Raw genomic sequence first — 55,826 nt, 5'->3', positions numbered from 1 at the left:
ATGCTCCTCGAATGCCCTGAGCAGGGCAGTCTTACCGCTGGCGATTCCCCCTCGTATCACCGCTACCTTGCCGGACCCCTTGGCGCTGGCACTCAATGCGGCGCGTAGCTCCGACATCACTGCTTCTCGTTCCACTAACCCCATGCAGCTCTTCCTCCCCGAAGAAGAACCCCGGGCGTACCTCTCCTGCCCGAGGCAATGCACATTCCCCACAAGATTTACCTGGACGACGGCAGTGCCGGGCGGCGCGAGTGCCGCACCGCTCATCGGAATGCTCATCGTCATCAACATTTTCCCGCCGTTTGAAAAACAGGACACCCCGCCGATCCGGATCCCCGGAGTGCGTATCACGCATAAGGATCCAGCGATGAAGAAGTGTTGATTCCACACCGACCACTCAGGTGCAATCTGACTGCCGAGTAAATTCGGCGAACGTCGATCAACCGCAGTTGTAAAATTTGACTCTAGAGTCAATATTGCATTTCAGAAATCACAGAAAGCAAGAAGGCAACATTGCCTCCGGACGCACGATTCCACACCACCGAACACTTATCTCAGGGGTGGAAATTCCAACCGGAAAACGGCTGGAAAGCCGAACTTTCACCAAGAAGACCGACCCCCCGAACGCCGGAAACGTGCGCTTGAAACCCGAACCAGAAAACATCAAGAGACATTAAAGTCGACGTTTTCATGTCGCAAAGGCACTGCGGCCAATAATATGGACGATCACACCCCCGAGGTTCAAGCCGGTCCACTGTGACGGCAGTCACATGGAGGCCACTAAGTGTACGCCACCGACCGGCCCGGCATTCTCGCGAATTTCGGAATCCGACCCGGGACCAGCCGCCGCGGAATTTCAGGTTCCGGGAGCCGGCACATCGCCACGGAATTCATGATTCCGCAGTTTGCGTTGCCCCTGCCTGCACAAACGCGAACCGGCCGGACCATCCGGAACACCACGTTCGACCACCGGAACAACCGCCTCCACCGGCGGTCGACGACGCAGCGCCGCCAGATGTTCACACGACGCGGCAACCACGCTTCTCGGCCTTCCGGGCCTTCCGCAAGGGCTCCTGAGTATGAGTCACGCAAAAGTGCGCTTGAGCAACCAATAGGGCGTCGCGCACCATCAGCGCAGCCCACGGGCCGAAACTCCGGCAGCACCCGGGTGGACGAGCGGCAGCCCATGGACCCCAACGACCGGCGCACACTCCTCCGCACCGTCACACCGCGACCACCCCACGGACCACCCCACCCATCAGCGCAATCCGCGCCGGGACGACGGAAGTTGGCGTGGCAGCGCTTGACCCCGCCTTGACTCGCGTACACGGGGTGCTACCCAGAGTAAGTTCAAGAACTGACCTGTGAGTAACCCGCAAAAGTCAGCTCGCCCCGCCGGCCCGGCATCCCCGCGGATCGCGCTGCGAAGGAGGCCAGGGGCGGTGCACGGGCACCTGAGCCGGTGCGGCGGAAGATGGCCGAAAGGAATTACCCGGGTGGGGCACGGCGCAGCTATCACGGCCGCCGGACAGGAAGGTGAACCACGGAGGAAAACCGGCAGGCGGAATTGCCCGGCGAAAGCAAGATCGAGCATGCTGCCTCCACGGTGGACCCTCGAACGCCGCGGTGACGGTGGGCAGTCCACGACGAAGACGACCGCGCGTACGCCGCGCTCCCCGCGTTCGCCGCATGCCTGGGCGCGGCAGCGCCGATGCCCGCGCTGCACTCCGCGCAACGTCCCTGGTGGGTCCGGCCCGCAACGGAATTCCCGCCGCGGCGGGACGAGGCCGGGGCGGCAAGAGAAGGGACCTTAGGGGTGCGGATAAGGGTTCCCTCCCCGCGCCCCCGCTTCCAGACTCGCCGTAGGTGAGGCACGTGCCCTGCCCTGTCGGCTGGGCGGCTCCCGCTGCTTTTCCGTAGTGATGCCGCATGTGAGGTCTGCCCACGAGGAAGGAAGCGTGCGACCAGTGAACGCAAAGATCTTTGCCCCTGACTCGGTGCGGACCCTGTCCGAATTCGAGCACGACGCACTGTGCATCGCGCAGGTGCTCGGCGAACGCGGCGTGGGCCCCGGGGACCGGGTCATGCTCAAGGCCGGCAACTCGCCCGCCTGGGTGGCGACGCTGCTCGGGCTGATGCACATAGGCGCCTCGATCGTGCTGGTCGACCAGCAGGAGCATGCGGAGCCGACCCGGCGGATCATCCTGCGGACCGGTACGAAGCTGGTCCTCAGTGATGAGGACTCGCCGCTCGACAGCAGCCAGGAGGCCGTGCATCTCTACGAGTTGCTGGTGTCCGCCGCCGGCCGGCAGGTCACCGGCGAGCGGCTGACCGCCGACGCCTGGTGCGAGCTCCCCGACGGCCTGATCATGTGGACCTCCGGTTCGACCGGCTCCCCCAAGGGTGTGGTCAAGTCCGGTCGCAAGTTCCTGAAGAACCTCGAACGGAACGCGGCGCAGGTCGGGCACCGGGAGGACGACGTCCTGCTGCCACTGCTGCCGTTCGCCCACCAATACGGCCTCTCCATGGTGCTGATCGCCTGGCTGAAGCGCTGCTCGCTGGTGATCGCCCCTTACCGGCGGCTGGACCGCGCGCTGCTGATGGCGGAGGAGTCGGGGGCCACGGTCATCGATGCCACGCCGTCCAGCTACCGCAGCATGCTCAACCTCGTCTCACGGAAGCCGAGTCTGCGCCCCGGGCTCGCGCGGGCGCGGATGTTCTGCGTGGGCGCGGCGCCGCTGGACGATCCGCTGGTCGGCCAGTACGAGACGGAGTTCGGGCGGCCGCTGCTGGACAGCTACGGCAGCACGGAGCTGGGCAATATCGCCTTCGCGACGCCGGACAATCCCGTGGCGTGCGGGCAGGCGATGGACGGTATCCGGGTGCGCGTCGTCGACGACGACGGCCGGGCGGTCCCCGCGGGCGAGCCCGGCGAGGTGGAGGTGAACACCCCCGACGCGCTGGAGGGCTATCTCGCCGAGGACGGCACCCTCCAGCCCGCCCCCCAGGGCTGGCAGCGCACCGGCGATCTCGGCCGGCTCGACACGGACGGCAATCTCTTCGTCCTCGGCCGCAAGTACGCGGTGCACCGCAAGGGTTACACCCTCTACCCCGAGCTGATCGAACGCGGCGTGGCGGCCCAGGGCTGCTCCGTCAGGATCGTCGCCCTGCCCGACGAGCGGCGTGGCGCCCAGCTCGTGTTCTTCGTGGAGGACGACCAGGGCCGGGAGGACACGTACTGGCGCGAGCGGCTCTGTGGCATGCTCGCGGCCTACGAGCACCCCGACCGGGTTGTCGTGCTCGAACACTTCCCGCTCAACCGCAACGGCAAGCCGGACAAACGGCAGTTGGAGCAGCTCGCCCAAGCCCGCGGCCGGTGAGGCCGCCGTGCTCGCCGGTCCAGTTGACGTTGGCGACGTGGAGCCGACTCTCGAAGGCGCGGGCGGGCACGAGGGTCCGGGCGGCGAAATCCCCAACTAGCTCCAGGCTCCCGCCGACTTACCGTGTGACACCCACTCCCTGACGTACCATCAGGTCGAGTTCGCGTGATCGTCGGCGGGCCCCTGTGATAGAAGTACCTGGATCGTCGGCACCGACGATCTCCGGGCCTCGACGGGAGTGACTCCCCAAGCGGTCCCGGCGGCGGCCGCCCTCGCACACGGCGGCGCAGCCCAGCGCCAAGGCTTTTTCGGCCCCCTTCCTCACCACCACGGCAACGGCCTCGTCCCCTCGCCGGTTCCTCTTCGCTCTGCGCCCGGTCAGATACCGGCGCTCAGTGCTGCCTGGATCCACAGGTCACGACCGGGCCTTTCCGCTGAATCCGAAATATGCCTAGGTTGCACCCAGGGCTTGCCGTGCCCCGGGACCGCCGCAGACCGGAACGCCCTCAGCATCTGGAGGACAGCATCTTGCACCGCAGCACCCCGACATCCGAGCCGTCCACGAACTCCGCTGATTTTCCCCGCCAGTTCGCCCGCAGCCGCCGTTTCTCCCTCGGCGTGCCCAGGCATTTCACCGTCTCCCCCGACGGCCGCCGGGTGCTCTTCGTCCGTACGGTCTCGGGCACCGATCCGGTGGGCCGGCTGTGGCAGTACGAGGACGGCGCGGAAAGGCTGCTCGCCGATCCGGCGCTCCTGGTAGGGGCCGGTTCCGGGGCGGTCCCCGAGGAGGAGAGGCTGCGCCGGGAGCGCGCCCGTGAGCGCTCGGTGGGAGTGGTGTCGTACGCGACCGACGATGCCGCCCGTATGGTGGCGTTCGCGCTGTCGGGGGCCCTGTGGGCGGTGCGTACCGACGGCGGCACACCGTTCTCCGTCCCCGCGGCCGGTCCGGTGGTCGACCCCCGCCCCTCCCCCGACGGCCGGTACATCGCCTATGTGAGCCGCCGCTGCTTCCATGTCGTCGATCTGACCGGCGCCGACCGGCAGCTGGCCCGTGCGGAGGACCCGGAGATCTCCTACGGGCTCCCCGAGTACGCGGCCGCCGAATCGATGCATCGGTCGCGCGGCTACTGGTGGGCGCCGGACAGCCGCCGCGTCCTGGTGGCGAGGGTCGACACCAGCCCCGTGGAACGGCGTTACATCAGCGATCCGGCCAACCCGGCGAAACCGCCGCAGGCGATCCGCTACCCGGCGGCCGGCACCGCGAATGCGGAGGTCACCCTGGAGGTCCGCTCGCTGGAGGGCGAGCGGGTCGAGGTGGAGTGGGACCGTAAGGCGTACGAGTACGTCGTGGCGGCCGGCTGGGACGCGCACGGTCCGTTCGTCACCGTGCAGAGCCGCGACCAGCGCATAGTGCGCACGCTCGCGGTCGATCCGGAGACCGGTGCCACCGAGGTGCTCCATGAGCGGACCGACCCCGCCTGGGTGGAGATCACCGAGGGCGTCCCGGCCCGTACGGCATCGGGTGCCCTGGTGCTCCCCGAGGACGAGGGCGACACCCGCTATCTGACCGTCGGCGGCCAACGGGTCACCCCGGAGGGGCTACAGCTGTGCGCGGTCCTCGGGGTCGAGGGTGAGCGGGTGCTGTTCACGGCGAGCGACGACCCGCTGGAGACCCATGTGTGGTGCCATGAACCCGGCCACGGCCTCCGCCGGCTCAGCCGGGAGCCCGGCAGGTACACAGGGGCGGCGCGGGGCGGCACGGTCGTCCTGGCCGGCCTGACCCCGCGGGGCAACGAGGTGGGCGTACTGCGGGGTGACGGGGCTGCTGAGGATTCCGGGGCTGCCGGGGGCCCGCCGTACCAGGCCCTCACCTCGCTCGCCGAGGAGCCGTCGATCACCCCGCGACCGGTCCATCTGACGCTCGGCGAACGGAAGTTGCGCGGCGCCCTCTACCTGCCGTCGTGGCACGAGGAGGGCACCGGAAAGCTCCCGGTCCTGCTCGACCCGTACGGGGGGCCGGGTATGCAGCTCGTGGGGCGGGCCCGGGGGTGGTTCACCTGTGTGTCGCAGTGGTTCGCCGAGCAGGGGTTCGCGGTGCTGGTGGTCGACGGGCGCGGAACCCCGAACCGTGGCCCGGCCTGGGAGAAGACCATGCACGGCGACCAGCTCGGCCCGGCGCTGGAGGACCAGGTGGACGCGTTGCGGGCGGCCGCGGCGCACTGCGGCGACCTGGATCTGACCCGGGTGGCGATCCGCGGCTGGTCGTTCGGCGGGTTCCTGGCCGCGGCCGCCGTGCTGTACCACCCCGAGATCTTCCACGCGGCGGTCGCCGGTGCCCCGCCCACCGACCAACGGATGTACGACACCCACTGGAAGGAGCGCTTCCTGGGCCACCCGGAGAACCAGCCGGAGAACTATGAGCGCGCCTCCCTCATCGGCCACGGCCATCTGCTGAGCCGCCCGCTGCTGCTGGTCCACGGGCTCGCGGACGACAATGTGGTGGCCGCACACACCCTCCGCTTCTCGGCCGAACTCCTCGCCGCGGGCAAACCACACAGCGTGCTGCCCCTGCCCGGCGCCACACATCTCCCGGCCGACGACGCGGTCAACGCCCAGCTGCTGCACTTCCAGCGGGACTTCCTGATGAACGCGTTGGAGGGGGGCACCGGCAAGGAGTGATGGGGGGTGAGGGCGGGTCGGTCGTCGGGCGGCCGGGTGGTGGGCGGCGCGACCGTCGGGCGGCCAGGTGGGGGCGGCGTCTCCCCCACGGGCCTCCTCGTCCGCTTCCGTCACACCTGCCCAGGCGTCCCCCGTCCGCCCGCCCACCCGTCCGCCTGCCGCCTGCTGCCTGCCGCCTGCCGCCTGCTGCCTGCTGCCGCCATCCGTGGGAGCGTCCGATAGCCGCTCCCACGGATGGCCCACCGCCGCATTGAACGCTCCCGGCCGTCGCTCCGTATGACCTTGTGCAACGTCCATGGAGCACATCGCGCACCGAAGGCACCACCAAGAACCGGAGGCACACCATGGCTCGACAGGCAGCGTCGGAGCGGACGGAGACCGCAGCGGTGACCGCGGCGGAGGAGGCCGGCCCGGCGCCGGCCGGACGTGGGACGGGGCGGCGGGCCGTCGTCGCGGCGGTCGGCGCGGCCGGACTCACGGCAGCGCTGGCGGCCTGCGGCGGCAGCATGTCGGACGCGGGGAGCGGGGACTCCAAGGCCACGGGTGACGACCAGGCCGCCCCGGAGACGAGCGGCGGAGGCGGCGACAGCGCTTCGGGCGGCACCGGCGGGAGCGGGGCCGACGGTTCCGCCGGCGGGGGCAGCGGCCCCACCCTCGCCAAGACGTCGGAGATCCCCAAAGGCGGCGGCAAGATCTTCAAGGGCGAGAAGGTCGTCGTCACCCAGCCCCAGGACGGCGACATCAAGGCCTTCTCCGCGATCTGCACCCACGCGGGCTGCGTCGTCGGCGAGGTCTCCGGCGGCACCATCAACTGCATGTGCCACGGCAGCAAGTTCGACATCACCGACGGCAGCGTAAAGACCGGCCCCGCCACGAAGGGCCTGGCTCCCGCCAAGGTGACGGTCAAGGGCGGCTCGGTCACCCTCGGCTGACGCAGCCCGGCGAGGCAGGAGTCTCGCCGGCCCCCTCAACTACTACCGCCGTGACATCAACTGCGCCGGCCTCCAATTCGTTTGCCGCAGGTCGGCCCGGTCGGATAAGAAACCTGCATGCTAAAGGGCAACAAGGTCGGGCTCAGGGCCCGGTACGAGGACGACATCCCGGTCCTGCGGGCCGAGCTCTACGACGACGTGGTCAACGCCTCGCGGGCCGAAGGCTCGCCGTGGCGGCCGATCACGCCCGGCTCGAAGGATCCGCGGCTCGTGGTGGACGACAAGGCGCAGGGGCTCGTCCAGTTCTCCGTAGTGGAGCTGGACGGCGGCACACTGGTCGGCACCGCGACGTTGTGGGGCATCGACAATCACCACCGGTCCGCGCACATCGGGCTGGGGCTGCTGCCGGCCTCGCGCGGCAAGGGCTACGGCACCGACGTGGTCGCGACGCTGTGCCACTACGGCTTCATCGTGCGCGGCCTACAGCGGCTACAGATCGAGACGCTGTCGGACAACACCGCGATGCTGCGCTCCGCCGAGCGCAACGGCTTTGTCCGCGAGGGCGTACTGCGCTCCTCGGCCTGGGTGATGGGCGAGTTCCTGGACGAGGTGCTGCTCGGTCTCCTCGCCCAAGACTGGAAGCCGGATTCGAAGGGCTAGCCAGGACGCTTCTGCTGGATCTCTTGCCAGGGGTCGCGGTCTCGGCTCGTCGGTGTCAGGTGTTGCCGGCGGGCCGGTCGGCGAAGATGCCCTGCTGCATGCCGGTGGCTTGTCCTACTTCGATGAGGTAGCCGTCGGGGTCGCGCAGATAGCAGCGCAATTCGGCTTTGCGGTCGAGGGGCGGGGTGAGGAATTCCGCTCCCTTGGCGCTCCACTGCCGGTGGCATTCCTCGATATCGGCGACGCGGATATTGAGGAAGCTGCTGACCGTGTTCGGGTCAGTGGGCGGGCGCAGCGTGACGTCCGGCTTGTCGGGGGTCGGCCCGCCGCCGGGGTTCATGATGATCCATCCATTGGCGAGCTTGACGATGCAGGGATTCTCGGCGAGGACCACTTCACCGCCCAGAACGTCGGAATAGAAAGCCCGGGATCGGGCTACGTCGGCCACCGTCAGGAAATGCGTGAGGAGCAGCCCGGTCTCTGGATAGGGAAGATCATCACGACTCATGCGCGACCTCCAGACAAAGAGGATGTTTCCGCACATAGTGACGTATAGATGCCTGCGTGGCGGCGGATGGACACGGGTGAGGGGGTGTGTCCTCGCTGGCGAGGCATCTCAACTCGTTATGAGAAGACGGCCACCATCTACCGCGGTGCATTCGACGTAGCAGGCATGGCCATCACGTCGCAGCGCGGCGATCAGGCCGTGCAGCCGACATAGCGGCCGAAAGGCCATTTAGGGCTTTCCGGCCATGCCCGCACACCCGCACAAGGTGCGGCCGGGTGAAGAAGCAGCCACAGAATCAACGAGCCCGCCCACGAGGCCGCAACCTCAGGACATCTAGCAGGAATCGTCGCGGCCGGGGAGGCCGGCAACTCCAGGATTGCGCACCCGAGTTCCTTCGTTCTCGTGGTCACCGAAGTGCTGGTGGACCGGATTCTGGCGGACGGCTGCGCAACGCAGCACCCCTGAACACCCGTTGTGGAGCGAATCGCAACGGCGGACTGTCACAGATCGCTGACGTGCCGTGTCTCGATGGGCAGCCGAAGAAAGGGGCCGCGTGTGATGCCGGGGTACCGACACATGCTCGTGGTGGGGTCAGGCCATGGCTGAGGACGCCTTCACCGAGCACCGGCCGCTGCTGTTCACCCTCGCCTACGAGATACTCGGCAGCGCCGCCGACGCCGAGGACGTGCTCCAGGAGAGCTACCTGCGGTGGAGCGCGGTCGATCCGGCCACGGTCGAGCATCCGCGCGCATACCTGGTCCGCGTCGTGACCCGCCAGGCCCTCAACTACCTGCGCGCGGTCCGGGCACGGCGCGAGGTGTTCGGCTACTCCCACGGCGAGATCGCCGCCTCGGTCGGGAAGACCGAGGTCACCGTCCGGCAGATGGCCCACCGCACCCGCCGGCACGTACAGGCGCGGCGTCGCCGCTTCGAGAGTCATCGCCGCCCCGATCAAGGACGTGTTCAGCTGGCTCACCACGACCACCAACTACACGGCCTCGTCCCTGATTCTGCGCTGCCGTCTGACCCGGCACGGCGAGTCCGCCCCGTATGGAGTCGGGGCGGTGCGCAGCCACCTCTGGCTGATCGGCTGGTTCCGGGAACGCATCACCCAGTACGACCCGCCGTACGCCACCGAGTACGTCGTCGAACGCAGTCTGCCGCCGTCCCGGCACGAACTCGGCCGCATGACCTTCACCGAGGTCGACGGCGGAACCCAGGTGCGCTGGACCACCCGCGCCGAGATCCCCGTCCCCTTGCTCGGCTCCTTCCTCACCCGCCACCTCGCGAGGCCGGTGATCACCCGCACCTTCCGCAACATCCTCGACGTCGCCAACACCGCACTGGCATCACGTCCCTAGTCCCGCATCAAGCGCGCCCGGCCGGGACGGCTGGGCCCCGTCGGATACCCGCCCGAGCCGGCCAGGGACATGGACAGCGCGTCGGTGCCCCGGTTGGAGCACCGGTTGGAGCACCGACGCGCCGACATCCGGATCAGCCCTGCCGCTCGCTGATATTGACCATCCACGTGATACCGAACTTGTCCGTGCACATGCCGAACACGTCCCCCCACATCTGCTTTTCCAGGGGTACGGCCACGGTGCCGTCCGCGGACAGCTTCTGCCAGTAGCCGCGCAGTTCGTCCGAGTCGTCGCCGGTCAGGCTCACCGCGAAGTTGTTCCCGGGCTTGTGCTCGGTCCCGGGCGGATTGTCGGCGGCCATCAGGGTGAACCCGCTGGCGGTCTCAAGCTGGCTGTGCATGATCTTGTCGGTGTATCCGGGCGGCGCCTCGGAGCCGAAGGCGCCGTAGGTGTTGACGGACAGGTCGCCGCCGAGGACCTCCTTGTAGAACTCCATGGCTTGCTTCGCTTCACCGGAGAAGCTGATGTACGGATTGAGGCGAGAGGTCATGAGCTGCCCCTTTCATGAGGAATGGTCAGCGCGGGCAGCCTACGTGCGTCAGAGGCAAAGTCGGATGACCTGGGACTCGTGGTCGCTCGGCTGGGCGGTGGTGTGGCACTGGGGCGCGGGTGGGGCGCTGGGGAGCGAGTGCGGTGATGGGGAGCGGGTGCGGTGATGGGGAGCGGGTGCGACGCATGCATCACCGTCCCGTTAGGCGCTGAACCGCTGAGCGTCCGCGCGCAGGCGCTTGCCCCGTTTACCCGTCGCAATTCTGATCGGGATCAGCACCGCCCACAACAGCTTCGCGGCCGTCGCCGAGACGAAGGCGATCGGGATGGCGACGGCGAAGACCAGCACCGTCGCCGCGAGGTCGACCACATCGTTGCGCGCGACGGGGTCGGACAGCACCGCTCTCCCCAGCCATGGGCGCTTCCACAGCACGATCGTCAGCGCGAGCTGCGTGGCACCCATGGCCGCGACGGCGCCGGAGTAAATGGCCACCGACTGCGGCTGGTCCCCGTACTCGGCCAGCAGGGTGGTGGGGAACGGCATCAGGGCGACCAGCCCCAGGCCCAGCAGCACCAGCTTGATGATCGTGCCGTCCACGTCCGTCACGTACCGGAAGGTCTCGTAATGCCCCCGCCAGAACGCCGCGATGACCACCAAACTGAGGACGTACGCCCAGACTTTGGGCATCACATCCCGCAGCGCCTGCGCGAATCCGGCGGAGTCCAGCCCGTCGGGCACCGCGATGTCCAGCGCCAGCAGCGTCATCGCGATGGCGAACACCCCGTCGGCCAACGCGAGGAGCCGGGCCGCGCTCCCCTCGTCATCCCGTACTGGCCGACCACCGTTCACCACGCCACTCTAGGATCATGCGCACCGGAATATTCCGATTTGCCCCTTGTACGTGTTGAGTGGCGACTGTCGGACCTCGTGAGCCGGTGGGTCATTCCGCGGCGGGTGGGCTTTCCGCAAGGGGGTGGGCTTTCGGCGGGGGCCGCGGCGGCGCTTTCCGCACACCAGGCAGTCAAACAACACAACCCCTGCCCGATACCGGGCAGAAAACTAGCCCTTTCATGCCTCCGGACGTATCGTCATCGCCCATGATCGCCATCGACGCCTTGTGGACTTTCTCTTTGATGGTGGGACTCCTGACCCTCACTCCCGGGCTGGACACCGCCCTCGTCCTGCGCACTGCCGCGCTCGGGCACCGCCGGCGCGCCTGGGGCGTGGTCCTGGGCATTCAGAGCGGCACCCTGATCTGGGGCACGCTCACCTCGCTCGGCGTGACCGCGCTGCTCACCGCGTCCCACCTCGCGTACGAGATCCTCCGCTGGGCCGGGGCCGCGTACCTGGTGTGGATGGGCGGCAGGATGCTGTGGGCCACTTGGCGCCGCTCGGTGGACGAGGCTCCGGAGACGCACGGGAGCGGGGCCGAGGCCACGTCGGGATCAGGCTCCGGCGACTCCCTGCTCGGCGGCTGGCGTCAGGGGATCACGACCAACCTCCTCAACCCGAAAATGGGCGCCTTCTATGTCGCGGTGCTCCCGCAGTTCCTCCCTGCCGACACCTCGCACCTCGCTGCGGGCGTGCTCCTGACGGGCATCCACATCCTGCTGGCCGTCCTATGGGCCGGCGTACTGATCACCCTCGGGCACGTACTCCGGGACCGCCTGCAACGGCCCGCCGCGCGCCGCGTTCTCGACCGTCTCACCGGTACGGTCATCGCCGCCTTCGGGGCCCGGCTCGCGCTCGGGGAGTGAGACACCGGCCGGCGCGTCCGCAGCCGTGATCAGGCAACCAACTCACCCGAAGGGAAAGGAAACCCGCATGCGCCCGCTCCCCACCAGCGCGGAGGCCGTGGTCTTCGACTGCGACGGTCTGCTCGTCAACACCGAGGTCTGCTGGACCGTCGCGGAAACGGCCCTTTTCGCCGCGCACGGCCACTCCTTCGGGCCCGAACAGAAAGCGCTGGTCATCGGCCGTACCGTGGAGGCTGCGGCAGAGGCCATGGCGGACTACTTCGGGCGGCCCGGGGCCGGTGCCGAACTCGCCGCCGAGCTCCTCGAAAGAGTGCGCAAGGAGCTGGCCGGGGGCGCCGCGGCCCTCCCCGGAGCAGTGGACCTGGTGCGCGCCTGCCGGGCGGCCGTGCCCATCGCCGTCGCCAGCAACAGCCCCCGCGAACTCCTCGACACGGCACTGGAATCGGCGGGCCTCACCGCTCACTTCCCCCACTCGTTCGCCGCCGACGAGGTGGACTCCCCCAAGCCCGCACCGGACCTCTACCTCATGGCATGCGAGGCACTCGGTGCGGCACCACAGCGCTCTGTCGCCTTCGAGGACTCGGCCACCGGCATCTCTGCGGCCCGTGCCGCCGGACTTTACGTCGCGGTCGTACCGTCCCTTCCAGGAGCCGACCTCGACCACGACTGGCTGGGCACCGGTTTGGACGACCGCCAGCTGATCGACTGGGCCCGGGAGTTGGGGTAGGAGACGGGCACTCGACTCCCGAGCTGGGGACGCCGGCCGTAAGCTGCCCGACCGACTGCCTGATCGGGGTTACCGGGCCCCTTGCCCACACTCCCTTCGTACGGCCCGGGATCCGGCGGACTCGGTGAAGGGCCGCTCACTTCTGCGAGGGCGGCGCGTTCCGTCCCCGGCTTCGTCGGGTGGTGGTGTTCTCCCGGATCTCCTCGGTGGCCGCACGGAAGGCGGGTGCGGCGCGGGCGAAGTAGTCGAAGAGCAGGGCCCGTTGCTCGGGGGTGTAGTGCGCGAGCACGTCCGCGAGGTGGCGGCGGGCGGGGCCGACCACGTCCTCGATGCGGCCCAGGGTGTCCGGCACCGGCTCGACGATCACGCGCCGGCGGTCGTTGGCGTCGGCGGCCCGGCGGGCGAAGCCGGCCTTTTCGAGGCGGTCGATGAGGCGGGTGGTGGCGCCGGTGGTGAGTCCGGTCCTGGTGGCGAGTTCGCCCGAGGAGAGGCCGCCGTGGAAGGCGATGAGGCTCAAGGCGTACCACTCGGAGGTGTGCAGCCCCGCGGCTTCCGCGCTGGCCAGGCCCTGTAGGCCCACCGCGTCCAGGTACTGACGGAAGATCACATGCTCGTTCTCGTCGCTTGCCGGGCTTGCCATCGCCGGAATCACCTCGCTAAATTTATCTGCACAGATGCAGATACTGCACTCATCCAGTATCTGCATGAGTCTAATGAGTGAGGGAGTGATACGCCATGCAGGGTCAGCAGAAGCAGCACGAGCAGGACATCGCGGCGGTCAAGGCAGTAGTGGAGGAACTGATCGCCGCCTGGGGCCGCCACGACGCCGAGGCGTACGGCGCGCTGTTCACCCAGGACGCCACCTACACCACCTACGTCGGCACCTTCTACCAAGGCCGCCGGGACATCGTGGAGAGCCATCGCACACTCTTCGCGAAGTTCCTCAAGGACACCCAACTCGCCGACGAGATCCTCGATATCCGCTTCTACGGACCGGATGTGGCCGTCGTCAACGGCCGGGGCGACACCTACAAGGGCCGGCGCCCCCGCAAGCTCAGCAAGGTCCAGACGTACACCCTGATCCGCGAGAACGGCAGCCGGTGGCGCATCGCGGCCTTCCACAACACCCGGCGCAAGCCGCTGATGGAGGCCATGTCCTACAAGTTCGCCCCCGGCCTCATTCCGGCGGCGGACCGGTAGCCGGGGCCGGGCTGGGGCTGGGGCTGGGGCTGGGGCTGGGACTGGGGCTGGGGCTGGGGCTGGGGCTGGGGCTACGCGAACGCGCCCGCTCGGCGCGTGGATCCGGGCCTCACCCGGTGGTGCGGGACGAGCGTGCAGTAGTGGCGCGGCCGAAGTCTGTGGTCAGCCAGTGTTCGATGGACGTATCGGGGAATGCGTGGGGCTGGTAGGTACCCGGCACGGGGGAGATGTCGTCGATCCGGTCGAGACGGAAGGTGCGCCAGTCGTCCCGGTCGGCATCGAATGCCACGAGGTACCAATGGCCCGCGCGGAGGAAGTGACGGTACGGCTCGACCAGGCGGGTGGACGGCCGGCCGTGGTGGTCGACGTAGCGGAACCGCAGCCTGCCGCCGTCGGCCCCCGCGTCGGCGATCACGCCTACGGTCGCTGCCGCGACCACGGCGCCGGGCTGCTGGAGCACCTCGGTCGCGAGATCGGTGGCGGCCGCGCGGCGGCGCAGCGGGCGGGGCAGGACCTGGTCGAGCTTGAGCAAGGCGCTCAATGCGACCGGGTCTTCGGGCAGCCAGGCGCGGATCAGATGCAGCCCGGCCACCAGTGCGGTGACCTCGTCGGCGGTGAACAGCAGCGGTGGGCCCTTGGCTCCGGGGCTCAGCCGGTAGGCGCTGCCCGGTCCCGGGCGGGCCTCGACGGTGTACCCGAGCCGGCGCAGCCGCTGAGCGTCGCGTCGTACGGTGCGGATGCTCGTGCCGAGCCGTTCGGCCAGGTCGGCGGCCGTCCACTCACCACCCGACTTCAGCAACGTCAGCAAGGTCAAGGTCCTGATCGTGGGGTCGAGGTCCATAACCTCAGCCTTCCAGGAGAGGCGGACAGGTTCAGGCCGCTTCTGCTCCTAGCCTGCATGCGGAGTCGCCGAATGAGAGGAAGCCATGCGCATCGCTGTCACCACCCCGACCGGCAACGTCGGCGGCCATGTCGTTGCCACACTGCTCCGCGCCGGGGTCCGCCCGCGCGTCTTGCTGCGCGAGCCCGCCCGACTGGCTCCCGAGGTGCGGGACGAGGTGGATGCGGTGCAGGTCGACCTGTACGACGCCGACGCGGTAGCGGCCGCCACCCAGGACATTGACGCACTGTTCTGGGTGGACCCGCCCACCGCCGGCGCGGACCCCCTCACCGCCTACGCCCGGGCCACCAGCAGCGTCGTCCGCGCCGTCACCGACAACCGGATCGGCCGAGTCGTCTTCCAGAGCAGCGTCGGCGCCGAGAAGCGTCACGGTGCCGGTGAGATCGACGGTCTGGCACACACCGAAACCGCTTTGGATGCCATGGGCGTCGACGTCACCCACCTCCGCTGCGGCTACTTCTTCACCAACCTCGAACTTCAACTCGACGCCCTGCGCGCCGGCACCCTCCAGGTGATCCTGCCGCTCGGCCAGACCATGCCGTGGGTGGCACCTCGCGACATCGCCGAGGTCGCCACCACCCGTCTGCTCTCCCCCACCTGGTCCGGCCGCTGCGTACAAGCAGTGCACGGCCCCGCCGACCTCACCTGGCGACAGGTCGCCAAAATCCTCACCGCCGCCACCGGCCGGAAGATCAGCGTCGAACGGATCACTGACGACGCCATGCGCACCCAGCTCCGCCAGGCCGGGATGACCGACGAAGCGGTCGAGGCCATGCTCGGAATGTCGACCGGACTGCGCGAAGACTTCGTGCCCGAACAACCCCGCACCGTCCGGACCACCACCCCGACCACCCTCGCCGCCTGGGCCTACGACCATCTCCGGCATCAGATCGTGGACGCGTCGTAAGCAACCGGGGACGGGCAGCAGCGGCTCCAGCCCTGCGACTGTCGCGGCAACAACCGGCCGAAGGCGTCCACGATTTCCGCGCGCCCGCCTCCCGGATGATCCCTACACCTCCATGCTCATGGCTTCGCTCTCATGAGTGGGTGTCGGGTGTGGTCTCACAAGGGGCTGCGTGCGCCGGGCCGTTGCCGGAGTCGGCCGTGCCGCCTCGGGCCTCCAGGCGTGCGGTCGAGCCGCCTCGGGCCTCCAGAGGTGCGGTGGCGCCGTCTCGGGTCTCCAGGCATGTCGGTGCGGCGTTACGGGGCCGCAGGATGCCGGCCGTGGCGGCGGCGACCGCGCAGAAGGCCACGGGCAGGAAGAACGTGAGGTGGAGCGGCATGACCTGGGTCAGGGGGCCGATGATCGCGGGGCCGGCGAGCATGCCGACGTAGCCGAGGCCCGCGACGCGGGACACGTTGGTGCCGGCGGCGTCCGGGTCGGCGTGGCCCGCGGCGCTGAAGAGCTGGGGGACGCAACCGGACAGGCCGGCTCCGAACAGGGCCCAGCCGATCAGGGTCAGGGGGATCGAGGCCGAGAGCGACGCCGCGGTCAGGCCGAGTGCGGCGGCGGATGCCCCGTAGCGGAGCACGGCCACCGAGCCGAAGCGCGCGGCCACCCGGTCGGTGAGCAGGCGGCCGACGGTCATGGCGGTGGCGAAGGCCCCGTAGGCGAGGGCCGCGGTGGCGGGCGGCGCCCCCAGGACGTTGCGCAGGTGGAGCACGCTCCAGTCATTGGCCACGCCTTCGCACAGCATGATCATCAGCGCGAGCGTGGCGAGTCCCCAGATGCGCCTGGGGGTCCTGGTACTGCGCTGTTCCTTCGCGGCGGCAGCAGGGGCATCAGGGAGGTGGGTGCCTCGGGACCCGAGCAGCGCGGGGGCTGCCCCCGCCGCGGTCACCAGGCCCAGGAGGGCCACCGTGCCGAGGGTCGCCACCGGGCTCCAGCCCCAGCTGAGCATGCGCGCGCCGGCCAGCGCCGCAAGGACGCCACCTATGGAGAAGGCGGCGTGGAAGGCGGACATGACGGGCCGTCGGTAGCCGCGCTCGACCTGGACGGCGTGGGCGTTCATGCTGACATCCAGGCAGCCGTTGCCGAGACCGAGCACCAGCAGTGCCGCCCCCAGTGTCCAGGCGTTCGCGGCCCATCCCGGGAGGACCACGGCGGCGCTGCACAGGGCCGCGCTGAGCGGTACGACGGTACGGGCGCCGAAGCGGTCGGTGAGGGGGCCGACGAGCTGCATACCGGCGAAGGCCCCCGCGCCGAGCAGCAGCAGGAACCAGCCGAGTACGGCATGACTGATCCCTACGCGGTGCTCGATATCGGGGATGTGGACGATCCACATCCCCATCAGGAAGCCGTTCAGGACGAAGTAGGCGAAGGTGGCCAGGCGGCCGAGCCGTAGTGATCTCTCCACGCTTCGAACATATCGAACAGGTTCAGCTTTCGAAAGCTTGCGTTTCAAACGTGATCAATGTTCAATCTGGCTATGGCTGGCACAGATCGACTCAGACAGATCACTGAAGCGGTGCGGACGGCGGGCAGCATCGGTGTCGCGGAGCTGGCCGGACTCACCGGCGCTTCCGAGATGACCATCCGCCGTGACCTGGAACTCCTGGCTTCCCAGGGGGTACTTGAGCGCTATCGCGGAGGGGCGAGGAGCCTGCTGCTGCGCGGCGAGGAACCGCCGTTCGCACTGCGGGCCCAGGAAGGGACGGAGGTCAAGCGGCGCATTGCCGTCGAGGCCGCCCGGCTGGTGGCCGACGGAGAGTCCGTGGTCCTCGACAGCGGCACCACCTGCCTGGAGGTGGCCCGGGTGCTGGCGCACCGCCGGTTGACCGTCATGCCGCTCTCCCTGCACGCGGTGAACGCACTGGCAGCGGCGCCGCAGCTGACCCTGCTGGTCCCCGGCGGCTGGCCCCGGCCGGGCGAACTGGCACTGACCGGCCCCCTGACCCAGGCGTCCCTGTCCGCCCTGCGCTTCGACACCGCGATCATCGGCTGCTGCGGACTGAACGCCGAAAACGGCCTGACCGCCTACGACTTGGACGACGCCGCGGTCAAACGTGCCGCGATCGCCGCTGCCCGTCGCGTGATCGCCGTCGCCGAAGCCGGCAAACTCTCCCGCACCGCCCTCGCGTTCGTCGCCCCCGCCCCCGCCCTGCACGCCGTCGTCACCGATGACCTGGCACCGGACGACCAGACCGAGCAACTCACCGCGGCGGGCGTCACCGTACGGAAGGTGTAACCACAGGAGAACCGTGCTCTTCGACCCCGGGAAGGCGGCTCGCCGCACCGCCCCCAAGGGGATGGCGACGGTGGGTGCGTTCCGTCACTGCGAGCCCTTCTCGGCGTCCGCCCGGCGGCGGGCGGCGTCGGCATCAGCTCGCCCTCCAGCCCCCAGCAGACCCGTCGCTTCGAAGGAGGTACGGGCCGCCAGCCGCGGGAGTTCTCGGCGCGAGAAGTGTGTGACGACGATCGGCAGCGCGGCGCGAACCACCTGCACAGTACGGAGCCAGGCGGGTGCGTACACGGCCGTCGCGCGTCGTTCCACCGCCGTTGCCAGTCGGGAGGCCACTGTGCGGCGAGTTCCGCACGCAACGACTGCGTGAAGGATTCGACCCCGGCCTTGGAAGCGCAGTACGAACTCATCAGCGGGGCCGCGCCGATGGACGCCAGTGAGGCCACCTGAAGAAAGTAGCCGCGCGTGGCGAACAGGTCCGGCAAGAATGAGCGGGCGGTAATCGCGCTGCCGATCAAATTGACCTCGATCACCCGGCGCCACGTCATCGGATCGGACTCCGCGAACGGCCCGCCTTCCGCGATTCCCGCATTCGCCACGACAACACTCGCCTCCCCCAACCGGTCGCGAACCTCGCCCGCCACTCGCGCCATGGCCTCGTCCTGGGTGATATCGACGCTCCAGCAATGCACTTCGGTCGGCAAGGAGGACGCCACCCGGCGAAGAGCCTCCCCCTCGTGATCGAGCAGGGCGAGATGAGCTCCCCGTCGGGCCAGCTCCCAAGCCAGCGCATTCCCCACCCCGCGAGCGGCCCCGGTCACCACAGCAGTGCGCCCATAGAGAGAATGCTCTCTACGGCAGCGGGCCATCACGCACTCCTCACGACGACGGAATCCTCGGCGGCCGGCACAAACCGCCCCTCCCCCGGACGATCGACAGCCCCCTTCCTCACCGTAGAAGCGAGAGAAACCGGCCGCCCGCCGGACCGAACGAAATCCGCGCACTCGCCCCAGCCGCCTTTCCCCTTCACGCCCGAATACAGCTCGGCGCCGCAAGGGAACAGCTGTCGGCTGTTCGGGTGAAGGGTGGCCATGTCCGAGATGCGTACGTGCAGGTTCGGGCAGCAACCAAAGGGGGGCTTGGTTTTGCGCGCTGTGGTGGCCGACCGACGGACAGCGTTTCGGCGATACGTGAGGAGGGTGCGGTGTCCGCTTCCACTTCCGTTCGGTACCGGTGAGGCTGCGGCCGACGCGCAGGACGGCTTCGGCAGGGCTACTGCTGACGGCGTCGGTGGTTTACAACGACTGGGTGCTCCAGTTCTTTCTGCCCACGGGGCTGCATCAGCGAGACTCCTACGTCAGCGAGCTGTTCGCCGCCGACCAGCCCTACCGGGTCCTGTTCAGCCTCGTGGAGATCGCTTGCGCAGGGCTGGTGGTGACCGGCGGGGCCCTCGCATGGAGCATCCTGCCCGGGGGCCGGGCCTCGGCCGGGGGCGCGGCCACCGTGGCTTTCGGGGTGTTCTCCATCGCCGACGTGCTGATGCCCCTGCGCTGCGCACCCTCCGTGGAACGCGGCTGTCCGGAGGGCAGCCTCTGGCACACCACCACAAGCGGCATGGTGCACTTCGCCCTGTTCGCCTCGATGGCTCTCTTCATCAGCGCCTCCCGACACGGCCGCCCGCCCTGGGACATCGTGCGCCGCTGGGGACCGTGGCTCCTGGCGTTCTCCATGACTGCCGCAATCCTTACGGTCGGTCCCTTCTTCGGACACCCGGGAGGCCATGGCCTGGCCCAGCGCATCCATCTGACCTCCGTCGGAGCGTGGTTTGCGCTCTTGGCCGTGGCGATTCTCCGCTACGGGGCGGGGGATGGCCCTTCTTCTTGCCGGCAGGGTGACGTCGTCGGGAAACCGCGCCGTGCCAGGCGATGCCGCTTGCCCCGGCGCAGAGGACGGTGGGTGGACGGTTCGCTTCGCCAGCTGTGAGCAGCCTGTACCCCCCTTCGTTCGGCAAGCCAACTGGCCGCTGAATTACGGCAGGTGCCCGGCTTCCGCACAGCAGGACGCAGCATCCTGGGCATGGGGGGCGACGACGCCCCGTCCTCTTCCCGCCGCCCATGTCACATCTCATCAAGCTGTCCCGTCCAAGAGGTCAACAGCAACCACGACACAGGAGCGCAGCATGAATGCTCGGTTGAACCTCATGGCCAGCCCGATCGCCGCCAAGACCATGAAGCACGTCATCGCTGCGGGCAAGGCGCTCGCAGACTCGACACTGCCGTTCGCGACGCAGGAACTGGTGAAGCTCCGCGCCAGCCAGATCAACGGCTGCGCCGGCTGCATCGACATGCACACCAAGGAAGCCGCCGCCGGCGGGGAGACCTCGGTGCGCCTCAACCTGGTCGCCGCCTGGCGGGAGGCCACGGTGTTCACCGAGGCCGAGCGCGCCGCTCTGGAGCTGACGGAGCAGGGCACCCGTATCGCCGACGCGGCCGGTGGCGTCACCGATGCGGCCTGGGCGAATGCCGCCAAGCACTACGACGAGGAGCAGCTCGCCGCCCTGGTGTGCGCCATCGCCCTCATCAACGCCTTCAACCGGGGGAACGTCATCACCCAGCAGCCCGCCGGCGACTACCAGGCCGGCCAGTTCGGATAGCGAGGAGTGGAGGAGCTGCCGGGTCCGGTGGCTATCGGGTCCCCGAGCGGTGGGCGATGTGGGGTGGGGCGACGATGCCCGGGGTGAGCAGGGGATCCGGTTCGGGGGTGCCCCAGGAAGCGTGCAGGGGCAGAGTGCCGGCCCACACCGGCAGCTCCGCGTCAGGGCTGTCGCCATCGTCGGGGGGACTGGAGCGCACCTTCACCGATGCCTCCTCCAGGGAGAGCGCGAGCAGGGCGGTGGCGGCCAGTTCCTTGCGGCTGGGGCGACGGGCGTAGTCCCACTGACCGGGTAGGGGGTGGGGGCATGGCCGTCCTTGGGGGTGGCGACTGCGCCGCCCCAGGTCACTCGCCGCGGCGCCGCCGGCCCCACTGGGCCAGGACCTCATCGGTGGTCGTGACGGTGGCGACCAGGGCGAGGGTGTGGCGGATCATCTCGGGGGTGTAGTCGGCAGGTACGCCCGCGATGGCGTCCGCGGGCACTACGGCCGTGTAGCCGAGGTTGACGGCGTCGAAGACGGCGTTGGGGATGGCCACGTTCGCCGACACCCCGGTGACGACCAGGGTCCGGCACCCGAAGTTGCGCAGCAGCGCGTCCACGTCGGTGCCGGCGATCGGCGAGAGGCCGTGCAGCCTGCGCACCACCAAGTCGTCGTCGGAGACGGGTATCGGGTCGGCGATTTGGACCGCGGCGGATCCGGTGAGCTGTTGGACGGGCAGCCGTGCGGCCGCCTTGAACAGGCAGGCGTTGTGGCTGGCGCCGCGGCCGTCGGGGCGCCGCTCGGCGACCGCGTGCAGCACCTGGATGCCGGCGCCATGGGCCGCCGCCACCAGGCGGGCGACGTTCGCCAGCGCCCCCGACTCACGGACCGCGTCGGCGAGTTCGGGCAGTGCGCTGTCCGGTCCGACCACCCCGCGCTGGCATTCGACGGTGAGCAGTGCCGTCGCGGCGGGGTCCAGTTGACCAATGAGCCGTGCAGTGTCCGAAGGCATCGTATTCCCCTCTGGCGGGTCCGGTCCCCGTGGGTCGGAGCTCGGTCCCGGCGGGCCCAGGACCGGCGCCCCTGAAAGGCCGCCCGAGGCTAGCGGCCATTGCGTACATCAGGAAGAGCCCGCATGCTTTCTGACGCATAGTCAGGTAGTTGCCGTTGGGGCAGTGTCAGGTGACCGGGTCCGGGCCGCATGGGCGGCGCGCGGCGGAGGGTGATGACGAATGGCCGACACACAGCGGCGCGGGCGCCGGATCATGATGACGCAGGGCGAGCTCGACGCCTTCCTGGCGGCGCAGCGCACCTGCCGGGTCGCCACGGTCGGCGCCGGCGGTGCGCCGCACGTCGGGGCGCTGTGGTTCGTCTGGGACGGTACGGCGCTGTGGCTCTATTCGATCACCCGTAGCAAGCGGTGGGCCCAGCTGCGCAAGGACCCGCGGATCGCAGTGGTCGTCGATGACGGGCACGCGTACAGCGAGCTGCGCGGGGCCGAGCTGGCGGGCCGTGCGGAGTTCGTCGGCGAGGCGCCGCGCACCGGGGAGCCGTTCTCCCAACTGGACGCCCCGGAGCGGCTCTTCGCGGAGAAGTACTTCGGGATGTCCGCGATGCCGCACGACGGCCGGCATGCGTGGCTGCGACTGACGCCGGAGTCCGTCGCGTCGTGGGACTTCCGCAAGATTCCGGGGTGAGGGCGCGGGCGCCGGGGAGGTCGATCCTTGCTGCCTGGCTGCGGTGACCGTCGCCGCGGCCTTCGCCGGATTCCGCCTGGCGGACGGCTCGCACCCCTTGACCGCTTCGGCGATCTGTAGGGCGGCCTGGGCGGGCGTGAGATGCGTGGTGTCGACGACCTCGGCCTCGGCATGCAGCCACGTGCGGGCCGCCTCGGCGTAGGGCTCAAGGTAAATCCGGTACGGCTCCGGCGTTTCTCCGGGTGCTGTCAACCATCAAGATCAGGTGTCACCTGTTCCGAAAAGTCGCAGCGCCGACTCCCGCGCCAACGCCCACGCCAGCGCCAGCGCCAGCGCCAACCCCGTCATGTCAGTGGTCTCTGCGAGAGTGGTGTGGGTCAGCCCGTTCGGTACCGGCAGGTGCGCGAGCGGGGCGGCCCGGCCGCGAGGTGGCCGGGTGCCGACGAGGACGAAGGAGATCCGGTGAACGTGCTCTTCCCCGCGCTGCGCGACGCTTCGCCCGCACCCGCGCTGCGCTTCGGCGATCGCAGCCTCAGCCATCGCGAGCTGGCTTCGGTGGCAGGCGTGCTCGCCGAGCGGATCGCCGGTGAAACCCGGATCGCCCTGTGGGCGACGCCGACGCTGGAGACCTCGGTCGGTGCGGTGGCGGCGCTGCTCGCCGGGGTGGCCGTGGTGCCGGTCAATCCGAAGATCGGTGAGAGCGAGCTGGCGCACATCGTGGCGGACAGCGTGCCCTCGCTCGTCCTGGCCGAGCCGGGCGCCGAGCTGCCGGGCCCGCTCGCCGCGCTGTCCCGTATCGACATCGAGGCCGAGGCGCCCTCCGAGGAGGCCGGGCCGGCCCCGCTGCCGAGCGAACCGGGCGATGAGGCGCCGGCCCTGATCGTCTACACGTCCGGCACGACCGGGCCGCCCAAGGGCGTGGTCCTCCCCCGGCGTGCCCTGATGTACACCCTCGACGCGCTGGCGGACGCCTGGCAGTGGACCGCCGACGACGTCCTGGTGCACGCCCTGCCGCTCTTTCATGTCCACGGGCTGATCCTCGGCGTCCTCGGGCCGTTGCGCCGCGGTGGCAGCGTGCACCACCTGGGCCGCTTCAGCACCGAGGCGGTGGCCCGGGAGCTCGCCGCGGAGGGCACGATGCTGTTCGGCGTACCGACGATGTACCACCGTCTGGCCGCCGAGGCAGGGCAGAATCCCGCGCTCGCCAAGGCACTCTCCCGGGCCCGGCTGCTGGTCTCCGGCTCGGCCGCGCTGCCGCTGACCGATCATGAGCGGATCACGGCGGCCACCGGCCGACGGGTGATCGAGCGCTACGGCATGACGGAGACGCTCATGAACACCAGCGTCCGGGCGGACGGGCCCGACGCGGCGGGCACGGTCGGCGTACCGCTCCCGGGGGTGTATGTCCGGCTCGTCGACGAGGCGGGCCAGGCCATCGAGGGGAACGACGCCGAGACGGTCGGCGAGATTCAGGTCCGCGGCCCGAACCTCTTCGTCGAGTACCTCAACCGCCCCGACGCCACCGCCGCGGCCTTCGACGGCGGCTGGTTCCGCACCGGCGACATGGCGGTCCGCGACGCCGCCGGCAATTACCGCATCGTGGGCCGTAAGGCCACCGATCTGATCAAGAGCGGTGGCTACAAGATCGGTGCGGGCGAGATCGAGAATGCGCTCCTGGCCCACCCGGGTGTCGCCGAGGCCGCCGTCACCGGCGCGCCGGACGAGGACCTCGGCGAGCGGATCGTCGCCTGGATCGTGGCGGAGACCGGTCCGGACGCCGGCCCGGCACCCTCCGCAGAGGAACTCGCCGACCATGTCGCCCGCCAGCTCGCACCGCACAAACGCCCCCGCACGGTGCACTTCCTGGACGCCCTGCCCCGCAACGACATGGGCAAGATCCTCAAGCGTGAGCTCCATGCGTAGCGGGGGAAGCGGCGGCGCCGGGGACGGGGAGGCGGTCTCCGGAGAGGCCGACGGCCGCCGTGGTGGCGACGGTGCGGCGCCCGGCGAACGGACTCCGGGCAGCGGTACCGGCGCCGCGTCATTGCCGTGCGCCCGGCTGACCGCCCGTCAAGCCATCGCGGCGGTGGCGGACACCTACAGCGAGGCGGCCGTGCCGGACGGGCCTGGCACCGCGTCCGGGGCGTCATCCGCGCCGGACGGGCCCCTCGGCTGGCAGGGCTACGACGACGCGCGGGCCCGCGCCCGGGAGCGGACCGGCGAGGACGAGTCGGTGGTCACCGCCCTGGCCACAATAGGCGGCCGGGAAACGGTCGTCCTTTCCTTCGAGTTCCGCTATCTGGGCGGCTCCCTCGGCGAGCGCACCGGCGACCGGCTGGAGGCCGCCTACACCCATGCGCGTGGGCACGGTCTGCCGGTCGTCTCACTGATCGCCACGGGCGGCAGCCGGATGCAGGAAGGGATGCGCGCGCTGACCCAACTCCAGCGGGTGGCACGGCAGTCGGCGCTGAACCGCGCCGCGGGGCTCCCGCAGCTCGCCGTGCTGCGCGATCCGACGACCGGCGGCGGCTGGGCCACCCTGGGCGCGGCCGCCGATGTGATCCTCGCGCTCCCCGGGGCCCAGGTCGGCTTCGCGGGCTCGCGGGTGCGTCCCCCGGATGCCGACCCCTCCGCCTACACCGCCGAGGGACAGCTGGCCGCCGGCCAGATCGACGCCGTCGTCCCACCCGACCGGCTGCGGGCCACGCTCCAGTTGTGGCTGCAACTACTGGGAGAGCCACGGGAGTTGGGAGCATCGACGAGGGAGCCGGCGCCCCCGCCGGAGGCGCTCGGCCCACCCGAGCTGCCGGAGACGGGCTGGGGTGCGGTGGTCCGTGCCCGCGCCTCCGGGCGGCCGCGCGCCGAGGCGTATCTGCATGCCTATTTCGACGACCGGGAGGAGATCAGCGGCGACCGCTGCGGCGGCGTCGACCCCGGGATACGGTGCGGATTCGGTCGTCGCCAGGGGCGCACCATCGCCTTCGCCGCCCAGTGCGGCACGGCCACCCGCCCGGCCGGGTTCCGTACCGCCGCGCGGCTCGTCCGGCTCGCCGACCGGCTCGGCATCCCGGTCCTCACCCTGGTGGACACGCCGGGCGCCGCCAACGACGCGGCGGCCGAGCGTGCCGGCGCCGGGGCCGCCATCGCCGACACCTTCGCGGCGCTCGCCACCGCCCGGGTGCCCGTCACCTCCCTGCTCATCGGCGAAGGCGGTTCGGGCGGCGCACTGGCCCTGGCCGCACCGGACCGGCTCTGGGCCACCCCGGACAGCTACTTCTCCGTGATCGCCCCGGAACTGGCCGCGGCCATCCTCAAACGCGACGCGACGCAGATTCACGAGACCGCGGACCAACTCCGCATCCGCCCACAGGACTTGCTGGACCTGGGCGTCATCCGCGGCATCGTCCCACCGGCCTGAGAAGAGCCGGGGGGGGCTGCCGACGGCGGCCGTCTCAGGCGCCCTCCAGGTTCTTCCCGGCCAGGCGGAGCGCGCCCACGGCGGCCCGGATCGAGGGCCGGCGGTCGGCATCGGCGCGCCAGATGGCATAGACATGGCGGCGCATCGTATGGCGTACGGGCACCACGCTCACGCCCTCCGGCACCGGGCCGCGGCCGAGGCGTGGAGCCACCGCGACGCCCAGTCCCGCCGCGATCAGGGCGAGCTGGGTGCCGTGCTCCTCCGCCATGTGCGCGACCCGCGGCTCAATGCCCTTGCTGCGCAGCGTGAACATCAGCCACTCATTGCAGAACTCCCCCTGGGGCCAGGAGATCCACTCATCGTCGGCGAACTCCTCCAGCTCCACGGACCGCCGCTGGGCCAGCGGATGGGCGGATGGCATCGCCACATCGGCCGGATCGTCCAGCAGCGGGGCCTTCGCCAGCCCGTCGGGCAGGGACAGCGGCCGGTTGTACCAGTCCAGGACGACCGCCAGATCGATATCGCCGCGCACCACTCCACGGACCGACTCGTCCGGCTCCAGCTCCGTCAGCCGCGCCCGCAGCTGGGGGTGCTCGGCGCGCAGGGTGACGAGCGCGGCCGGGAAGAGCCCGCGGGCGGCGGTGGGAAAGGCGCCCAGCCGCAGCTCGCCCACCGCCTGGCCGCGATGCGCTTCCAGCTCGGCCTGGGCCAGCTCGACCTGCGAAAGGATGCGCGTCGCATGATCGGCGAGCAGTCGTCCGGCGTCGGTCAGCCGCACCCCTCGCCCGTTCTTCGCCAGCAGCTGCTGCCCGGTCTCCCGTTCCAGCTTGGCGATCTGCTGCGAGACGGCCGAGGTCGTCACATGCAGCCCGTCGGCGGCCGCGCTCACCGAGCCATGGCGGGCGACCGCACTCAGCGTCCGTAGGCGATCAAGGTTCAACATGTAAGCAATGCTACGCGATACCTGCCAGGAATTCTCGCTTGTGCTACGAAGTTGTGCGCCGCATCGTGGACCTCATGAGCACCGCCACCGGCGCACCCACCGCCTCCGCCGACACCACCACCCACTCTCCGGCCACGACTGCGTGCGCCGCGGCCGACAAGGACGCCGCGACCACCCCGGCCGCCTCGCTCCGCGCCACCACCGCGCCCGCGGCCCCGAAGGCCGGCGGCCGGGCCCGCGGCTGGCAGCTCCGCTTCGCCGTCCTCTCCCTCGTCTGGGGCTTCAGCTTCCTCTTCATCAAGGTCGGCACCCAGGGCTTCGCCCCACTACAAGTGACCCTGGGCCGGGTCGGGTTCGGTGCGCTGGTGCTGCTGGCCGTCCTCGCCGTCAAGCGCGAGCGGCTCCCCCGGTCCGCCCGCACCTGGGCCCATCTGGCCGTGGCCGCGTTCTTCCTCAACGCGCTGCCGTTCTCCCTCTTCGCGTACGCCGAGCTGACCATCCCCTCCACACTGGCCGGCATCTGCAACGCCACCTCCCCGCTGTGGGGCATGGCGCTGGCGGTCGTCGCGCTCTCCGAGGACCGCCCCACCCGGCGGCGGGTGGCGGGCCTTGGCCTCGGGTTCCTGGGCGTGCTCACCGTGCTCGGCGCCTGGCAGGGCTTCGCCGGCACGGATCTGACCGGCACCGTGATGGCGCTGAGCGCCTCGCTCAGCTACGCCGTCGGCTGGATCTATGTCCGCCGCACCCTGGCGGGCGTCCAGCACTCCCACCTGTCCATGTCCAGCACCCAGCTCCTGCTGGCCACCGTCCAACTGGCCGTGGTGACACCCCTGTTCACCACCGCACCGGCCGGCTACCCGCTCATCCCGCTGCTCGCCGTCTTCGCCCTGGGCGCCCTGGGGACCGGCCTCGCCTTCCTCATCCAGTACGGCCTGGTCGCCGAGATCGGCCCCACCACGGCGCAAATGGTCACCTACTTCATCCCCGTGATCGCCACCGCGGCCGGCGTGGCACTCCTGCACGAACAGCTCAGCTGGAACACCCCGGTCGGCGCCCTCATCGTCCTGGCCGGCGCCGCCCTCACCCAGAGCAGGCCCCGCCCGAGCCGGCCGACACCCGCACGGAACGACGCAACCTCCGACTGACGACACACCTACGCCTGACCCGCGGACCTTGGGCTTCGAGGGTGTGAGCCCGGCGAGCGCCGCGGGCGCCCCGAGCCCCGGGCCACGAATCCCGAGCCCCGAGCCCCGAGTCCTAGGCTTCAGCCCCCCGAGCCCCACCTCGGGGGGCTCCCCCCTCACTCGTACCGCCGCGCCTCCCCCACCCCCGTCGCCGAGGCAATGGCGTCCGCCACCGGGACGATGTCGTCATCGGAGAGGCCGGAGACGGTGAGGCGGATGCCGGGTGGTGAGTGCAGACGGAAGCGTGCGCCAGGGGCCACCGCCCAGCCGGCATGCAGGAGGCGGGCCACCGCGCCGGTCTCATCGGGGACCGGTACCCAGACGTTCATCCCGCTGCGGCCGCGGGCCCGGACTCCGCGTTCCGCCAGTGCCCGTATCAGCCCGTCCCGCCGTCGGCCGTACGCTCCGGCCACCGCTTTCGGGTCGATCGCGGAGGTCCGCCACAGGTGGACGACCGTGTCCTGGAGCAGATGGCTGATCCAGCCCGGTCCGAGACGCTGACGGCCGCGCACCCGGTCGATGGTCAGCGCATCGCCGGTGAGCACAGCGAGGCGCAGATCCGGGCCGTACGCCTTGGCCGTCGAACGGACCAGGACCCAGTGGTCGGTCACCCCGGAGAGCGGATGGAGCGGGAGGTCGACGATGCCGTGCCCGTGATCGTCCTCGATGAGGAGAAGGTGGGGGTATTCGGCCAGGAGGGTGCGGAGTTCGGTGGCGCGGGCGCGGTCGATGGCGGCGCCGGTGGGGTTCTGCGCCCGGTCGGTGACGACGACGGCACGGGCACCGTCCTGGATGGCGCGCGCCAACTGCTCCGGCAGCGGGCCCTCGTCATCCACTCCGACCGGAACGGGACGCAGTCCGAGCGCCGGAATGAGGTCCAGCAGGCTGCCCCACCCCGGGTCTTCCACCGCCACGGCGTCGCCGGGCCGCAGATGCGCGGCCAGCACCCGCTCTATGGCGTCGAGCGAGCCGCTGGTGACGGCGACGGGCGCCTCCGGCACTCCGTCGGCGGCGAACGCCGCGCGGGCGAGGGCGGCCAGGTCGTCGTCCACGGCCGGTGTGCCATAGAGCACGGGGCGCCGCGCGCTGCGTGCGGCGGCCTCGGCCAGGGCCCGTTCGAGCGGGGGCAGCAGGGACGGATCGGGGTTTCCGTCGGACGCATCCCGGACGCCCGGCGGCACCTCCACCCTCAGCGCCTCACGTGAGGTGCTCGCCGGGCGCGGGCGCACCCGGCTGCCGCGCCGGCCCGCGGTCTCGATCACCCCTCGGTCGCGGAGGGAGCGGTATGCCGCCGCGACCGTATTCGGATTGACCTCGAGATAGACGGCCAACTCCCGCAAGGGGGGCAGCACTTCGCCCGGTTGGAGCCGGCCCGCACCGACGGCCCGCTCGACGCTGGCGGCAATCTCCGATGCGCGCCGGCCTTCGATCAGATACTCTCCTAGCACAAACTTGATTATGCACTAGTGCAATGGAGATCGCAATGGCCCGAGCCGAGGCGTACGAACCGACCGAGCGCACGACCCCCACCCGTGCCCGCGACCGCGCCGCCTACGACCACGACACGGTGCACGCCATCCTCGACACGGGCTATGTCTGTCATCTGGGCTTCGTCCGCGACGGCTCCCCGGTCGTCCTGCCGACGCTCTACGGCCGGGTCGGCGACCGCCTCTATCTCCACGGCTCCACGGCGTCCCGCCCATTGCGGATGGCCGGCGCGGCACCGGACCCCGGCCTCGAGGTGTGCGTGACGGTCACTCATGTCGACGGTCTGGTCCTGGCCAGGTCGGCGTTCCACCACTCCATCAACTACCGCTGTGTCGTGGTGCACGGCACCGCCCACCAGGTGACCGACGAGGAGGAGAAGACCACCGCGCTCGACGCGCTCGTCGATCATGTGCTGCCCGGGCGCGCCGCGGACTCCCGGCCGGGCAACGCCAAGGAACTGGCCGCCACCTCCGTGATCCGTCTCGACCTGCGCGAGGTCTCCGCCAAGATCCGCACCGGCGGCCCCAACGACGAGCCGGAGGATCTCGCGCTGCCGTATTGGAGCGGCGTCCTGCCGGTGGCACCCGTGTACGGCGCCCCCATACCCTCCGACGACCTCGCGCCCGGCACTCCCGAGCCCGCGTACCTCTCCGCCCGCTGAGGAGCCACCATGCTGATCCACCCCTGGGACGCCCCCACCGAAGACGCCGAGTGGCAACAGTGGCTCGCGGCCCACGACTTCGGTCAGCTGGCCGCCAATGGACGGCCCGGCGAACCACCGGTGCTCCAGCCGCTGCACTTCGCCTACGACCCGGCCCGCCGCGAGGCCGTCACCCATCTGGCCCGGCCCAATCCCCTTTGGAGCGCGCTGGAGGACCGGCCGACGGTGCTGCTCAGCGTGGTGGACGACTACACCTTCATCCCCGGCCCCTGGCAGGCGACCGAGGACCAGCCGCCCGAGCACGGCGTGCCCACCAGCTTCTACGCCGCGGTCCAGCTGACCTGCACCGCCCATGTCGTGGACGACCCGGAGGAGAAGGCGGCGCTGCTGCAACGTCAGTTGGGGCACTTCCAGCCGGACGGCGGCTCGGCACCGGTCGCGGCGGGGGCTGCTCCATACGGACGGCTGCTGTCCGGCATCCGTGGTCTGCGCCTCGAAGTGCGGGAGGTCCGCGCCAAGTTCAAGTACGGGGGCAAGCGGAGCGAGGCCGTCCAGCACCGTATCTCGGAGCGCCTCGCCGAGCGGGACGGCCCCGGTGACGCGGCGGCGCGCACCCACCAGCAGCGCAGACTGACCGCGGCCGCCACGGGGAAGCCCGCTTCCTGATGGGCTCCCCCTGCCCCGCCGTCCCAAGGGACCCGGACATCCGGGTGCCCGGCCGACCACCGCCGGCCGGGCACCCGCGCCCTCAGCCCGCCACCGGCGCCGCCGACCGCGCCGCCGACACCGCCCCGCGCGCCTCCGTCACCGCCAGCGCGGCAACGGCCGTCAGCAGCACGCCCGTTCCGATCGCCGTCGCCATGGTGAGCCGCTCCCCGAGGAACAGCACCGCGATGGCCGCGGCCGACACCGGCTCGATCAGCGAGATCACGGACGCGGTCGTGGCGCGCACGGCGGCCAGGCCCGCGAAGTACAGCCCGTAGGCCAGCGCGGTCGGCACCGCCGCGATATAGGCCAGCAGGCACAGACTGCGGCCCAGATCATGCGCCGCCGAGGACCAGGACCGCCAGCCCGGTCAGCGCCCCGACGACGGCCAGGACTCCGCCCGCGCCGAGCCGTTCGCCCATCGTGACCCGCGCCCCGATGGCGATGAGGACGGGGCCCGCCCCCATGGTGACGACGGTGCCCACGGCCAGCCCGGTGGCTTCGACGGCGGCGAAGTAGGCGGCCTGGAAGACGGCGAGGGCGACACCGGTCAGCACGATCCGGGCCAGGCCCCGGCCGAGCGGCTCGTACGGAGCGGGACGGGCGGCGGTGCGCGACCGGCGGCGCAGCAGCGCCCGTACGGCGAGCAGCAGGACCAGCCCGCCGAAGGTGCGCCAGAACGTGAGGGCGAGTGGGCCCAGTCCGCTGCCGCGGTAGAGGAGGGCGGCGGCCGCGCCCGCGGTGCCCCAGGCGGTCGCGGCGAACGTGACGTACAACAGCCCCCGGCCCACGGGCAGGGCGGAGGAAGCAGTGGCATGCATGGGAGAGGTGCTCCGGGAATTCCAGGACGGCGTCATACGCCGTGGAGTGGTCGCGTGGTCCCGTGTGCAGGCAGCGACAGGGGTCTGTCCGGCGCGTCAGGCCCGGACAGGCCCTGGCAGCTCGGGAATCAGCCCGAGCCGGGAGTTCCTCGGAGACCGCCGCCCGCGTTACGCGGCAGGAGGGGGCAGCACAGTCGAATGCATGATCGATACCCTATGTCGCGGGGAAACCGGCCGACAAGTCGTCCCCGGTCCGGGCAGAAGCTGCCGGGGCGGCCGAGGACTCCGGGGCCCCGCTCCCCCCAACAGCGCCCGCGCCATCGCCCCTCCCCGCCCCGGCCACCCGTACGCTCTCCGTCGTCTTCGGCTTGGCCGACTGCGCGATGAAGGCGCCGGTCAGCACCACCGCCCCACCGACGATCTGCGGTGCGGAGAGATGCTCGCCGAGCAGGACCCAGGCCAGGACGGTCGCGATGACGGCCTCCAGACAGGCGACCACCCCGGCCACCTGGGGCGAGAGCCGGCGGATCGACACCACACCGGTGAGGTAGGCCGCCACGGTCGCGATCAACACGATCCAGGCGAGCAGCAGAACAGCGGGCACCTGGGTTCCGTTCATGTCCGTGCCGCCGCCGAGCACGGCCCAGTCCATGCCCCAGGGGCGGGCGATCGCGGTGAGGAGGACGGCGCCGATCAGCAGGCCGTAGGCGATCACACCGAGCGGGTCCACCGCGTCGTCGCCGTCGGAGCCGTGATCCGAGAGCACGAAGTAGCCGACCTGGCAGCAGGCCGCGCCGAGCGCAAGCGCGAGGCCGAGGGCATCGAAACTCAGCCCGGACCAGACCTCGACGACACAGGCCAGCCCGCCGACGGCCAGCACCACGCCGACCGCCGCGGCCCGGGTGACCGGCCGTTTCTGAACGAAGCGGACCCAGCCCAGTACCAGGGCGGGCGCCAGATATTCGATGAGCAGCGCGACCCCGACGGGAATACGGGAGAGCGCGGCGAAGTAGCACGCCTGGACGCCGGCGACGGCGAGCAGCCCGTAACCCGCGAGCAGCGCGGGCCGGCGGAGCGGCAGATTCCGGTGACGCCAGGCGATCGGCAGCATGACCAGCGCCGCCCCGGCCACCCGCAGCCAGGTGACCTGGAGCGGTTCGAGGCCGGCGGATATCAGGGGCTTGGCGGCGACACCCGAACCGCCGAAGGCGAGCGCGGACAGCAGAGCGATACCGAGGCCGGCGCCGCGTCCACCGGGCGCCCGACGACGGCGCGCCCCGAGGGCGGGCGAAGACTGCTGGGCCTCCATGGGCCCGGAAACTCCCTGGCCCGAGCCGGACGGTGCTCCTGCCTGGCTCCCCGAAGACGCGTGCATCCGGCCATCATGGCAGCCGTCGTCAGCAGCGCCACCCCCGAGACCCCTGTCAGTCCTGGCCGGGGCGCTCCCCATCGAGACGGTGGGCGAGCCGGGCGGTGTCGACGGAGGCCCGGCGCAGCACCTCGACGGCCCGGGATTCCGGGTCGTCCACCAGAGCGGCGAGCAGGTCGAGGCAGCCCGCGCGGGTGGCGTAGCGGGCATGGGCACGGTCCAGCGCGCCGTCCAGGGCAGCGGCCGCGGCCGGCGACCATCCGGGGACGGCACCTTCGGCGACCATGGGGACCGCGCCGGAGTCCTCGACGGTTCCCAGCCATTGGAGTCCGTAGCCGATGCTGCGCTGGACGAGGTAGCCGAGCAGCCGTGCGACCTGCGGTCCGCCGTCGAAGGCGGCGCGTACGGCGGGGTCCGATTCCAGGAGGCCGTGCAGCAGATGCGCGGTGTCGACCTGCCGGTCGCCATCGCGGGTGGCCCGCCTGCGGGCCGCGGATATGACCGACGCGAGCTCTACGGTGAGCCGGGTCTCAAGGTCCTCCGGGGCGGGGCTGTCGCCACCACTGTACGCAGTACGGTTTTGCACAGCACCCACCCCACCAGCCGCTGCGGACCGGAGCATCACCGGCGGGAAGCATTTGCGTCTCCCACGCTGGTTGCGCACACCCCCAGGCGATCTCATCCTCACGGAGGAGATGTACGGGAATCGTGGAGGTCGGACATACAGCGACGGACGACCGCTCACCAGCACCGTCGGGCACCATCCGAAAACTGACGACCCGTCAGCAAAGTACGGTCCGCGCTATTGAACCTTCACTGCGGCGGGGCTACGTTCCGCGGCACCAGCCAGGGATCGTCACCGAAGGGGTGATCGCATGGCCGAAGTCACCGCGCAGGCCCGTATCGAGGCACCGGCCGCGAAGGTCTGGGAGCGACTCACCGACTTCGACTCCTACGGCGAGTGGAACGCCACCCACACCGCCTTCCCCAAGGGCGGCCCGGAATCGCTCCAGGTAGGCGCGGGCTACGAGGAGAACATGAAGCTGATGGGCTTCCCGGCGGAGGTCGCCTGGACCGTGCGGGAACTGGAACCCGGCCGGCTGCTCGACATCGAGGGCAAGGGTCCGATGGGCGTCAGCCTGGGGATGCGCTACGCACTCACGCCGGACGGCGGGGCGACGGCCGTACGGATCGACGGGACGTTCACCGGCGCCGCGGTCTCACTGATGGCGGGCAAGCTCAAGGACTCGGCGAGCGCCGCGCTGGACGAGTCGCTGCGCAGGCTCGCCGGCCTGGTCACCTGACGCTTCGGGGGCCGACCCTCACCCCGGCCCCCGAAGCCCTTACCTCCGTACACCTCGCGCTCAGTCCTCTTCGGCGAGGATCAGATACAGCTCCTTGCGCGCCTTGTTGACCACCGCCATGGCCTTCTCCCGCTGCTCGGGGCTGCCGGTGGCCCACACCTGCCGGAACGCCTCGACCAGGCCGCCGCCCGCCTTGCGGATCTCGTTCATCGCCTCCCAGTCGACACCGCGGCCGGCGTCCTCCCAGGGGGCGTCCGAACCGCTGTCGGCCTCGGTGCGCCCGTCATCGGTCAGCGAGAACAGCTTCTTGCCACCCTCACTGGCGCTGGCGATCAGCCCCTCGTCCTCCAGGAGCTGAAGCGTGGGATAGACCGAGCCGGGGCTGGGCTTCCACGCCCCGCCGCTGCGCTCGGCGATCTCCTGGATCATTTCGTAGCCGTGCATCGGACGGTCCTTGAGGAGCGCCAGGATCGAGGCGCGCACATCGCCGCGGCGCGCGCGGCCGCGCGGTCCGCCGCGCCCCCGGCCACCGCCGAAGGGCGGACCACCGAACGGCGGGCCGAACGGGCCGAAGGCCGAGCGCCGCCGCTCCCAGCCGCCCGCGAAGTCGCCGTGGCCGCCATGGCGCCCGGGTCCGCAGTGCTGATGCCGGTGCTCATGTCCGTGTTCTTGTCCTTGGGAACGCATGATGACGTCCTCCATTTCTCTATCGTTGATCGGTCGCGATGCTTCAACGATATATCGGGACTGTTCGTCGAGCAAGGCCCTTCCCCCGTCTCGTCAGCGCCTCCGGGGCACACGGCACGCCACCCACACCGACCACCGCGGCTCCGCTTCCCGGCCAGTTCCCCCGGATTGGCCTTGGCCTGCGGCTTTGTGGCACGCCTACGCTCGCGGCCATGAGGATTCGCATCGTCGACGCCTTCAGTGAGCGTCCCTTCGCCGGCAACCCCGCGGGAGTCGTACTCCTCGACTCCGGCGCCTTTCCCGATACGGCCTGGCTCCAGCGGGTCGCCACCGAGGTCAACCTCTCCGAGACCGCCTTCGCGCATCCGCTGCCCGCGGGCGGTGACGCCGACTGGGCGCTGCGCTGGCTCACCCCCGCCGCCGAGGTGAACATGTGCGGGCATGCCACTTTGGCCACCGCGCACGTCCTGCACGCCACGGGGACGGCCGGCGGTACGGTCCGCTTCCGCACCCGCAGCGGGGTGCTGACCACAACGGCCGACGACCGCGGCGCGATCACCATGGACTTCCCGACCGCCCCGCTCACCCCTGTCGAGGTACCGCCGGTGGTCGCGGGCGCGCTGGGCACCGAGATCCGCTCCGCGCACGACACCGGCCCCGATGTCGGCGATCTCCTGGTCGAGCTGGCCGACGAGAAGTCCGTACGGGCACTGGCCCCGGACCTCAAGGCGCTCGCCGGGCACAGCGGCCGCGGGGTGATCACCACCGCCCGCGCCGAAGACCCGGACGGCGGCTACGACTTCATCTCACGCTGCTTCTTCCCCAGGGTCGGCATCGACGAGGACCCGGTAACGGGCAGCGCGCACACCGCGCTCGCACCGTACTGGTCGGCGCGCCTGGGCCGTGCCTCCCTGGTCGGTCTCCAGGGCGCCGCCCGCACCGGCTTCGTACGGACCGAGCTGCGCGGCGACCGTACGCTGCTGACCGGTTCGGCGGTCACGGTGATCGACGGGGAACTGCTGGCCACCGACTGAACCGGCCCGCCCGGCGGCGCCCCTGGGGAGGCGCGGCAGGCACCGGCGGTGCCCCGCGCCTCCGCCCCCTCACGGCGTCGGCAGCCACCCCACCTGTCCGGCGAGCAGCGCATAGCCGACGAACGCCACGATGTCGATCAGCGCATGGGCGGCGACCAGCGGGCCGACCCGCCCCCAGCGCCGGTAGAGCAGGACGAAGAGCACGCCCATCACCATGTTGCCGACGAAGCCACCGATGCCCTGGTAGAGGTGGTAGGAACCGCGCAGCACCGAGCTGGCCGCGAGGGCCGCGAGCGGCGACCAGCCCAATTGCCCCAGCCTGCGCAGCAGATACCCGACGACGATGACCTCCTCCAGGACGGCGTTCTGCACCGCGGAGGCGATCAGCACCGGGATCTTCCACCAGACGTCGGGCAGCGCCTCGGGGACCACCGTCAGATTGAATCCGGTCGCCCGCGCACCCAGATACAGCAGCACACCGCTGCCGCCGATGACGGCCGCCAGCACGACACCGCGGCTCAGATCGAAGCCGGGCCGCCGCCGGTCGAAGCCGATCACGCGCAGGCCGCCGGCCCTCTCCCGCAGCAACAGATGCGCCACCAGCACCACGGGTACCAGTGCGCTCGCGATACCGAACAGCTGCCAGGCAAGATCCAGCCAGGGTCGGCCGGGCGCATGGGAGCCGTTGAGCGTCGCCGCCTGATCCTTGAGACCACCGGGCTTGGTCACCGAACCAATGAAGCTGATCAGCGCCGATACCCCGCTGGCCCCCAGGGAAAGGGCCAGCACGATCCAGGTCTCGCTCCGCAGAATGCTGCGGGACGGCTCCGCGACGAGCCCATCACCAGGCCCTTGACCTGGAACGTCCGCATCGGCCACGGGACTTGTATCCGACTGCACACTTCCTCCGCTTCCGCATTTACCGCCTCGTCGCCGGTACCGCCCCGCTAGGGTCTCGGCAGCAGCTACGAAGATCGCGCACGACAGGCCGGGGACGGGCGCCATCCCGATGGCGCGTTTTCCCCTACCGGCGCATCCCGGTCGAGCTCCGAGAAGGAGAGGCGCTACCGCAATGGGACGACACAGCTTGCCCGACGACTCCACAACGGCGCGCACGGGGGCCCGCCGAGGTGCCCGTCCCCGCGCGCTCGTCCTCGCCACCGGCCTCGTGCTGACCGTCGCCGCCGGCACCGTAGTGGCGCTCGACAGCGGTCTGCTCCCGTTCGGCGGGCCCTGCGGCGGCGATGTGACCCGGCTCGATGTGGCCGCCTCGCCCGATATCGCCCCGGCGGTCAAAGCGGTGGCCAAGTCGGCGCGGGAGGAGGCGACGCGTACCGACGGCAGATGTCTGGACGTCAGAGTCACCTCGCGGTCCGCCCACGAGATCGCCGACGCCTTCGGACAGCGGCCGGTCGATCCCGAATTCCAGGTCTGGATACCGGATTCAAGCCTCTGGGTGGACCGGGTCGGCGCGGAACGCGGCACTCCGCTGACCACCGCCGGCATCATCGCCTCGTCCCCGCTCGCGCTGGGCGCCGTTCCCCGGGCCGCCAAGTCGCTGGGCTGGCCCGAGAAGACCTACACCTGGACGGAACTGACCCGGGCCACGGCATCCTGCGACGCGCTGCACCTGGGCGTCGCCGACCCGTCCCGCAGCGCCACCGGACTGCTCTCCCTGGCCCGCATCAGCGCCGCCCACACCAAGCAGGCACCGGATCGCGTCACGGCGGACACCCGCACCGCCGCCACCGCGCGGCTGCTCAACCAGCGCGCCACGGACGGCGACGGGCAGGCCATGGCCACCCTGCCCCGCGACGGCTCCAGTGCCGAGCAGAGCAATCCGCGCCGCAACCAGGCGCTGCTGCTGTCCGAGCAGGCCGCCTTCGCCCACAACACACGCGCGGACGGCGGGCCGGATCTGGACCTGCTCTACCCCGAGGACGGCACGGCCCGGCTCGACTACCCCTACACGCTGGTCGACAACAGCGAGACGGATCCGGAACGCTCCCGCGCCGCCAACCGCTTCCTGACCCTGCTGAGCGAGCCCGCCGGACAGCGTGCGCTCCAGCGGCTCGGCTTCCGTGCCCCCACCGGGGAGGCGGAAGCGAAGGTGGTCAAAGCGGCCGGCGGGCGCGCCCCCCAGCCGTACTCCGCCGCCCCCGCCGAACCGCCGTCGGCGAAGGAACTCCAGGCCCTGATGGGCATGTGGACGATCACGGTGCAAAGCGCCCGGCTCTCCGCCGTCGTCGACGCCTCGGCGTCCATGGGCGCCCCGGTTCCGGGGCACAGCGGCCGGTCCCGTATGGACCTCGCCAAGAATTCCCTCCTCCAGGCGCTGACCACGTTCACCTCCGAGGACGAGATCGGGCTGTGGAAGTTCGCCACCTCACTGGACGGCGACAAGGACTATGCGGAGCTCTCCCCCACCGCACGGCTCGGCGGCCGGGACAAGAACGGCAGCACCCACCGCGAAGCGCTCACCGACGCCTTCGGCGCGCTGGCCCCGGAACCCCAGGGCGCCACCGGCCTGTACGACACCACGCTCGCCGCGTACGAGAAGGCCCGCTCGACCTATGCGAGCGGGAAGTTCAACGCGCTGGTCATCCTCACCGACGGCGCCAACGAAGACGCCCACGGCATCGGCCTCGACGCGCTGGTGGACAAGCTGGAGAAGCTCTCCGACCCGAAGCGGCCGGTGCCGCTGATCGCCCTCGCGATCGGCCCGGGGGCCGACACCTCCGCCCTCCAGCGCATCGTGGCGCCGACCGGCGGCTCGACGCACCGCGTCAGCGACCCGTCGCAGATCCACCAGGTGATGCTCCAGGCCATCATGGCGGCGGGCAGCAACGTCCCCCGCTGAGCGGCTCACGGCCCCAGCCGGGCCAGACTTTGACGGCAGGCCCTACGCCCCTTCCGTCGCCGCCTGCCGTGCTCCCGGTACGGCCGTACGCGCGGCGACCGGCCAGGCGACCGGCCAGGTGTGCACCGGCGTCCCGGTGTGCATCAGCTCGCTGTAGCGCCGGGTCATCGCGGCGAGCGCGGCGTCCCGGTCCAGGCCCTGGCGCCGAGCGTGGTGGAAGGCCGCGGCCTGCCAGGACGCCCCGTTCACCCGGCGCCGGCAGCGCTCGTCGATGATGCCGAGATAGTGGTCCCGGTCGGCCGGTTCCACCCCCCAGGCGTCCAGCCCACGGGCCGCCAGCGGCAGCAGCTCCTTGCGTATGAGCCGTACGGCCGGGATTTCGGCGGTACCGCCCGCCCGCCCGGGACGCGGCCACTCCAGGGCGGCCTCGATGCCGTACCGGCAGGCGGTGTCGAAGTTGCGGGCCGCGGCGGCGAACGGGAGCCGCGACCACACGGGGCGCGGCTCCTCGGCCAGGGCCCGCACCAGGCCGTAGTAGAAGGCGGTGTTGGCGATGACGTCCGTGATGGTGGGGCCGGCCGGCAGCACCCGGTTCTCGACCCTGAGGTGGGCGACGCCGTCCGCGACCGCGTAGACGGGGCGGTTCCAGCGGTAGACCGTGCCGTTGTGCAGGACCAGTTCGGCCAGGTCGGGCACCCCGCCCTCATCGAGGATCCGCAGCGGCTCCTGGGCCCCGCACACCGGCAGCAGCGGCGGGAAGTACCGCACATTCTCCTCGAACAGGTCGTAGGCGGAGTCGATCCAGCGCTCGCCGAACCAGGTGCGGGGGCGCACCCCTTGGGCTTGCAGCTCGGGCGAGCGGGTATCGGTGGCCTGCTGGAAGACCGGCGGCCGGGACTCCCGCCACAGTTCACGCCCGAACAGGAACGGCGAGTTGGCGCCGACCGCCACCTGTACCGCGGCGATGGCCTGTGCCGCGTTCCAGACAGCGGCGAAGCGGCCCGGTGTCACCTGGAGATGCAGCTGGACCGACGTACAGGCGGCTTCCGGGGCGATCGAGGGCGAGCGGGAGACCAAATGCTCGACGCCGCGGATGTCCAGGGCGAAGTCCTCGCCGCGGGCGGCGCGCATCTGGTCGTTGAGCAGGACGTAGCGGTCGTTCTCGGAGAGGCTGGCGGCCGTGAGGTCGGTGGCGTGCAGCGTCGGCAGAATACCGATCATCACGATCCTGGCGGCGACCTCCCGAGCCTTCCTTTCGGCATAGCCGAGTCCCGTACGGAGTTCCTCGGCAAGCTGGTCCAGCACACGGCCGCTCAGGCGGTGCGGCAGGATGTTGACCTCAAGGTTGCACTGGGCGAGTTCGGTCTGGAAATCACCGCTGGCGATGCGCTCCAGTACTTGAGAGTTCATCATGCGGGGCAGCCCGTCGGCGCCGGCAAGATTGAGTTCGATCTCCAGGCCCATGAGATTCCTGGGCCGGTCGAACCTCTTCTCCACCAGGAGCCTGTGCAATCCCTCAAGGCAGTCGTGCAGCTTTCTTCGATAACGCTCCCGGTCCGCCAGGTCGATCCCGTCCGCGGCGACCTTCTCCCCCATCGAAGGGTCCCTCCTCGAGTGAACAGCCCGCGGCCACGGGCCGCTTGGGGCCGTCCCCGACACCGCCGGGGCTCGCGCTACGGTCGATGATGCCCCGGCAATCTGATCAATAACGCGGCGGGGGCATGCCGGTGCCGATAGGCTCGAAGTGATGCAGCGTCCGGCACTGCCCATAGGCATATCCGCGAGGCACTCGCCCAAGGCATTTCACTCGCGAGAAACAACGACGAGTTCCGGCCTACCACGCCGGCAAGGCAATACAAGGTGGCATCCATAAAACGCCGCACAAAGCGGTGAAAAGCCCCTCGCGCAGCGGTCCGGATTTCACCTTGCCGGAAATCCACAAGGCCGGTAGCCGAAACACTTTCAGAACATACGTCGTATAAACTCCGCTTACGAGGCAGAGACTTGGCGCCCAGCGTCTCGGTGATCTCACCGACACCGGGCTCAGCGGCTGCCCCCGCCCGGCCGCCGCCCCGGCCGGCCACGCTCTGACCCTGCCGCAAACAACGTCGTTTGCACCCGCCACGCTGCACCGTGTCTCCAAGTGAGAGGCGACCCACCATGCCGCTGCACCTCCCCCCTGCCCCCGCGCCCGCCCTGCGCAGCGTTCTCGCCGCTCTCGGCTCACCCACCGCGGTCGGCGAGGCCCCGGTCCCCGCGCTGCGCGCCCATCAGGGTCCGCTCAGCCCCGACCACCCGCTGCCCGTCCACGTCTGGGACGACGTCAGCAGGGCCGGCGGCGCCCCGCACACCCGACTGGCCGGATGGCGCTTCCTGGTCCGCGGCGGGGAGCGGGCCGTGGCGACCGCCGAGGCGGTGCACACCGCGGACGGCTGGACCTTCGGGCGCTTCTGCGGCGGCCCCTACGTCTCCGCGACCGAGCAGGCACTGGCCCAGGCCGAGTCACTCGCCACGCCCTACCAGCCGCGACTGCTGTCCGTCCCCGAGCTGTACATGCTCACGCTGTGGCTGCATCACGACCTCACCTCCGACGGCGCCCAGGGGCTGCCCGCGCCCGGCGACCTTCTGGTCCCCCTGGCGCCCGCCCCGCCGGGTATCGCCGCCCACCGTCCGCAGCGCATCGCCGATCTGCTCCCCCGGCTCACCCTGCGGCTCACGCCCGCCCCGCTCCTCGCCGAACCCGCCTGATCCACCGGCGCCGGCACGGATTCCCGTGCCGCTCCCGGCGCCCGCCGCCCCGCCCGAGCGTGCCCCGCGACCCCGTCCGGTCACGGGGCGCTCTGCCGTGCTCACCCAGGCGGCCTAGTCCGCGGATACCACTCCCAACCCTCTTGGGGAGGAGTGCAATTGGGAGCAACCGCCCGCATGGGTGACGCGTCCCTACCGAGTGAGTACCGCTGCTGCGAAATCCCTGCGGAATCCCGTCCGTGGGGCAACACTGGGACCGACCGACAGAAACGGGGGAGCGGCCATGAACACCTCATCGAGCCGCACGACGACGTTCACTTCACCGCAGCGAAAGACAACTTCCATGTGTCAGCACCAACCGCCCTGCCCGTCCGCAGACTCCACCGACCGGGAGGCCGCACACCTTGTGGCGCACCATCCGGAGCAAGGCTGGAGCCTGCTCTGCAACGGCGTCCTGCTCTTCGAGGACACCGGTGAGCTGCTCCCCGACGGGCAGGTCATCGCGCCGCACCGCGCCCGGGTCATCGCCGCTGCCTGACCCGCCGCGCGCGCCACGTACCACAGGGCCCCCGGCAGATCTGCCGAGGGCCCTTGATGCTGCCGTGACTCAGTTGTCGTACTCCTCCAGCGGCGGGCAGGAGCAGACCAGGTTACGGTCGCCGAAGGCACCGTCGATGCGGCGCACCGGCGGCCAGTACTTCTCCGCGACGGCGACACCGGCCGGGAAGACGGCCTCCTCACGGGAGTACGGGTGCGCCCAGTCGCCGCCGAGCGCGCCCGCGGTGTGCGGGGCGTTGCGCAGCGGGTTGTCGTCCTTGTCCCACTCCCCCGAGCCGACCTTCTCGATCTCCGCGCGGATGGCGATCATCGCGTCGCAGAACCGGTCCAGCTCGGCGAGGTCCTCGCTCTCGGTCGGCTCGATCATCAGCGTGCCGGCCACGGGGAACGACATCGTCGGCGCGTGGAAGCCGTAGTCGATCAGCCGCTTGGCCACATCGTCGATGCTCACGCCGGTCGCCTTGGTCAGCGGCCGGACGTCGATGATGCACTCGTGCGCCACCAGGCCGCCGGGGCCGGTGTAGAGCACCGGGTAGTGCGGCTCCAGCCGCTTGGCGATGTAGTTGGCGCTGAGGACCGCCACCTGGGTGGCGCGCTTGAGGCCGTCGCCGCCCATCAGCCGGACGTACGCCCAGGAGATCGGCAGGATGCCCGCCGAGCCCCAGGGAGCCGCGGAGATCGGCCCGACGCCCGTCTCAGGGCCCGCAGTGGGCTGAAGCGGGTGGTTGGGCAGATACGGCGCCAGGTGGGCGCGTACGCCGACCGGGCCGACACCGGGGCCACCGCCGCCGTGCGGGATGCAGAAGGTCTTGTGCAGGTTCAGATGCGAGACATCGCCGCCGAACTTGCCGGGCTCGGCGAGCCCGACCAGCGCATTGAGGTTGGCGCCGTCCACGTAGACCTGACCGCCGGCCTCGTGCACCGTGGCGCAGATCTGGGTGATGTGCTCCTCGAACACGCCGTGCGTGGAGGGGTAGGTCACCATCAGGACCGCGAGCTCGTCCCGGTGCTTCTCGATCTTGGCGTGCAGATCGTCGGTGTCGACCTCGCCGTCCTCACCGGTCTTGACGACGACGACCTTCATTCCGGCCATCACGGCGCTGGCGGCGTTGGTGCCGTGCGCCGAGGACGGGATCAGGCAGACCGTGCGCTGCTCGTCACCGTTGGCGCGGTGGTAGGCGCGGACGGCCAGCAGACCGGCCAGCTCGCCCTGTGATCCGGCGTTCGGCTGGATGGAGACCTTGTCGTAGCCGGTGACCGTGGCCAGCCGCTCCTCCAGCTCCTGGATCAGCGTGAGGTAGCCCTGGGCCTGGTCGGCCGGCGCGAACGGGTGCAGCTGACCGAAGGCGGGCCAGGTGACCGGCTCCATTTCGGTGGTGGCGTTCAGCTTCATCGTGCAGGAGCCGAGCGGGATCATGCCGCGGTCCAGCGCGTAGTCCTTGTCGGCGAGGGTGCGCAGGTAGCGCAGCATCGCGGTCTCGGAGCGGTACTCGTGGAAGACCGGGTGGGCGAGGTAGTCGTCGGTGCGCAGTAGCCCCTGCGGCAGCACGTCGGCAACGGCCGCGTCCAGCTGCTCGACGTCGCCGGACACCCCGAAGGCGCCCCAGACGCCGGCCAGCTGCGCCCGCCCGGTGGTCTCGTCACAGGCGATGCCGACCAGGTCCGCGTCGACCTGCCAGAGGTTGACACCGGCCTCGCGGGCGGCGGCGACGACCTCGGCGGCCCGGCCGGGCACCCGTGCTGTCAGCGTGTCGAAGTACGTGCCGTGCGCGATCTCCACCCCGCCGGCCCGCAGGCCCTCCGCGAGGACCGCGGCGTAGCGGTGGGTGCGCCGGGCGATGGTCCGCAGGCCCTCGGGGCCGTGGTAGACCGCGTACATCCCGGCCATGACGGCGAGCAGCACCTGCGCGGTGCAGATGTTGCTGGTGGCCTTCTCCCGGCGGATGTGCTGCTCACGGGTCTGAAGCGCCAGCCGGTAGGCCTTGTTGCCGTCGGCGTCGACGGAGACGCCCACCAGACGGCCGGGCAGGCTGCGGGCGAACTGGTCACGGACGGCCATGAAGCCGGCGTGCGGTCCGCCGAAGCCCATCGGGACACCGAAGCGCTGGGTGGTGCCGACCGCGATGTCCGCACCGAGCTCACCGGGCGAGATGAGCAGCGTCAGGGCGAGCAGATCGGCGGCGACGGTGACGATCGCGCCCAGCTCGTGCGCCTGCTCGATGACGGCGCGGGGGTCCCGCACCGCTCCGGAGGCACCTGGGTACTGAAGCAGCACACCGAAGACGCCGCGCTCGGCGATCTCGGCCGGAATGCCGTCGGACAGATCCGCGACGACGACCTCGACGCCGGTGGGCTCCGCGCGGGTCTCGATCACGGCGATGGTCTGCGGCAGACAGTCGGCGTCGACCAGGAAGACGCCCTGCTTGACCTTGCCGACCCGGCGGGAGAGCGCCATCGCCTCGGCGGCGGCGGTGCCCTCGTCCAGCAGCGAAGCACCGGAGGTGGGCAGTCCGGTCAGGTCGGCGACCATCGTCTGGAAGTTCAGCAGCGCCTCCAGGCGGCCCTGCGAGATCTCCGGCTGGTAGGGCGTGTACGCCGTGTACCAGGCCGGGTTCTCCATGACGTTGCGCAGGATCACCGGCGGGGTGAACGTGCCGTAGTAGCCGAGGCCGATCATGGACGCCAGGACCTCGTTGCGGTCCGCCAGGCCCTTCAGCTCCTGGAGCACCTCGGCCTCGGTACGGGCCTGCGGCAGGCCGAGGGCCTCGGCGCTCTTGATCACATCGGGTACGGCGGTGGCGGTGAGCTCGTCCAGCGACCCGAAGCCGATGTGCGCGAGCATCTTCGCCTGCGCCGCGTGGTCGGGACCGATGTGCCGGCGCTCGAAGGGGGTGCCGCGTTCCAGCTCGGTCAAGGAGATGCGATTGGTGGTCATCTGCGGGGGCCTCCTGGTCGGTACGACCTACGAGGGGCACCACGCACGGGTGCCCGGACGGCCTCCCCCTCTGTCATTCAACCTGAGAGCTTCACCGGCCCGCGGGTGGCGGCCCGGCTTTCACCGTCGGTGAGGAGGGGTCCCGGCGCTATGCCTTCCGCGGCCCGCCCTGCTTTCCAGAGTGACCTCGTCCATGCGGTACGTGTGCCTGAGAGATTCCGGGGAGGATTTGCTCCTTCGGCGCCCTGGTCGCGAACGACAAGGACTCTCCCGCACGGGGTCTGCGGCCAATCGCCAGCCTACCAGCGTGGCTCTCGAAGGCTCCTTCGAGTGGCCAGGGCATGAAATGTGCCGTTTGGTAGTTGTCACAGGGCAGTTGCGACCAATTGGAGGGGCCGTGCAAACCGATATCGATCCCCGAAGCCTGATCGGCCGCAAAGCGTTCGACCGTAACGGCGCGAAAATAGGGACCATCGACGAGGTCTACCTCGACGATGCGACGGGGGAACCGGAGTGGGCGGCCGTGCGCACCGGACTCTTCAGCCGGGATGCGTTCGTCCCCCTGGAGCCCAGCAAAATGGTCGGTGAGGGCCTGCACATTCCTTACGACCGCAAGCTGATCAAGGACGCGCCGGACTTCGGCGTGGGCCGCCATCTATCCCCTGAGCAGGAACTTCAGCTCTATCACCACTACCGCCTGGATATTTCTTCCCCGACCGACCCGGTGTCCCCCGGCTCCGGCGACAAGAACTTCGGCAAGATCGCCGGCTCGGACGACTGACCACCGGCCGGCGCCCCGCCCACCAGCGGCAGGGGCTCCCCCGGCCGCAGCGCCGGGTCCTCGACAGCAAAGGTCCGCACCCTCCCCGGTGCGGACCATGGCGTTTCGAAGCGCACGGTCACTCTCCCCACCCCGCTGCCCTGCACCCAGCCCGCGCCGTACTCGTCGTGGACCACGTCCAGCCCCGGATGCCAGCGCCGCGGCCGCTCCTCCTCGGCCTCCAGCGGCTCCCGCTCCCCGGCGGCCCGCTCCACCGCCGCCGCGGTCGCCGCCTCCGCCGCCTCCCGCTCCGTGGCCAGCTGGGCGAACAGATCCTCCTGTGTGAAGTCCGCCAGCCCGCTGACACCCACACCCAGCAGCCGCACCCCGCCGGTGGTGTCCACCGTCTCCAGCAGGCGCACAGCGGCTTCCCGTATCACCGCCGGGTCGTCGGTGGGCCCCCGGAGCGTCTCGGAACGGGTCAGCGTCGAGAAGTCGTAGTTCCGCACCTTGATGACCACCGTGCGCCCGGAGCGCCCGGCCGCTCGCAGCCGCTGTACGCAGCGGTCCGCCAGCCGCAGCACCTCGTTCCGCACCCGCGTCCGGTCGGTCAGATCGACCTCGAAGGTGTCCTCGACGGAGATGGATTTCGCGTCCCGCTCGGCCACCACGGGCCGGTCGTCCTGCCCCAGCGCCATCGCATACAGCCCCGCGCCGTGTGCCTTGCCCAGCAGCCGCACCAGCTCGGCCTCACCGGCCTCCGCGGTCTCCGCGACGGTGTGGATCCCGGCCCGCCGCAGCGTCTCGGCCGTCGCGGGGCCCACCCCGGGCAGCGTCCGCACCGTCATCGGGCCCAGCAGCTCCCGCTCGGTACCCGGCTCGATCACCACCAGCCCGTTCGGCTTGGCCGCCTCGGACGCAATCTTCGCGAGCAACTTGGCCCCGGCCAGCCCCACTGAGCCCGTCAGACCCGTCGCCGACCGGATGTCCCGCCGCAGCTGCTCCCCCACAGCACGGACGGCCGCCGTCTCGGCCGGCACCCCGCCCGCCTCCAGGTCGACGAACGCCTCGTCCAGGCTCAGCGGCTCCACCAGCGGCGACAACGCATGCAGCAGCTCCATCACCACATCACTCACTTGGCGGTAGAGCGTGAAGCGAGGACTGAGATAGGCGGCATTGGGACACAGCCGACGCGCCTGCGCCGTCGGCATCGCCGAACGGACCCCGAAGATCCGGGCTTCGTACGACGCCGTGGCGACCACACCGCGCGGCCCGATCCCGCCGACGACCACGGGCTTGCCGCGCAGGCTCGGCTTGGCCGCCTGCTCGGCGGCCGCGAAGAACGCATCCATGTCCAGATGCAGGATCGTCGGGGCGGGTCTCACATCTCCGATGCTGCCCCATGCCACTGACAATCGGCCCGATGCCGGGCCGCGCGCTCCGCCGGGGCCTCAGCCCGCCCGGTTGCGCCGCCGCGCCAGCTCGTCGTGCGGGTTCTTCCCGACCAGCGTCTCGCCGGTGTCCACCCGCTCCCCGTGGAGCTGTGACAGCGCGCCCTCCACGTCCCGCCACACCACGCCCACGGCGATCCCGAAGACGCCCTGGCCGCCCTGGAGCAGGTCCACGACCTGGTCGGGCGAGGTGCACTCGTAGACCGTCGCGCCATCGCTCATCAGCGTCATCCGCGTCAGATCCGCCAGCCCGCGCGAGCGCAGATGCTGGACGGCGGTGCGGATGTTCTGGAGCGACACCCCGGTGTCCAGCAGCCGCTTGACGATCTTCAGGACCACGACGTCCCGGAAGCTGTAGAGCCGCTGGGTGCCGGAGCCATAGGCCGGCCGGATGCTCGGCTCCACCAGGCCCGTACGCGCCCAGTAGTCGAGCTGCCGGTAAGTGATGCCCGCTGCCGCACAGGCGGTCGGGCCGCGATAGCCGATGTTCTGCGCCTCGCAGTCCCCCGACACCGCCGCGGCCGGTGCCGGGGCAGGGTTCGCTGCTGCGCCCGCGTGGAGCGGCAACGCCCCTTCCGCCGCCATACCGTCGCCGGTGATTGCCACGCCGCCCTCCGTCCTCCACGTCCCGGACGGGACCTGCCACATCGACGGTATGCAGTCACTCGGGGTGCGTCAACGATCGCCGCGCTCGCCACGCCGAGTGATAATCACCCTACGAGTGGTTTCTCGTGACCCCGCAGGGGGAAGGGCTGACTGTTTGACCGGAAACAGGCAGTTCGCCTGGCCGGATATTACTGGCTGTTGGTCCCGAAGTCCTCGGGCGAGATCTGGTCGAGGAACTCGCGGAACTTCTCCACCTCGTCCTCCTGCTCGTCCGGGATGGCGATCCCCGCGTCGTCCAGCACACCGTCGGTACCGAAGATCGGCGTTCCGGTGCGCAAGGCCAGCGCTATGGCGTCCGACGGGCGCGCACTGACCTCGACCCCGCTCGCGAAGACAAGTTCGGCATAGAAAACCCCCTCGCGCAGATCCGTGATGCGGACCTGCGTCAGCTCCTGGCCCACCGCTTCGAGCACGTCCTTGAACAGGTCATGCGTCAGCGGCCTGGCAGGGACCATGCCCTGCTGGGCGAAGGCGATGGCGGTGGCCTCCCCTGGCCCGATCCAAATGGGCAAGTATCGGTCGCCTCCCACCTCCCGCAGGAGCACGATCGGTTGGCTGGAAGGCATTTCCACCCGGACACCCACGACGTCGAGCTCGTTCACACAGCAACCCTAGGACGTGCCCGGCAGGTTTGGGTAGTCGGGCACTCGTTTGCTCGCTACAGCCGGACCCGCAGAGCGCTCTGCACCAGGGCCGCATGCAGCCGTACGGACAGCGTTGCCAGCTCCCTGGCGGTGGCTTCGGCATGCGCCCTGGTCTGCGGGTTACGGTGCCGCCGAAGGGGTGCAACGACCTGCTCGACCAGGCCCGCCTCGCGCTCGGCCGCCGCCTTCACCGCGCGCAGATGCCGCGGCTCCAGACCGAAACGGCCCAGGTCCGCGACAAGTTTGGCCACCGTGACGGCCTCGATGTCGTATCCGCCGTCGTCATGGGGGACGATGAGTCCGTACGACTCCCAGTCGGCGAGCGCCGCCTCGTCCACCTCCGCGGCGGCCAGCAGCTCGGCCCGGCCGATCCGGGCAGCCGTGGGACGCTCCGTACCCGGGTCGGGCACGCCCTCGACCAGATCCCGGGAGGGCGCCGCCGGGGCCGGCAGCGGTACCTGCTCACCGCGCTCCAGGGCATCCAGATGCTCCCGGATGACCTTCAGCGGCAGATAGTGGTCCCGCTGCATCCGCAGGACGGCGGCCAGCCGCTGGACGTCCGCCTGCGTGAATTTCCGGTATCCGGAAGGCGTGCGCTTCGGCTCTACCAGTCCCTCGGCCTCCAGGAAGCGAATCTTGGAGATGGTGACCTCGGGAAACTCCTCGTGCAGCAGGGTGAGCACCGTACCGATGCTCACCGGCTTACCGTCCGAGGAGGCGGCACCGGCAGAACCGGCGCCGCCTTTCGGTGTATCGCGCATATGCCTTCCCCGGCCGGTCAGATACCGGCGCCTCGCTGGCTCGCGTAGAAGACCAGGCGGAACTTGCCGATCTGGACCTCGTCGCCGGTGGCGAGGGCAACGGAGTCGATCCGCTCACGGTTGACGTAGGTGCCGTTCAGGCTGCCCACGTCGGCGACCGTGAAGAGACCGTCCGGGCCGCGACGGAATTCCACATGACGGCGCGAGACCGTCACATCGTCGAGGAAGATGTCGCCCTGCGGATGCCGGCCTGCGGTGGTCAGCTCGCTGTCCAGCAGGAAGCGGCTGCCCGCATTCGGTCCCCGGCGGACAACCAGCAGCGCCGACCCCAACGGGAGAGCATCCACGGCCGCCTGGGCCTCGGGGGACAATGACGGCGCCAGATTCTGGCCCGTGGTCTCCGAGTCGTAGGCCTCCAGCCCCGAAATGGAGATGGTCGACGTCGTCTCCGACGCCCGCTCGGGCTGGGCCCCCGCACGCAGCGGCGCACCACAGTTGGAGCAGAACCGGCTCGCCTCGGCGTTCTGGTTCCCACACCTCGTACAAACCGGCAAGGCCGACCCTCCACCCGTGTGTGCGGCTGATGGTTCCTGGGAACCTATGCGGCCGGCACCGGAGGGGTCAACAGAACCCGCGCCGTACCCCCCGGACGGACCGCTGACCTCATCACGGAAGAGCGGACGGTCCTCGGCCGCACCGCTCTCGTCGGGCTGGCGCGGAGCGCGGTGTCGCGCGGAGCCGCTGCCGCCCTCCTGGCGTGCGCTCTTGCCGAACAGCTTTCCAAACAACTTCACGGGCGATTCCCCTTGAACGAAATAGACCCGCCCGTGGGGCAGGACGAACCCTCGATGCACACACCGACCCATCCGGACATCCTGTGAACGTCCGTGGCCTTCAGACAGTTTCCACCACACACCACACGCACGGTGCGTCGACCCCCCGCTACCTCATGCCCTTCCCGGGCACTCGACATACGTGCACGCCTCACTGAGATGACAACCGAGCGTAGTCAGGCCGCTTCGCCTGACGCAAGGCGTCCACAATGATCTTCCTCTCACGGGTCACAGACACCTTGGCCTGCTCCTTTTCCAGCGTCTGCACCACTCCGCCGGGGATGTTCAGCGCCGGCTCCAAGTCCTCCGGCTTGCCGATGACCTTGAAGCGGAACGGCTGCATGACGCGCTTGCCATCGATCTGCACGCCACCCCGGACGTCCGAGAGATAGCTGTCCGCGACGACCCGGACATCGTTGACCTGGATGGCCTCCGCGCCGGCCGCCCGCAGCTCCTGGATGGTGTCCAGCAGCTTGTCCGCCTCGACGGAGTGCGTCGGGTCGTCGATGGTCAGGTTGATGCCGGGCCCTTGCGCCGCGACGGTCCCGGCCAGCACGCCCAGCTGCTGTTCCTTCTCCACGGTCTGCTTACGGGCCTCCTCGGCCTGGTCCGAGCTGTTCGCCAGCTCGGTCTTCTGCCCTTCCAGGCGCCGCTGTTCGTCCGTCAATCGCTGGGAGCGATTGTCCAGCTCGTCCAGAATGCGCACCAAGTCCTCCTGGCGCGCACCTCGCAGCGCACTGCTGTCACTTGTGGAACGTACCTGAATCGCCAGGCCGAGACCGAGGATGAACAGGAGCAGCGCAACGATCAGTTGAGCCCGGGTCAGCCGCGGCGGCCACAGGCTTGCCACCAGCCGCTCCCGACCGGTCTTCGGGCGTTCCGCGCTCCCGCCGTCCTCGGCAACGACGTCCGGAGTCGAGGAGTCTGCCCCTTTGCCCTGCTTCTGTCCAGCACTGTCCGGTTCTTGAGCTTCGGCTTCGTCACCGGACTCCGCCGGCTCGGGAGTCTTCCGGCTCTCGGGCGGCATCGGCCGACGGCCGGCCGTCCCGCGGTCCTGGTCCGGCTCCGACCGCTCCGCCTTCTCCACGGGCTCAGGCTTCTGCTCCGGGCCCGGCTTCTTTTCCCGCTCCGGGGTCTTCTCCGGCTCCGGCGTCTCGTCCGCGGTCATCCGCCTCACGCCCTGAAGACGTGCCGGCGGATCGCGGCCGCGTTGGAGAAGATCCGGATACCGAGCACCACGACGACGCCGGTGGAAAGTTGGGCACCCACGCCCAACTTGTCGCCGAGGAAGACGATCAGGGCGGCGACGACGACGTTCGACAGGAAGGAGACCACGAAGACCTTGTCGTCGAAGATGCCGTCCAGCATGGCGCGCAGACCGCCGAACACGGCATCCAGCGCCGCGACGACAGCGATCGGCAAGTAGGGCTCGACCACCGTCGGCACCACGGGTCGGACGACAAGCCCGACCACGACTCCCACGATGAGGCCCAATACGGCGATCACGATGTGCCCTTCCCTGTGTCGGCACCGTCCGCCTCGGCGGCACCGGCCTGCGGCTTTGCGGTACGTACGATCAAGCTGGGCGCGGGCGGCAGCGTGATCTCGTTCTCAGCGGAAATCCTCGTGCGCACGCCGTAGTTCTCCTGAAGCACATGCAGGTACTGACCGTCGGCGCTGTCCTGGAACGCGGTGCTCAGCCGCTGCCCGTCCCCCACCGCCAGCACCGTATAAGGCGGCGCCAGTGGCTTGTTGTCGACCAGTATGGCGTCTCCCGCGGCTCTGATCGCCGAGAGTGACGTAAGCCGCTGCCCATTGACGGAGATGGCCTCCGCACCGGACGCCCACAGGCCGTTGACCACGCGTTGCATATCTCTGTCGCGTACCCGCCCGGTGTCCGAAAAACCACTGCTCTCACGCGGACCGCCGCCGCTGGACGCCGCGCCCTTCGCATCGTCCACGACGAGCTTCACGCCGGGTCCGGCGACCTGCGTCGAGCCGGACAGCAGGGCCAGCAGCTCGGCCTTGTCGCCGCCGTGCTTCTTCAGCGCCTCGCGCTGCATTCTGCTGACATCGTCCCGGAGCGCGTCGACCCGCTTCTGCTGCCGGTCCGCCTCGCCGGTGCCCTTCTGGATGCGGTTGATCAGTTCCTCGCGCTCCTTGGCGAGCGTCGGTGCTGATATCCGCGCCTGCGCCGCCCCTACGGTCACCACGAGCGCGGCCAGCACCAAACCGGCCGCGAGGCCCATCTTCGCCCGCAGGGTCCGCGGCAGTCCCCGCACCCCGGTCTCGGACTTCCGTGCGGCGGCCTCGGCGTATCCGTCGTCGAGACTGTGATCCATCACGTTGGTCAGCAGCGACATGGACGCATCGGGGCGCGCGGCCGGCGTGTTCGGGTTGCTCCGATCGGGGCGCTGCTGCGACATGCCGCACATCGTCGCACGTCGGCCGCGCGGTCTCCCAATGGCCCCACCGGCGTGCCGATTCACGGCCCGCCGGTGGGACTCCGGTCAGCGTCCTGCGCTGTCCACTACGGCGGACCACTCGTCGAGCAGCTGCTGAGCGGAGGTGTCATCGGGCCCTTCCGCCCACAGGTGCGTAACCGCCTCCGCGGGGTCCGGCAGCACCAGAACCCAGCGGCCATCGGCCTCCACTACCCGTACGCCGTCGGTGGTGTCCACGTCCCGGTCGCCGGCGGCCTCGACCACATGCCGCATGACCAGGCCCTTGACCGCCCACGGAGTAGCCAGGTCGCGGCGCTGGACATGCGCCCGCGGGATCCGTGCGTCGATCTGGCTGAGCGTGAGCTGGGTGCGGGCGACCAGGCCGATCAGCCGGACGAACGCGGCCGCGCCGTCGAAGACGCTGCTGAACTCCGGAATGATGAAGCCGCCCATGCCGTCCCCGCCGAAGACCGTGCCGTCGGCGCGGCCCACCCGGGTCATGTCGTCGGGTGAGGTGGTCGTCCATTCCACCTGCGTCCCGTGATACGCGGCCACCTGCTCGGCGATGCGGGTGGTGGTCACCGGCAGCGCCACCCGGCCGGAACGCCGCTCGGCCGCGACCAGATCCAGCATGACCAGCAGCGCGCGGTCGTCCTCGATGATCCGGCCGCGCTCGTCCACGAGGGAGAGCCGCTCGCCGACGGGGTCGAAGCGCACGCCGAAGGCAGCGCGCGCCGAGGCCACGATCTCGCCGAGCCGGACGAGCCCGGCACGCCGGGCGTCGGCGGTCTCGGTCGGCCGGGACTCGTGCAGCCCGGGGTTGATGGTCAGGGAGTCGACGCCGAGCCGTCCGAGAAGACTGGGCAGGACCAGACCCGCGCTGCCGTTGGAGGCGTCCACGACGACCTTCAGCCCGGACTCGCCGATGCCCGTGGTGTCCACGGCCCGCAGCAGGGATCCGGTGTAGGAGTCGAAGACGCTGGCCGGGAAGATCAAGTCACCGATCTCGCCGGGGAAGGCGCGACGGTACTCCTGGCGGGCGAAGACCCGGTCGAGCTTGCGCTGCTTGGCCTGTGAGAGGTCGGCGCCCCGCTCGTCGAAGAACATGATGTCCACGGAGTCCGGCACCCCGGGCGTCGTACGGATCATGATTCCGCCGGCGCTGCCCCGCGCGGTCTGCTGGCGGGCGACGGGCAGCGGGACGTTCTCCAGGTCCCGTACGTCGATGGCACTGGTCTGAAGCGCGGAGATCACGGCGCGTTTGAGCGCCCGGGCACCACGGGAGTGGTCGCGCGCGGTGGTGACCGTGGAGCCCTTCTTGAGGGTGGTGGCGTACGCACCCGCGAGCCGCACCGCGAGTTCCGGGGTGATCTCGACATTGAGGATCCCGGACACCCCGCGGGCACCGAACAGATGCGCCTGGCCGCGGGACTCCCAGATCACCGAGGTATTGACGAACGCGCCGGCCTCGATGGTCTTGAACGGATAGACCCGCACATTCCCCTGGACGATCGATTCTTCACCGATCAGGCATTCATCACCGATGACGGCGCCGTCCTCGATCCGGGAGGCCCGCATGATGTCGGTGTTCTTGCCGATCACGCAGCCGCGCAGATTGCTCTGCTGGCCGATGTAGACGTTGTCGTGCACGACGGCCCGGTGCAGGAACGCACCGCTTTTGACGACGACATTGGAGCCAACGACGGTGTGCTCCCGCAGCTCCACCCCGGCTTCGATCTTGGCGTAGTCGCCGATGTACAGCGGGCCGCGCAGCACCGCGTCGGGGTGAACCTCGGCGCCCTCCGCGACCCATACTCCCGGCGAGATCTCGAATCCGTCGATTTCCACATCGACCTTGCCTTCGAGCACATCGGCCTGGGCCTTCACATAGCTCTCGTGCGTCCCGACGTCTTCCCAGTAGCCCTCGGCGATATAGCCGTAGATCGGCTTGCCTTCCTTCATGAGCTGCGGAAAGACATCCCCCGACCAGTCGACCGGCACATCGGGCTCGAAATAGTCGAAGACCTCCGGCTCCATGACGTAGATGCCGGTGTTGACGGTGTCCGAGAAGACCTGACCCCAGGTGGGCTTTTCCAGGAAGCGCTCGACCTTGCCGGCCTCGTCGACGATGGTGATGCCGAACTCCAGCGGATTGGGGACCCGCGTCAGGCAGACGGTGACAAGGGCGCCCTTTTCCTTGTGGAACCTGATCAGATCCGTGAGATCGAAGTCGGTGAGGGCATCACCGGAGATGACGAGGAAGGCATCGTCCTTGAGGGCCTCCTCGGCGTTCTTCACGCTGCCCGCGGTGCCCAGCGGCTTTTCCTCATTGGCGTAGGTGAGCTCCATTCCGAGCTCTTCTCCGTCGCCGAAATAGTTCTTGACGAGGGAGGCAAGGAATTGCACGGTCACGACGGTCTCGTTGAGACCATGCCGCTTCAGCAGCCTGAGCACATGCTCCATGATCGGCCTATTGACGACCGGAAGCAGAGGCTTGGGCATGCTGGACGTCATGGGGCGAAGGCGTGTTCCTTCGCCACCGGCCATCACAACGGCCTTCATGTCGGAAGCGTCCTCCTCTAAGAGACGACGGTCTTGCCGACTTCACTTGTCCAGCTCGCCCACTGTTCCTGTTATCGCGTACGGGCGCCGGGCCTTGGCACCAGCTGCCGGTCCGGAAAGCTCAGTCGGCCGTGGTGTCCGCTTTGATGAGCCGGCGGACCTGGACCACGTAGAGGACTCCTGCCCACCAGTAGAGCGCCGTACCCCATCCTGCGAACGCCCATCCGAAGACGGCAGCAAGTGTGTGAAGCCAGCCGCTTCCGCTGCTCAGGAGGAGCAACGGGAAGGCGTACATCAAGTTGAACGTAGCCGCTTTCCCCAGGAAGTTCACCTGGGGCGGCCCGTAACCGTGGCGTCCGAGGAATCCGACCGCGATCAGCAGCATCACTTCCCGTGCCAGCAGCGCCGCGGTCAGCCAGACCGGCAGGATCTCGCGCCAGGTCAGACCGACGAGGGTGGAGAGGATGTAGAGGCGGTCGGCGGCCGGGTCGAGGATCCGGCCCAGGCTGCTGATCTGGTTCCAGCGCCGGGCGAGCTTGCCGTCCAGATAGTCACTCACACCGCTCAGCGCGAGGACCAGCAGCGCCCAGCCATCGGCCTCCGGGCCGCCGAATACCGGCCACAGGATCAGCCACAGGAACAACGGCACGCCGAGGAGGCGAGCCATGCTCAGGATATTCGGGATGGTGAGGACGCGATCCGTCTGAACCCGCGTCTCCTGGACCTCCACGCGGAAGCCTCCTGGGGGAAATGTACCAACGATGCCCCCTGACCTTACCTGCCCCGCCGGCGACGCCGTGCCGCGGGTCCCAAGATCACCCAG

The 55,826-nt window shown here is 70.2% G+C and carries 51 protein-coding genes, 5 pseudogenes and 1 riboswitch (1 of these 57 running past the window's edge); of the genes and pseudogenes, 26 read left to right on the top strand and 30 right to left on the bottom strand.

Features of this window, described 5'->3' with window-relative positions; translation table 11 throughout:
• Positions 1 to 144, bottom strand: the start of a protein-coding gene (locus AC3EUV_RS21600; protein ID WP_432145768.1) for a helix-turn-helix transcriptional regulator. Its footprint begins 2,646 nt before the window's first position; the window shows 144 of its 2,790 coding nt (coding positions 1–144); it begins with the start codon at positions 142 to 144; its stop codon lies off the left edge, out of view.
• On the opposite strand from AC3EUV_RS21600, the gene AC3EUV_RS21595 reads away from it, so the two are divergent.
• The 5 genes from AC3EUV_RS21595 (at position 143) to AC3EUV_RS21575 (ending at position 7,651) form a co-directional block, all read left to right on the top strand.
• Positions 143 to 382, top strand: coding sequence for a hypothetical protein (locus tag AC3EUV_RS21595; protein ID WP_432145767.1), 240 nt, complete (start codon positions 143 to 145; stop codon positions 380 to 382). The genes AC3EUV_RS21600 and AC3EUV_RS21595 overlap by 2 nt on opposite strands.
• 1,585 nt (positions 383 to 1,967) lie before the next feature.
• Positions 1,968 to 3,380 (top strand): class I adenylate-forming enzyme family protein, encoded by a 1,413-nt coding sequence (locus AC3EUV_RS21590; RefSeq protein ID WP_435603630.1) that lies wholly within the window; start codon positions 1,968 to 1,970, stop codon positions 3,378 to 3,380.
• A 528-nt stretch (positions 3,381 to 3,908) separates the two neighbouring features.
• Entirely contained in the window at positions 3,909 to 6,059 is a 2,151-nt protein-coding gene (locus AC3EUV_RS21585) for a S9 family peptidase (protein ID WP_435603629.1), read from the top strand.
• A 344-nt stretch (positions 6,060 to 6,403) separates the two neighbouring features.
• Complete coding sequence (locus AC3EUV_RS21580) at positions 6,404 to 6,991, top strand: Rieske (2Fe-2S) protein (protein WP_432145764.1); 588 nt, start codon at positions 6,404 to 6,406, stop codon at positions 6,989 to 6,991.
• A 117-nt stretch (positions 6,992 to 7,108) separates the two neighbouring features.
• Positions 7,109 to 7,651, top strand: coding sequence for a GNAT family N-acetyltransferase (locus AC3EUV_RS21575; RefSeq protein ID WP_432145763.1), 543 nt, complete (start codon positions 7,109 to 7,111; stop codon positions 7,649 to 7,651).
• Positions 7,652 to 7,706: 55 nt separating this feature from the next.
• Here AC3EUV_RS21575 and AC3EUV_RS21570 read toward each other — a convergent pair whose 3' ends face one another.
• Positions 7,707 to 8,159 (bottom strand): VOC family protein, encoded by a 453-nt coding sequence (locus AC3EUV_RS21570; RefSeq protein ID WP_432145762.1) that lies wholly within the window; start codon positions 8,157 to 8,159, stop codon positions 7,707 to 7,709.
• Between the two features lie 598 nt (positions 8,160 to 8,757).
• Between AC3EUV_RS21570 and AC3EUV_RS21565 the strand changes: the two are divergent.
• Positions 8,758 to 8,949: pseudogene (locus AC3EUV_RS21565) on the top strand (sigma factor); the annotation flags it as partial.
• A 169-nt stretch (positions 8,950 to 9,118) separates the two neighbouring features.
• Positions 9,119 to 9,520, top strand: coding sequence for an SRPBCC family protein (locus AC3EUV_RS21560; protein WP_432145761.1), 402 nt, complete (start codon positions 9,119 to 9,121; stop codon positions 9,518 to 9,520).
• 133 nt (positions 9,521 to 9,653) lie between these two features.
• Here AC3EUV_RS21560 and AC3EUV_RS21555 read toward each other — a convergent pair whose 3' ends face one another.
• Both AC3EUV_RS21555 and AC3EUV_RS21550 read right to left on the bottom strand, forming a co-directional pair.
• A complete protein-coding gene (locus tag AC3EUV_RS21555; protein WP_432145760.1) occupies positions 9,654 to 10,070 on the bottom strand; it encodes a VOC family protein in 417 nt (138 codons plus the stop codon).
• A gap of 201 nt (positions 10,071 to 10,271) precedes the next feature.
• A complete protein-coding gene (locus AC3EUV_RS21550; RefSeq protein WP_435603628.1) occupies positions 10,272 to 10,922 on the bottom strand; it encodes a TMEM175 family protein in 651 nt (216 codons plus the stop codon).
• A 281-nt stretch (positions 10,923 to 11,203) separates the two neighbouring features.
• Here AC3EUV_RS21550 and AC3EUV_RS21545 point away from each other — a divergent pair, with 281 nt between their 5' ends.
• Positions 11,204 to 11,827 (top strand): LysE family translocator, encoded by a 624-nt coding sequence (locus AC3EUV_RS21545; protein ID WP_435603627.1) that lies wholly within the window; start codon positions 11,204 to 11,206, stop codon positions 11,825 to 11,827.
• A 67-nt stretch (positions 11,828 to 11,894) separates the two neighbouring features.
• Positions 11,895 to 12,554 carry an HAD family hydrolase gene (locus AC3EUV_RS21540; RefSeq protein ID WP_435603626.1) on the top strand — a complete coding sequence of 220 codons (660 nt, stop codon included), beginning with the start codon at positions 11,895 to 11,897 and terminating at the stop codon, positions 12,552 to 12,554.
• Positions 12,555 to 12,690: 136 nt separating this feature from the next.
• Here the strand turns inward: AC3EUV_RS21540 and AC3EUV_RS21535 are convergent, their stop codons facing one another.
• Positions 12,691 to 13,194, bottom strand: a complete 504-nt coding sequence (locus AC3EUV_RS21535) for a MarR family winged helix-turn-helix transcriptional regulator (RefSeq protein WP_435603625.1) — start codon at positions 13,192 to 13,194, stop codon at positions 12,691 to 12,693.
• Between the two features lie 95 nt (positions 13,195 to 13,289).
• Between AC3EUV_RS21535 and AC3EUV_RS21530 the strand changes: the two genes are divergently transcribed.
• Entirely contained in the window at positions 13,290 to 13,754 is a 465-nt protein-coding gene (locus AC3EUV_RS21530; protein WP_432145755.1) for an SgcJ/EcaC family oxidoreductase, read from the top strand.
• A 109-nt stretch (positions 13,755 to 13,863) separates the two neighbouring features.
• Here the strand turns inward: AC3EUV_RS21530 and AC3EUV_RS21525 are convergent, their stop codons facing one another.
• Entirely contained in the window at positions 13,864 to 14,568 is a 705-nt protein-coding gene (locus tag AC3EUV_RS21525) for a helix-turn-helix transcriptional regulator (RefSeq protein WP_435603624.1), read from the bottom strand.
• Positions 14,569 to 14,680: 112 nt separating this feature from the next.
• On the opposite strand from AC3EUV_RS21525, the gene AC3EUV_RS21520 reads away from it, so the two are divergent.
• Positions 14,681 to 15,562 carry an NmrA family NAD(P)-binding protein gene (locus AC3EUV_RS21520; RefSeq protein WP_432145753.1) on the top strand — a complete coding sequence of 294 codons (882 nt, stop codon included), beginning with the start codon at positions 14,681 to 14,683 and terminating at the stop codon, positions 15,560 to 15,562.
• A 130-nt stretch (positions 15,563 to 15,692) separates the two neighbouring features.
• Here the strand turns inward: AC3EUV_RS21520 and AC3EUV_RS21515 are convergent, their stop codons facing one another.
• Positions 15,693 to 17,012, bottom strand: a complete 1,320-nt coding sequence (locus AC3EUV_RS21515; RefSeq protein WP_435603623.1) for an MFS transporter — start codon at positions 17,010 to 17,012, stop codon at positions 15,693 to 15,695.
• Positions 17,013 to 17,084: 72 nt separating this feature from the next.
• Here AC3EUV_RS21515 and AC3EUV_RS21510 point away from each other — a divergent pair, with 72 nt between their 5' ends.
• Entirely contained in the window at positions 17,085 to 17,843 is a 759-nt protein-coding gene (locus AC3EUV_RS21510) for a DeoR/GlpR family DNA-binding transcription regulator (protein ID WP_435603622.1), read from the top strand.
• Positions 17,844 to 17,927: 84 nt separating this feature from the next.
• Here AC3EUV_RS21510 and AC3EUV_RS21505 read toward each other — a convergent pair.
• Positions 17,928 to 18,706, bottom strand: a pseudogene (locus AC3EUV_RS21505) (SDR family NAD(P)-dependent oxidoreductase).
• 364 nt (positions 18,707 to 19,070) lie between these two features.
• On the opposite strand from AC3EUV_RS21505, the gene AC3EUV_RS21500 reads away from it, so the two are divergent.
• Both AC3EUV_RS21500 and AC3EUV_RS21495 read left to right on the top strand, forming a co-directional pair.
• A complete protein-coding gene (locus tag AC3EUV_RS21500) occupies positions 19,071 to 19,820 on the top strand; it encodes a DUF998 domain-containing protein (protein WP_432145750.1) in 750 nt (249 codons plus the stop codon).
• A gap of 196 nt (positions 19,821 to 20,016) precedes the next feature.
• Entirely contained in the window at positions 20,017 to 20,490 is a 474-nt protein-coding gene (locus AC3EUV_RS21495; RefSeq protein ID WP_435603621.1) for a carboxymuconolactone decarboxylase family protein, read from the top strand.
• 31 nt (positions 20,491 to 20,521) lie between these two features.
• Here AC3EUV_RS21495 and AC3EUV_RS21490 read toward each other — a convergent pair.
• Together AC3EUV_RS21490 and AC3EUV_RS21485 are read right to left on the bottom strand one after the other, a co-directional pair.
• Positions 20,522 to 20,791, bottom strand: a pseudogene (locus AC3EUV_RS21490) (pyridoxamine 5'-phosphate oxidase family protein); the annotation flags it as partial.
• Between the two features lie 43 nt (positions 20,792 to 20,834).
• Positions 20,835 to 21,482 carry a cysteine hydrolase family protein gene (locus AC3EUV_RS21485; protein WP_435603620.1) on the bottom strand — a complete coding sequence of 216 codons (648 nt, stop codon included), beginning with the start codon at positions 21,480 to 21,482 and terminating at the stop codon, positions 20,835 to 20,837.
• Between the two features lie 220 nt (positions 21,483 to 21,702).
• On the opposite strand from AC3EUV_RS21485, the gene AC3EUV_RS21480 reads away from it, so the two are divergent.
• A complete protein-coding gene (locus AC3EUV_RS21480) occupies positions 21,703 to 22,167 on the top strand; it encodes a pyridoxamine 5'-phosphate oxidase family protein (RefSeq protein WP_435603619.1) in 465 nt (154 codons plus the stop codon).
• Between the two features lie 96 nt (positions 22,168 to 22,263).
• Here AC3EUV_RS21480 and AC3EUV_RS21475 read toward each other — a convergent pair.
• A pseudogene (locus AC3EUV_RS21475) lies at positions 22,264 to 22,392 on the bottom strand (ATP-binding protein); the annotation flags it as partial.
• 237 nt (positions 22,393 to 22,629) lie between these two features.
• Here AC3EUV_RS21475 and AC3EUV_RS21470 point away from each other — a divergent pair.
• Together AC3EUV_RS21470 and AC3EUV_RS21465 are read left to right on the top strand one after the other, a co-directional pair.
• Entirely contained in the window at positions 22,630 to 24,090 is a 1,461-nt protein-coding gene (locus AC3EUV_RS21470) for an acyl-CoA synthetase (RefSeq protein ID WP_435603618.1), read from the top strand.
• Entirely contained in the window at positions 24,083 to 25,585 is a 1,503-nt protein-coding gene (locus tag AC3EUV_RS21465) for a carboxyl transferase domain-containing protein (RefSeq protein ID WP_435603646.1), read from the top strand. Before AC3EUV_RS21470 ends, AC3EUV_RS21465 begins: the two co-directional genes overlap by 8 nt.
• A gap of 34 nt (positions 25,586 to 25,619) precedes the next feature.
• Here AC3EUV_RS21465 and AC3EUV_RS21460 read toward each other — a convergent pair whose 3' ends face one another.
• Complete coding sequence (locus AC3EUV_RS21460) at positions 25,620 to 26,528, bottom strand: LysR family transcriptional regulator (RefSeq protein WP_432145746.1); 909 nt, start codon at positions 26,526 to 26,528, stop codon at positions 25,620 to 25,622.
• A gap of 74 nt (positions 26,529 to 26,602) precedes the next feature.
• Here AC3EUV_RS21460 and AC3EUV_RS21455 point away from each other — a divergent pair, with 74 nt between their 5' ends.
• The gene (locus tag AC3EUV_RS21455) at positions 26,603 to 27,673 is read left to right on the top strand and encodes a DMT family transporter (RefSeq protein ID WP_435603617.1); all 1,071 of its coding nucleotides are present in this window, start codon (positions 26,603 to 26,605) and stop codon (positions 27,671 to 27,673) included.
• Positions 27,674 to 27,828: 155 nt separating this feature from the next.
• Here the strand turns inward: AC3EUV_RS21455 and AC3EUV_RS21450 are convergent, their stop codons facing one another.
• The gene (locus tag AC3EUV_RS21450; protein ID WP_432145744.1) at positions 27,829 to 29,160 is read right to left on the bottom strand and encodes an aminotransferase class I/II-fold pyridoxal phosphate-dependent enzyme; all 1,332 of its coding nucleotides are present in this window, start codon (positions 29,158 to 29,160) and stop codon (positions 27,829 to 27,831) included.
• Between the two features lie 35 nt (positions 29,161 to 29,195).
• On the opposite strand from AC3EUV_RS21450, the gene AC3EUV_RS21445 reads away from it, so the two are divergent.
• Together AC3EUV_RS21445 and AC3EUV_RS21440 are read left to right on the top strand one after the other, a co-directional pair.
• A complete protein-coding gene (locus tag AC3EUV_RS21445; protein WP_435603645.1) occupies positions 29,196 to 29,861 on the top strand; it encodes a pyridoxamine 5'-phosphate oxidase family protein in 666 nt (221 codons plus the stop codon).
• A 9-nt stretch (positions 29,862 to 29,870) separates the two neighbouring features.
• A complete protein-coding gene (locus AC3EUV_RS21440; protein ID WP_435603616.1) occupies positions 29,871 to 30,527 on the top strand; it encodes an FMN-binding negative transcriptional regulator in 657 nt (218 codons plus the stop codon).
• Positions 30,528 to 30,609: 82 nt separating this feature from the next.
• On the opposite strand, the pseudogene AC3EUV_RS21435 reads toward AC3EUV_RS21440, so the two are convergent.
• The 3 genes and pseudogenes from AC3EUV_RS21435 to AC3EUV_RS21425 all read right to left on the bottom strand — a co-directional run bounded on the left by AC3EUV_RS21435 (position 30,610) and on the right by AC3EUV_RS21425 (position 33,342).
• Positions 30,610 to 31,387 (bottom strand): annotated as a pseudogene (locus AC3EUV_RS21435) (EamA family transporter).
• 214 nt (positions 31,388 to 31,601) lie between these two features.
• On the bottom strand, positions 31,602 to 32,696 hold the full coding sequence (locus AC3EUV_RS21430) for an EamA family transporter (RefSeq protein WP_432145742.1): 1,095 nt from the start codon (positions 32,694 to 32,696) through the stop codon (positions 31,602 to 31,604).
• Between the two features lie 115 nt (positions 32,697 to 32,811).
• Positions 32,812 to 33,342, bottom strand: coding sequence for a Clp protease N-terminal domain-containing protein (locus AC3EUV_RS21425; protein WP_432145741.1), 531 nt, complete (start codon positions 33,340 to 33,342; stop codon positions 32,812 to 32,814).
• A 289-nt stretch (positions 33,343 to 33,631) separates the two neighbouring features.
• Here AC3EUV_RS21425 and AC3EUV_RS21420 point away from each other — a divergent pair, with 289 nt between their 5' ends.
• Positions 33,632 to 34,060, top strand: a complete 429-nt coding sequence (locus AC3EUV_RS21420; protein ID WP_432145740.1) for a type II toxin-antitoxin system Rv0910 family toxin — start codon at positions 33,632 to 33,634, stop codon at positions 34,058 to 34,060.
• A 60-nt stretch (positions 34,061 to 34,120) separates the two neighbouring features.
• Here AC3EUV_RS21420 and AC3EUV_RS21415 read toward each other — a convergent pair whose 3' ends face one another.
• Complete coding sequence (locus AC3EUV_RS21415) at positions 34,121 to 34,762, bottom strand: PadR family transcriptional regulator (protein WP_435603615.1); 642 nt, start codon at positions 34,760 to 34,762, stop codon at positions 34,121 to 34,123.
• Positions 34,763 to 34,959: 197 nt separating this feature from the next.
• On the opposite strand from AC3EUV_RS21415, the gene AC3EUV_RS21410 reads away from it, so the two are divergent.
• A complete protein-coding gene (locus tag AC3EUV_RS21410) occupies positions 34,960 to 35,781 on the top strand; it encodes a PhzF family phenazine biosynthesis protein (RefSeq protein WP_435603614.1) in 822 nt (273 codons plus the stop codon).
• Positions 35,782 to 35,850: 69 nt separating this feature from the next.
• On the opposite strand, the gene AC3EUV_RS21405 is transcribed toward AC3EUV_RS21410, so the two are convergent.
• Entirely contained in the window at positions 35,851 to 36,660 is an 810-nt protein-coding gene (locus tag AC3EUV_RS21405) for a CPBP family intramembrane glutamic endopeptidase (protein WP_435603613.1), read from the bottom strand.
• 193 nt (positions 36,661 to 36,853) lie between these two features.
• Between AC3EUV_RS21405 and AC3EUV_RS21400 the strand changes: the two genes are divergently transcribed.
• Positions 36,854 to 38,641, top strand: coding sequence for a substrate-binding domain-containing protein (locus AC3EUV_RS21400; RefSeq protein WP_432145736.1), 1,788 nt, complete (start codon positions 36,854 to 36,856; stop codon positions 38,639 to 38,641).
• A 42-nt stretch (positions 38,642 to 38,683) separates the two neighbouring features.
• Here the strand turns inward: AC3EUV_RS21400 and AC3EUV_RS21395 are convergent, their stop codons facing one another.
• Positions 38,684 to 40,237, bottom strand: coding sequence for a glutamate-cysteine ligase family protein (locus tag AC3EUV_RS21395; RefSeq protein WP_435603612.1), 1,554 nt, complete (start codon positions 40,235 to 40,237; stop codon positions 38,684 to 38,686).
• Positions 40,238 to 40,801: 564 nt separating this feature from the next.
• Here AC3EUV_RS21395 and AC3EUV_RS21390 point away from each other — a divergent pair.
• Together AC3EUV_RS21390 and AC3EUV_RS21385 are read left to right on the top strand one after the other, a co-directional pair.
• Positions 40,802 to 41,389, top strand: a complete 588-nt coding sequence (locus AC3EUV_RS21390; RefSeq protein WP_432145734.1) for a hypothetical protein — start codon at positions 40,802 to 40,804, stop codon at positions 41,387 to 41,389.
• A 343-nt stretch (positions 41,390 to 41,732) separates the two neighbouring features.
• Positions 41,733 to 41,927 (top strand): DUF5999 family protein, encoded by a 195-nt coding sequence (locus AC3EUV_RS21385; RefSeq protein WP_042152060.1) that lies wholly within the window; start codon positions 41,733 to 41,735, stop codon positions 41,925 to 41,927.
• Between the two features lie 69 nt (positions 41,928 to 41,996).
• On the opposite strand, the gene gcvP is transcribed toward AC3EUV_RS21385, so the two are convergent.
• Positions 41,997 to 44,882, bottom strand: a complete 2,886-nt coding sequence (gcvP, locus tag AC3EUV_RS21380; protein ID WP_435603611.1) for an aminomethyl-transferring glycine dehydrogenase — start codon at positions 44,880 to 44,882, stop codon at positions 41,997 to 41,999.
• 186 nt (positions 44,883 to 45,068) lie between these two features.
• A riboswitch (glycine riboswitch) is annotated at positions 45,069 to 45,165 on the bottom strand.
• Positions 45,166 to 45,279: 114 nt separating this feature from the next.
• On the opposite strand from gcvP, the gene AC3EUV_RS21375 reads away from it, so the two are divergent.
• A complete protein-coding gene (locus tag AC3EUV_RS21375; protein ID WP_026170300.1) occupies positions 45,280 to 45,663 on the top strand; it encodes a PRC-barrel domain-containing protein in 384 nt (127 codons plus the stop codon).
• On the opposite strand, the gene AC3EUV_RS21370 is transcribed toward AC3EUV_RS21375, so the two are convergent.
• The 10 genes from AC3EUV_RS21370 to clsA all read right to left on the bottom strand — a co-directional run bounded on the left by AC3EUV_RS21370 (position 45,573) and on the right by clsA (position 55,733).
• Positions 45,573 to 47,027, bottom strand: coding sequence for a DNA polymerase IV (locus tag AC3EUV_RS21370; protein ID WP_435603610.1), 1,455 nt, complete (start codon positions 47,025 to 47,027; stop codon positions 45,573 to 45,575). The genes AC3EUV_RS21375 and AC3EUV_RS21370 overlap by 91 nt on opposite strands.
• Positions 47,028 to 47,093: 66 nt before the next feature.
• Entirely contained in the window at positions 47,094 to 47,699 is a 606-nt protein-coding gene (locus tag AC3EUV_RS21365) for a MerR family transcriptional regulator (protein ID WP_432145731.1), read from the bottom strand.
• Between the two features lie 188 nt (positions 47,700 to 47,887).
• Positions 47,888 to 48,361 (bottom strand): bifunctional nuclease family protein, encoded by a 474-nt coding sequence (locus AC3EUV_RS21360; protein ID WP_006606439.1) that lies wholly within the window; start codon positions 48,359 to 48,361, stop codon positions 47,888 to 47,890.
• 56 nt (positions 48,362 to 48,417) lie between these two features.
• Complete coding sequence (gene ftsR / locus AC3EUV_RS21355) at positions 48,418 to 49,164, bottom strand: transcriptional regulator FtsR (protein ID WP_435603609.1); 747 nt, start codon at positions 49,162 to 49,164, stop codon at positions 48,418 to 48,420.
• Between the two features lie 17 nt (positions 49,165 to 49,181).
• A complete protein-coding gene (locus AC3EUV_RS21350) occupies positions 49,182 to 50,030 on the bottom strand; it encodes an FHA domain-containing protein (RefSeq protein ID WP_327227783.1) in 849 nt (282 codons plus the stop codon).
• 118 nt (positions 50,031 to 50,148) lie between these two features.
• Positions 50,149 to 51,165, bottom strand: coding sequence for a DUF881 domain-containing protein (locus AC3EUV_RS21345; protein WP_435603608.1), 1,017 nt, complete (start codon positions 51,163 to 51,165; stop codon positions 50,149 to 50,151).
• Positions 51,166 to 51,170: 5 nt separating this feature from the next.
• Complete coding sequence (locus tag AC3EUV_RS21340) at positions 51,171 to 51,503, bottom strand: small basic family protein (protein WP_003984969.1); 333 nt, start codon at positions 51,501 to 51,503, stop codon at positions 51,171 to 51,173.
• A complete protein-coding gene (locus AC3EUV_RS21335; protein ID WP_435603644.1) occupies positions 51,500 to 52,432 on the bottom strand; it encodes a DUF881 domain-containing protein in 933 nt (310 codons plus the stop codon). Before AC3EUV_RS21335 ends, AC3EUV_RS21340 begins: the two co-directional genes overlap by 4 nt.
• Positions 52,433 to 52,507: 75 nt before the next feature.
• Positions 52,508 to 55,003: a sugar phosphate nucleotidyltransferase gene (locus AC3EUV_RS21330; RefSeq protein ID WP_432145727.1), complete on the bottom strand. Its 2,496-nt coding sequence runs from the start codon at positions 55,001 to 55,003 to the stop codon at positions 52,508 to 52,510.
• Between the two features lie 121 nt (positions 55,004 to 55,124).
• A complete protein-coding gene (clsA, locus tag AC3EUV_RS21325; RefSeq protein ID WP_432145726.1) occupies positions 55,125 to 55,733 on the bottom strand; it encodes a cardiolipin synthase ClsA in 609 nt (202 codons plus the stop codon).
• Positions 55,734 to 55,826: the final 93 nt, after the last annotated feature.

The organism is Streptomyces sp. bgisy130 (assembly GCF_057708345.1).
The sequence above is the reverse complement of the archived record's forward strand: the minus strand, read 5'-3'. Positions and strand labels throughout refer to the sequence as shown.

Bases quoted from the DNA above. Each gene is read 5' to 3' on its own strand.
- AC3EUV_RS21595 (WP_432145767.1), top strand. From the start codon at position 143: ATGCAGCTCTTCCTCCCCGAAGAAGAACCCCGGGCGTACCTCTCCTGC.
- AC3EUV_RS21580 (WP_432145764.1), top strand. From the start codon at position 6,404: ATGGCTCGACAGGCAGCGTCGGAGCGGACGGAGACCGCAGCGGTGACC.
- AC3EUV_RS21575 (WP_432145763.1), top strand. From the start codon at position 7,109: ATGCTAAAGGGCAACAAGGTCGGGCTCAGGGCCCGGTACGAGGACGAC.
- AC3EUV_RS21570 (WP_432145762.1), bottom strand. From the start codon at position 8,159: ATGAGTCGTGATGATCTTCCCTATCCAGAGACCGGGCTGCTCCTCACG.
- AC3EUV_RS21555 (WP_432145760.1), bottom strand. From the start codon at position 10,070: ATGACCTCTCGCCTCAATCCGTACATCAGCTTCTCCGGTGAAGCGAAG.
- AC3EUV_RS21545 (WP_435603627.1), top strand. From the start codon at position 11,204: ATGGTGGGACTCCTGACCCTCACTCCCGGGCTGGACACCGCCCTCGTC.
- AC3EUV_RS21540 (WP_435603626.1), top strand. From the start codon at position 11,895: ATGCGCCCGCTCCCCACCAGCGCGGAGGCCGTGGTCTTCGACTGCGAC.
- AC3EUV_RS21535 (WP_435603625.1), bottom strand. From the start codon at position 13,194: ATGGCAAGCCCGGCAAGCGACGAGAACGAGCATGTGATCTTCCGTCAG.
- AC3EUV_RS21530 (WP_432145755.1), top strand. From the start codon at position 13,290: ATGCAGGGTCAGCAGAAGCAGCACGAGCAGGACATCGCGGCGGTCAAG.
- AC3EUV_RS21520 (WP_432145753.1), top strand. From the start codon at position 14,681: ATGCGCATCGCTGTCACCACCCCGACCGGCAACGTCGGCGGCCATGTC.
- AC3EUV_RS21510 (WP_435603622.1), top strand. From the start codon at position 17,085: ATGGCTGGCACAGATCGACTCAGACAGATCACTGAAGCGGTGCGGACG.
- AC3EUV_RS21495 (WP_435603621.1), top strand. From the start codon at position 20,017: ATGAATGCTCGGTTGAACCTCATGGCCAGCCCGATCGCCGCCAAGACC.
- AC3EUV_RS21485 (WP_435603620.1), bottom strand. From the start codon at position 21,482: ATGCCTTCGGACACTGCACGGCTCATTGGTCAACTGGACCCCGCCGCG.
- AC3EUV_RS21480 (WP_435603619.1), top strand. From the start codon at position 21,703: ATGGCCGACACACAGCGGCGCGGGCGCCGGATCATGATGACGCAGGGC.
- AC3EUV_RS21465 (WP_435603646.1), top strand. From the start codon at position 24,083: ATGCGTAGCGGGGGAAGCGGCGGCGCCGGGGACGGGGAGGCGGTCTCC.
- AC3EUV_RS21460 (WP_432145746.1), bottom strand. From the start codon at position 26,528: ATGTTGAACCTTGATCGCCTACGGACGCTGAGTGCGGTCGCCCGCCAT.
- AC3EUV_RS21455 (WP_435603617.1), top strand. From the start codon at position 26,603: ATGAGCACCGCCACCGGCGCACCCACCGCCTCCGCCGACACCACCACC.
- AC3EUV_RS21445 (WP_435603645.1), top strand. From the start codon at position 29,196: ATGGCCCGAGCCGAGGCGTACGAACCGACCGAGCGCACGACCCCCACC.
- AC3EUV_RS21440 (WP_435603616.1), top strand. From the start codon at position 29,871: ATGCTGATCCACCCCTGGGACGCCCCCACCGAAGACGCCGAGTGGCAA.
- AC3EUV_RS21430 (WP_432145742.1), bottom strand. From the start codon at position 32,696: ATGGAGGCCCAGCAGTCTTCGCCCGCCCTCGGGGCGCGCCGTCGTCGG.
- AC3EUV_RS21420 (WP_432145740.1), top strand. From the start codon at position 33,632: ATGGCCGAAGTCACCGCGCAGGCCCGTATCGAGGCACCGGCCGCGAAG.
- AC3EUV_RS21415 (WP_435603615.1), bottom strand. From the start codon at position 34,762: ATGGAGGACGTCATCATGCGTTCCCAAGGACAAGAACACGGACATGAG.
- AC3EUV_RS21410 (WP_435603614.1), top strand. From the start codon at position 34,960: ATGAGGATTCGCATCGTCGACGCCTTCAGTGAGCGTCCCTTCGCCGGC.
- AC3EUV_RS21400 (WP_432145736.1), top strand. From the start codon at position 36,854: ATGGGACGACACAGCTTGCCCGACGACTCCACAACGGCGCGCACGGGG.
- AC3EUV_RS21395 (WP_435603612.1), bottom strand. From the start codon at position 40,237: ATGGGGGAGAAGGTCGCCGCGGACGGGATCGACCTGGCGGACCGGGAG.
- AC3EUV_RS21390 (WP_432145734.1), top strand. From the start codon at position 40,802: ATGCCGCTGCACCTCCCCCCTGCCCCCGCGCCCGCCCTGCGCAGCGTT.
- AC3EUV_RS21385 (WP_042152060.1), top strand. From the start codon at position 41,733: ATGTGTCAGCACCAACCGCCCTGCCCGTCCGCAGACTCCACCGACCGG.
- gcvP (WP_435603611.1), bottom strand. From the start codon at position 44,882: ATGACCACCAATCGCATCTCCTTGACCGAGCTGGAACGCGGCACCCCC.
- ftsR (WP_435603609.1), bottom strand. From the start codon at position 49,164: ATGCGCGATACACCGAAAGGCGGCGCCGGTTCTGCCGGTGCCGCCTCC.
- AC3EUV_RS21350 (WP_327227783.1), bottom strand. From the start codon at position 50,030: ATGGGTCGGTGTGTGCATCGAGGGTTCGTCCTGCCCCACGGGCGGGTC.
- AC3EUV_RS21345 (WP_435603608.1), bottom strand. From the start codon at position 51,165: ATGACCGCGGACGAGACGCCGGAGCCGGAGAAGACCCCGGAGCGGGAA.
- AC3EUV_RS21335 (WP_435603644.1), bottom strand. From the start codon at position 52,432: ATGTGCGGCATGTCGCAGCAGCGCCCCGATCGGAGCAACCCGAACACG.
- AC3EUV_RS21330 (WP_432145727.1), bottom strand. From the start codon at position 55,003: ATGAAGGCCGTTGTGATGGCCGGTGGCGAAGGAACACGCCTTCGCCCC.